A 55,313-nucleotide genomic window follows, 5' to 3' on the forward strand; every position below is an offset into this window, starting at 1 on the left:
GCTCACCGTCAACGCGCTGGAATGGGTCGCCAGCCGCAACGGCGGCACCATCGTGGACCCGGACGGCGCCATCACCATCGACAACCCGCGCGCCGCCGAGGCGCTGGCCATGGCCCGCGGCTGGGTCGGCTCGATCAGCCCGCCCGGCGTGCTGAACTACATGGAGGAAGAGGCGCGCGGCGTCTTCCAGTCCGGCAACGCTGTCTTCATGCGCAACTGGCCCTACGCCTGGACACTGGTCAACGCGGCGGACAGCGCGGTCGGCGGCAAGGTCGCCGTGGTGCCGCTGCCCAAGGGCGGGCCGGACGGGCGCCACACGTCCACGCTGGGCGGGCAGTTGCTGGCGGTCAGCAAATTCTCCGCCCATGCGGACGAGGCCGCTGACCTGGCGCTGCACCTGACCGGTGTGGTCGAGCAGAAGCGCCGGGCGATCCACGGCGCCTCCAACCCGACCATTCCCGCGCTCTACGAGGATGCCGAGGTGGTGGCCGCCAACCCCTTCTTCGCGGCGTTGGCCGACTCCATCGCCAACGCGGTCAACCGCCCGGCCCAGGCGACGGGCATGCGCTACAATCAGGTGTCCGCGGAGTTCTACGCCAACGTCCATGAGGTGCTGACCGGACGCCGCGACGCCAAGGCGATGCTGCCGGACCTGACGGAGGCTCTCGTCCGCATCAGCCGGGGAGGGCGCTGGTGAGCGGTCTTCCGCAGTCCAGCCTGGAACGGCAGAGGCGCCGGGCGGCGTGGCTGTTCCTGCTGCCGATGCTGGTCGTTCTGGCGGGGGTGGCGGGATGGCCGCTGGTCCGCACCGTCTTCTTCTCTTTCACCGACGCGACGCTCGCCACGCTGGATGGCTTCCAGGGGGTTGGGCTGGACAACTACCTGTGGCTGATGCGCGATCCCGTCTGGTGGCGGGCGGTGTGGAACACGCTGGTCTTCACCGTGGTGTCGGTGGGGATCGAGACGGCGCTGGGGCTGGGCATCGCGCTGATCCTGAACGCGCATCTGCCGGGACGCGGGCTGCTGCGCGCCGCCGTGCTGATCCCCTGGGCGATCCCGACCGTGGTGTCGGCCCAGATGTGGGGGTGGATGTTCCACGACCTCTACGGGGTGGTGAACGCGATCCTGATGGGGCTGGGGCTGATCGCCGAGCCGAGGGCCTGGACCGCCGATCCCGATCTGGCGCTGCCGGTGGTGATCGCGGTGGATGTGTGGAAGTCCACGCCCTTCATGGCGCTGCTGATCCTGGCCGCCCTCCAGATGCTCCCCCGCGACCTCTACGAGGCGGCGCGGGTGGACGGGGTGCATCCGGTCAAGGTGTTCTTCCGCATCACCCTGCCGCTGATCCGCCCGGCGCTGATGGTGGCGGTGCTGTTCCGCACCCTGGACGCGCTGCGCGTGTTCGACCTGATGTATGTGCTGACCGGCAACAGCCGGTCCACCATGTCGATGTCGGTCTACGCCCGGCAGTATCTGATCGACTTCCAGGACATCGGCTACGGCTCCGCCGCGGCAACGATGCTGGTCCTGGTGCTGGCGGCGGCGACGGTCCTGGCGGTGACGCTGGGCCGCGTGCGCGTCGATGCGGGGAGGTGAGGGGGATGGGCCTGAAACGCACCGTGGGCCGCATCGCCTTCGCCCTTCTGGTCCTGGGGATCGTCGTCTGGGCGGTGTTTCCCTTCGTCTGGGCCATCGTCACATCGCTGAAGGTGGGCAGCGCGCTGTTCACGGTGGAGGCCTGGCCGTCGCAGCCCTCGCTGGCGAACTACGCGGCGATCTTCCGGGAGCAGCCCTTCGGGCGGAACATCCTGAACTCCCTGCTGGCCGCTTCGGCGGTGGTCGCGCTGTCGCTCGGGCTGGCGGTGCTGGCCGCCTACGCGCTGGGACGGGTGCGCTTCCGCGGGCGGGGGCTGCTGCTGTTCGTGGTGCTGGGCGTGTCGATGTTCCCGCAGGTCGCCGTGCTGTCGGGCCTGTTCGAGCTGGTGCGCTGGCTTGGCCTCTACAACCGGATCGGCTCGCTGGTGCTGTCCTACCTGATCTTCACGCTGCCCTTCACCGTCTGGGTGCTGACCACCTTCATGCGCGAATTGCCGAAGGAGCTGGAGGAGGCCGCCATGGTGGACGGCGCCGGCCCCTTCGTGATCGTGACGCGGGTGTTCCTGCCGCTGATGGGGCCGGCGCTGGCGGCGACCGGGCTGCTGGCCTTCATCGCCGCCTGGAACGAATTCCTGTTCGCCCTGACCTTCACCCTGACCGACGACGCGCGCACCGTGCCGGTGGCGATCGCGCTGATGTCGGGGGCCAGCCAGTACGAGCTGCCCTGGGGCCAGATCATGGCGGCGTCGGTGGTGGTGACGGTGCCGCTGATCGGGCTGGTGCTGCTGTTCCAGCGGCGGATCGTCTCCGGCCTCACGGCCGGTGCTGTGAAGGGTTAGGGCGATGGCGGAGGTCACGCTGCGCGGGGTGCGCAAGAGCTTCGGGCGGATCGAGGTCATCCATGGCGTCGACCTAGAGGTCGCGGACGGCGAGTTCGTCGCCTTCGTCGGCCCGTCCGGCTGCGGCAAGTCCACCCTGCTGCGCCTGATCGCCGGGCTGGAGGAGCCGAGCGGCGGGGATCTGTCCATCGGCGGGCAGCGGGTGAATGACCGGCCGCCGGCGGCGCGCGGCATCGCCATGGTCTTCCAGTCCTACGCGCTCTATCCCCACATGACGGCCTACGACAACATGGCCTTCGGCCTGACCCTGTCGCGGACCGACAAGAGGACCATCGCGGAGCGGGTGCGCGCCGCCGCCCGCCTGCTTCAGATCGAGGACCTGCTCGACCGCAAGCCGCGCGACCTGTCCGGCGGCCAGCGCCAGCGCGTCGCCATCGGCCGGGCCATCGTGCGCGAGCCGCAGGTCTTCCTGTTCGACGAGCCGCTGTCCAACCTCGACGCCGGCCTGCGCGTGCAGATGCGCCTGGAGATCGCCAAGCTGAAGGAGGATCTCCGCGCCACCATGATCTATGTGACCCACGATCAGGTGGAGGCGATGACCCTGGCCGACCGCATCGTCGTGCTGAACGCCGGACGCGTGGAGCAGGCCGGCACGCCGCTGGAGCTGTACCACCGGCCGCGCAACCGGTTCGTCGCCGGTTTCATCGGGTCGCCGGCCATGAATTTCCTGGATGTCGTCTCGGAAGGGCGGGTGGACGGGTCGGTGAGGGTGTGGCTGCCCGGCGGGGCGCCGCTGGACGTCGCCGTGGAGGGTTCGGCACCCCCGGCGGGCACGCCCCTGACGCTGGGCGTGCGGCCGGAGCATGTGGGGTTGGCCGATGGCGGGGTCGGGCTGCTTGCCACCGTTCTGGCCGTGGAGCGGCTGGGCGGGGAAACCCATTGCCACGCCGCGCTGGAGGACGGGCAGCGGCTTCTGGTCCGGCTCGACGGCGACCGGCCAGTGGCGGCGGGCGAGCGCTTGCGCTTGAACCTGCGGGGCGAAACCGCGCATCTCTTCGGTGCCGACGGGCAAAGGCTCTGAGGACAGGGCTGAAGTGTGCCACCTCGCTTTCGAATGAACTTGCCGGCGAAGCGGCGGTCCGCTTGAATGCCGCCATGGACATCATGACTCCCCGTCAGACCGACATCCTGGCGCTCGCCCGCACGCAGGGGCGCGTGTTGGTCGACGATCTGGCCGCCCGCTTCAACGTCACGCCGCAGACCATCCGCAAGGACCTGAACGAGCTGTGCGACCGCCGCCTGCTCCAGCGCGTTCATGGCGGTGCCGTCGCCGGGTCGGGGGTCGAGAATCTCGGCTACGAGGCGCGGCGGCTGATCGCCCAGGACGAGAAGCGGGCCATCGGCCGCCGCGCGGCGGAGCTGGTGCCCGACAGCTCCTCCCTCTTCATCAACATCGGCACGACGACGGAGGAGGTGGCCCGCGCCCTCCAGGGGCGGAGCGGGCTGGTGGTCATCACCAACAACATCAACGTCGCCAACCTGCTGCGCCCCGAGCCGCACATCGAGGTGATCGTGGCCGGCGGGGTGGTGCGGCGGTCGGACGGCGGCATCGTCGGCGAGGCCGCCATCGACTTCTTCAACCAGTTCATGGCCGACTTCGCGGTGATCGGCGCCTCGGCCATCGACGAGAGCGGGGCGCTGCTCGACTTCGACTACCGCGAGGTGCGGGTGTCGCAGGCGATCATGGCGAACGCCCGCCACGTCATCCTAGTCGCCGACCGGAGCAAGCTGGAGCGCACCGCCCCGGTGCGCATCGGCCACATCTCGCAGGTCCACACCTTCGTGACCGACGCCCTTCCCTCCGACCGGCTGGCCCGCATCTGCCGGGAGTCCGGCGTGCGGGTGGAGGAGCTGTTCCCCGACCGCGCGGCGGAACCGGAACCCCAGGACTGACCCCTACACCAGCCAGACCCAGGCGGTGACGACGGCGAGCAGCGACGCCGTGGAGGCGAGGCCGATGGGCAGCGCCAGCCGGTAGATCGCGGATTCCGCCTTGGTCAGCCCCAGGAGGCTGGAGGCCAGAACGATCCGGCCCGGGGTGAGCAGCGTGCAGACGCTGCCGGCGACCACCTGGATCGCGGCGGCGGCGATCATCGGCAGGCCGCTGCCCGACGCCAGATTGACCTGGATGTGCATCATCAGGGCGTTCGACGCTGTGTTGGAGCCGGTCAGCATCCCCGTCGCCGCCCCCAGCACCGGCACCGCCAGCACGGCGGCGGAGCCCGCCATCGCCTGCCACGCCTGCCCGAAGGCCGTCGCCCCGCCGGAGGCGGCCATGAAGGCGGCCAGCTCCACGAAGACCAGCGTCGCCGCCATTGGCACCAGCGCGGCGCGCAGGGCCGGTCCCACAACCGCAAGGGCGCGTCCGCCCGGCAGGCCCGCCAGCATGACCAGGGCGATGGCGACCAGCCACGTCGAGGGGTGGCGCAGCAGGGGCATCGGCGCCAGCCCGCCGAACGGGTCGAGCACCAGCCAGTTGGCCGTCCAGTCGGACAGCGGCGGCACCAGCCGCGTCGCCATCAGCCCGCCGACCAGAACCACATAGGGCCACAGCAGGGCGAGCAGGCGCGACAGCCCGGCGGCGTCGCGCGGCAGCCGCCGCGCCTCCACCGCCAGCAGAAGCACCGCCGTCGCCAGCCCGCCGCCCAGCTCCGGCGCCACGAAGCGGTTGGTCAGCCAGAGCAGCCCGGCGAGCGCCAGCATCAGGGCGAGATCCCTCGCCCGGTCGGTCGGGCTGGAGGTCAGCCCGGCGCCGTGGATCAGCCGCCAGAACACCAGCAGAAGGCTGGGCAGCACCACCACCATCAGGGCGGCGCTGGCCGTCCCCAGCTCGGTGAAGGACACCCCGATCAGCTCCGCCCCGACCCGCGTGCCGACGCCCAGAGCGCCCCAGGGGGCGAGCATCTGGCTGAACAGGCCCAGCGCCGCGGCGTGGGCCGGCGGCAGGTTCAGCGGGCGCAGCATGGCGAGCGCCACCACCAGCCCGACGCCGAACCCCGTCACCGACTCGGCGAAGGGACCGGCGAGCAGGCAGGCGACGAAGACGGCGCGGCGGCGCTCGGCCGGGGTCTTCGCCTCGCTCCGGGCCTCGGCCTTGACGGCGCGCGCCTCGAAGGCGCGGTGGAACAGCAGGCCCGCCGCGATGATCGACATGGCGTGCCACGCCAGCCACGCCCCTTCCCCGGCCTTCAGCGCCACGGTGGGCAGCAGCGCGGGCAGCCGGGCCGTCCAGTCCGGAGCGGCGATGCCGCCGGGCTGCGCCACCATCAGGGCCGCCATGAGCACCCCGGCGGCCAGCGCCATCCCCGCGGTTCCGGCGGTCAGCATGCTCACGCGCCGCGACACCAGAAGGGCGACGGTGGCGGCGAGCGGCAGCAGATGGAGGGTCAGGGGCATGATCGACACTGGGGACCGTGAATGAAGCGTGCTGATATACTAATATTGACACGCTTCGGCCAGCCCCATCGGTCTTTGCGCGGCAGCCCCGCGCGCCCGGCCCTTCCTCCCGGCCCTTCCTCCCGGAGAGTCAGGCGCCTTTGGCGCCGCGCAGCAGGGCGACTTCCGCCAGCAGATCGTCGATGGCGGCCAGCGCGAAGTCCAGCGCGGCCTGATCGGTCAGCCGGCCGTCCTTGATCTTGTCGTGCACCATGCCGATGACCACCTGCGGGCGGGCGATGACCCGGCCCATCATGCCGGACAGCGTCTCGCGCATCTCGTGCTGGGCGCGCACGCCGCCGGTGAAGGCGGGGGAGGCGGTCATGATGAGGATCGGCTTGCCCCGCACCGGCGATTTCATGGCCGGGCGCGACGCCCAGTCCAGCGCGTTCTTCAGAACGCCCGACATGCCGTAATTGTATTCCGGGGAAATGACGACCAGCCCGTCGGCCGCGCCGATGGCGTCGCGCAGCGCGGTGGCCGGGGCGGGGGTGTTCTCCGCGTCCAGGTCGGGATCGTAGGGCGGAATGTCGTTCAGCGGGAAGAGCGTCATCTCCGCCTTGCCGCCCGTCTTGCCGCCCAGCGAGTCGGCGAGCGTCTTCAGCACCGCGGTGCAGTGGGAGTGGCGGCGGATGCTTCCGGAAAGGCCGAGAAGGCGGACGGGCTTGGCGGTGTCGGTCATCGTGGCTGTCCTGTCGTGGTTTGAGGTGAGTGCCCGTTCCAACGGTGCGCGTGCAGGATGGTGCCGTCCCCGTCATCCCGCCGCAACCCGCGGGATCGGCGGCCGGCCCCCCGCCGTCCACCCGGGATCGGGGCGGACTCCGTAGAATCCACAATACGGGGCGGCAGCGCTGCGAATACGCCTAAAATGCAAGATAAATCGATGATTTTCCCAGCGTTTGCAGCGGTCTAGCGGGTTGGCGCCGGCCCGGGCGAGCCCGAAGATGGCCGGCGGCGGTGCGACAATATGGTGATGTTTTTCGGCCATTAATACAGTAGAAGTAGCACTTAAGTAGTGTTTGTGCGTGTTCTCCGCGACGGGGTGCTGGCTTATGCGCGACAATGGACCGGTTACGAACCGCGAAATCGAAATGGCCGACGACATGCTGCTTGTGTCGCGGACCGACACCCGCGGCAAGATCACGTTCGTCAATAAAGCATTTGTTGATATTAGCGGTTTCTCAGAAACGGAATTACTCGGCGCACCTCACAATCTTGTGCGCCATCCGGACATGCCCCCGGCGGCCTTCGCCAACCTGTGGGAAACCATCAAGGACGGCAGGCCGTGGGAGGGGCTGGTCAAGAACCGGTCGAAAAGCGGCGATCATTACTGGGTCAAGGCGAACGTCACCCCGATCACCGAGAAGGGCGTGGTGACGGAGTACATCTCGATCCGCACCAAGCCGACCCGCGAGGCGGTGGCGGAGGCGGAGCGCATCTACGCCGAGATCCGCGCCGGGCGCGGCCAGCAGTACGGGTTGCTGGACGGTCAGATCGTCCGCCGCGGCTTCGGGGTCTGGCTGGGCGACCTGGCGTCGAGCATCGCCGGCCGCATCCTGGCGACCACCGGCCTTCTGCTGCTGACCATCATGGTCCTTGGCTGGCTGAGCGTGACCGGCAGCGACAGCGTTGAGATCTTCAGCGGGCTGATGCTGTTCGGCCTGCTGGTGGCCGGCGTCGGCACGCTCAGCGTGCTCGGCACGGTCCGGCGCCCGCTCGGGCTGGTCGAAACCCATCTCGACGCCATCGCCCGCGGCGACCTGATGACCAACGTCCCCAGCTCCGGCGTGGCGGAGTTCGCCCGCATCCGGTCGCAGATCCGCGCCGTGAAGGCGAAGCTGAGCTACTCCATCCAGGAGCGCGCGGAGCGCCAGCGCCAGGCGGAGGAGGAGCGCATCACCGCCCTCCAGGCCATGGCCGAGACGGTGGAGCGCGAGGCCAGCCACGCGGTGGAGCAGGTGGCCCTGCGCACCGGCGGCATGGCCCAGGACGCCGACGCCATGGCGACCTCGGCCGAGCGGGTCAGCATCAACGCGCAGAACGTCGCCGCGGCGGCGGAGGAAGCGCTGGCCAACGCCCAGACCGTGGCGGCGGCGACCGAGGAGCTGGCGGCCTCGATCCGCGAGATCTCCGCCCAGATCGCCCATTCCAGCGCGGTCACCCGCCGCGCCGTGGAGAACGGCCAGCGCACCCAGGGCACCATCCAGTCCCTCTCCGAGGCGGTCGGCCGCATCGACGAGGTGGTGAAGCTGATCACCGACATCGCCAGCCAGACCAACCTGCTGGCGCTGAACGCGACCATCGAGGCGGCGCGCGCGGGCGAGGCCGGCAAGGGCTTCGCCGTGGTGGCGCAGGAGGTGAAGAACCTCGCCAACCAGACCGCCCGCTCGACCGAGGAGATCACCCGCCTGATCGCGGAAATCCAGGGGGTGACCAGCACCGCCGTGGGCGCGGTGGCGGAGATCGGCGACACCATCGGCGAGATCGACCAGATCTCCAGCGCCATCGCCGCGGCGATGGAGGAGCAGGCCGCCGCCACCCAGGAAATCAGCCGCAACGTGGTGGAGACCTCCAACGCCGCGCAGGAGGTGTCGGTGCGCATCGCGGCCGTCTCCAGCGACGCCGACCAGACCGGGTCCCAGGCGTCGGGCGTGCGGGCCGGTTCGGACGAGGTGGCGAACAGCATCGACGAGCTGCGCCGCGTGCTGGTGCGCGTCGTCCGCACCTCCACGACCGACGCCGACCGCCGCCGCAGCCCGCGCTACCGGGTGAACGAGTCCTGCAGCGCCGTGGTGCATGGGCGCGACCAGTCCGGCACCCTGACCGACCTGTCGAACGGCGGCGCGATGCTGAGCGGGATCGGCGGCCTTGGCGTGGGCGACCGCGGCACGCTGCGGCTCGACCGCTTCGGCCTGTCCGTCGCCTTCGAGGTGCGGGCCATCGACAAGGCGGCGGTCCATGTCCGCTTTGCCGAGGCCGACGTCGCCCAGGGGCGGTTCCGCGAGGTTTTCACCCAGCTGACCCGCGGTCTTCAGCCGGTGGCGACGGCGGCGGCCTGACGAACCGAATCCCGTCCTGAAAAAACGACGGCCCGGCGTTCCTCACGCCGGGCCGTCGCCGTTTCGGGCTTGTCCTCGTCAGCCTTCCGGCTTGTCCACGCTGTAGCGGAAGTCGCAATGGCTGGCGCCCTGCATGATCGTCTGCGTCCGCTCCATCTTGATCGACGGGTCGTAGCCCGTGCAGAAGGCGGCGTCGCGGTTGCAGGACAGCAGGTGGCCGATGGGACCGAGCCCCATCTCCCGGTACATCTCGGCGTAGCGGCAGCGGGTGACGTTGTAGTCGAACCGCGTCTCGTCCTGGTGCAGCACCTCCAGCCGCAGCGCGTCGTCCTTGGTCCACAGGGGCTGCAGGTCGGCGAAGCTCTTGAGGCTGGTGCCGTTCGGCTCGGTGGCGGCGAAGGCCGCGGCGGATTCGACGGCGGCGCGGGTGATGGCGGCGCCCAGGATCTCCTGCGCCACCGCCTCGCCCAGCCGGGCGGCCATCTCCTCGTAGACCGGCTTCAGGATCGCCGCCTCGATCCCGCGGCGCTCCAGCATGCCCATTGCCGGCTTGGCCGCGGGCGTGTCGGTCGGTTCGGTCATCGGTGTCTCCCGTGTCAGATAGCCGTCAATGCGCGTGGCCGCCGAGATAGGCTTCGGCGATGCGGGGATCGTCGCGCAGCTGGGCGGCCGGACCGGCCAGCACGATCCGCCCGTCCTCCATCACCGCGGCGTGGTCGGCGACCCGCAGGGCGGCGCGGGCGTTCTGCTCGACCAGCAGGATCGACACGCCCTCCGCCCGGATGCGCTGCACCAGATCGAAGATCTGCGCGACCACCATCGGGGCCAGCCCCAGCGACGGCTCGTCGAGCAGAAGCAGGGCGGGACGGCGCATCAGGGCGCGGGCGATGCACAGCATCTGCTGCTCGCCGCCCGACAGCGACCCGGCGTTCTGGCGCAGCCGCTCGCGCAGGACCGGGAACATGTCGAGCATCCGGTCGAGTTCCCCCAGCCCGATGTCGCCGCCGCCGAGCACCAGATTCTCCCGCACGCTCATGTTGGAGAAGATCTGGCGGCCCTCCGGGGCCTGGGACAGGCCGAGCTTGACGATGCGGTGGGCGGGCAGGTTGGCGATGGGCTCGCCGCGGAAGGCGATGCCGCCCCGGCTCGCCCGGTAGACGCCCGAGATCGCCCGCATCAGCGTCGTCTTGCCGACGCCGTTGGAGCCGAGCACGGCGACGATGGCGCCCTGCGCCACGGTCAGGTCGATGCCGTGCAGGATCTCCTGCGGTCCCATGGTGACGTGCAGGTTCTCGATCGCGAGGATCGGGCCGTTGGCTTGCGGCTGGGTCATGCCTCCACCCCCAGATAGGCTTCCAGGACCGCCGGATCGCGGCGGATGGCGTCGGGCGGGCCGTCGGCGATCTTGCGGCCGGAGGCGAGCACCAGGATGCGCTGGCAGATGCTCATGACCAGGGTCATGTCGTGCTCCACCAGCATGATGGTCAGCCCGGTGCCGTGCAGCCGCTTGATGAAGTCGGCCAGCGCGCGTGTTTCGGTGTCGTTCAGGCCGGCGGCGGGCTCGTCCAGGATCAGGAAGCGCGGCTGCATCGCCAGCGCGCGGGCGATCTCCAGATACTTGCGCTGGCCGTAGGGCAGGTTGGCCGCCAGTTCGCCCGCCACATGGGTCAGGCCGACGGCCTCCAGCGCCTCCCAGGTGCGGCGGCTGATCTCGGCGGAGCGGGCGCCGCCCCCGGCGAGGGAGCCGAACAGCGCGCCCAGCGCCCCCTGCGGCAGCGCGCCCACGGCCCCCACCGACACGTTGTCGAACACCGACATGTTGGGGAAGACGCGCAGGTTCTGGAAGGTGCGGCTGATGCCCAGCCGCGCCACCTGGTTGGTCTTCAGCCCGCTGATGGTCCGGCCGTCGAAGGCGACGGTGCCCGACGACAGCGGCGTGAAGCCGGAGATCAGGTTGAACAGGGTGGTCTTGCCCGCCCCGTTCGGGCCGATCAGCCCGACCAGCTCGCCCTCGTCCACATGGCCGGTCACGTCGTTGACCGCCAGCACGCCGCCGAAGCGGCGGCTGACGTTGCGGATGTCGAGAAGATGGGTCATCGCCAGCCGATCCCTTCGCCCTTCACGGTGTTGCGCCACGCCGCCCCCAGCTGGCGCCGCGCGAGCTGGAGCGCGGAAACCTCGCCCAGCAGGCCCTTCGGCAGCAGGAGGATCGACAGGAACATCACCAGACCGACCATGATGTTGCGGAAGTCGCCGAAGGCGCGCAGCCCCTCCGGCAGCAGGATCAGCAGAAGCGCGCCGATCACCGCGCCGGGCAGGCTGCCCAGGCCGCCCACCACCACCATCGCCAGGATCAGGATGGATTCGGAGAATTTGAAGTCGCCCGGCGAGATGTAGCCGGTCATGTGCGCCCACAGGCTGCCCGCCACCCCGGCGAAGAAGGCCGACAGGGTGAAGGCCTCCATCTTCAGGCGCGCCGTGCTGACGCCCATGGCGTCGGCGCACTGGTCGTCCTCGCGGATCGAGCGCAGCGCGTTGCCGTAGTAGGAGTGACTGAGCCGCCCGATCGCCAGCACGCACAGCGCCACCACCGTCGCCACCGTGTAGTAGGTGGCGAGCCGGCCCGACAGGCTGAAGCCGAACAGCTCCAGCCCCTTGGTGACGATGATGCCGTTGGGGCCCTTGGTGAACTCCACCCAGTTCAGCATGACCAGATAGAGCATCTGCCCGATGGCCAGCGTCGCCACGGCGAAATAGATGCTGACCAGCCGCATGGTCGGCAGCGCCACCAGGAAGGCGATCAGCGCCGCCACCAGACCGGACAGCGGCAGGGTCACCGTGAAGCCCAGCCCGAACTTGGTCGAGAGCAGGGCGGCGGTGTAGGCGCCCACCCCGTAGAAGGCGGCGTGCCCGAGATGCAGCAGCCCGGCCACCCCGGTGACCAGATGCATGGAGGCGGACAGCAGGATGAAGATCAGCGCCAGATTGGCGATCTGGTAGAAATAGCCGCGGTCGAAGCCGGCCAGCAGGGCGGGCAGCCCGACGAAGACCAGCAGGGCGAGCAGGAGCGGAATCAGCGCGCCCTGCCCGCGGCGCGGCGCCGACAGGTCAGACACGTTCACGGCGCGCTCCGAACAGTCCGTTGGGGAAGAAGATCAGGGTCAGGATCAGGAAGCCGTAGGCCACCATGTCCGACCAGCCCGACGACACGAAGGTCGTCGCCATGCTCTCCGAGATGCCCAGGATCAGGGCGCAGATCACCGCCCCCGGGATCGAGGACAGCCCGCCCATCACCATGGCGACGAAGGCCTTGATGCCGGGCACGAAGCCCATGGCGGGGAAGATGGCGCCGTAATAGAGCCCGGTCAGGATGCCGGCCGCCGCCCCCATCATCGAACCGACGACGAAGGTCATGATGATGGTGCGGTCGGTGTCGATGCCGACATACTTGGCGCCCAGCGGGTTGTTCGACACCGCCCGGATCGACAGGCCGATGCGGGTGCGGGTCAGCAGATACTGGAGACCGATCAGCATCGCCGCGGCGACGCCGAAGATGATGAAGTCGCCGGTCACCAGGATCACCGGCCCGATCCGCACCGGCGTGTTGATGAGATACTCGAACGGGACGGAGCGCATCTGCGACCCGAACACGATCTCCAGCGCCTCGCGCACCACGATGGACACGGCGAGCGAGGAGAGCAGGGTGGATTCGCGCATCGCCCGCGACTTCAGCGACGCCTCGTCGGTGAAGCGGCGGAAGGGTTTGAAGGCGATCCGTTCCAGCGAGAATCCGGCCATGGCGCCGATCGCCAGGGCGATGAAGATCACCGCGAAGATCGGCGGGGCCGTCGCGGAAATCAGCACCAGCCCGGCGAAGGCGCCCAGCGTGTAGACCTCGCCATGGGCGAAGTTGACGACGTTCAGCACGCCGAAGATCAGCGTGAAGCCGATCGCCATCAGCGCGTAGGTCATCCCCAGCGACAGCCCGATGGCGAGCTGCTGGAGGTAGTATGGGTCGATCATGCGGGCCGTTTGCTGGAGATCGTTAGGCTATCGGGTCGGAAGGGGGCGCGCCGCTCAGTCGGCGACCGGCACGAAGGCGCCGCCCTTGACCTCGACCTTCACCAGCTCCTTCTCGGCCTCGCGGTCGGCGCTGAAGCTGGTCTTGCCGGTCACGCCGGCGAAGTCCTTGGTCTCGGCCAGGGCGTCGCGCACCTTCTCGCGGGTCGGGTTCGGGTAGGCCTTCTCGACCGCGGCCAGCATGATGCGCACGGCGTCATAGGCCTGGGCCGGGAACTGGCCCGGAACCGCGCCGTTGGAGGCGGCCTTCCACTCCGTCACGAAATGCTGGATGTGCGGGGCCGGGTCGGTCGGCAGGAAGTTGGAGGTGAGGTGCACGCCCTCCGCCGCTTCGCCGGCCAGCTCGATCAGCTTGGGGCTGTAGGCGGCCGAGGTGGAGTAGACCGGCGTCTTGATGCCGAGCTGCTGCACCTGACGCAGGAACTGCGCGCCGTCCTCGTAGAAGAAGCCGGTGTAGATGGCGTCCGGCTTCGCGCGCTCCAGCTTGCTGATCAGCGAGCGGTAGTCCTTCAGGCCGCGGTTGAAGAACTCCGAGAAGACCACCGTGCCGCCGTTGGCCTTCACGCCGTCGGTGAAGCCGGAGACGACGGACTGGCCCCAGTCGGTCTGCTCGGCGATGACGGCGATGTTCTTGTAGCCCTTGGACAGCATCCACTTGGCGTTGTAGGGGCCTTCCTGCGCCTGGGTGGCGATGTTGCGGAACTGGTACTTGGAGATCTTGGTGTAGTCGGGGTGCGAGGCCGTCTGCGAGAGCTGCGGCATCCCGGCGTCCTTGTAGACCTGCGCCGAGGCCATCGACACGCCCGAGGTGAAGTCGCCCAGGACGCCGACGATCGCCTTGTCGTCCACGAACTTGCGGGCGATGTTGGTGCCCTCCTTGGCGTCGGAGCGGCTGTCCTCGAAGACGATCTCGGCCTTGAAGGGCTTGCCGGACGCGTTGAACTCGGTCAGGGCGATCTCGGCGGCCTTGCGGAAGTCCTGGCCGTACTGGGCGGTCTCGCCGGTCAGCGGCAGCTGGTAGCCGATCTTCACGGTGTCGGCGGCCAGGGCGGTGCCGGTGGTCAAAGCGGTGCCGGCCAGCGCGGCGGTCATGAGGGCGGCGAGGGAGGCGGTCTTCAGGGCGGTCATCGCGGGTGAACCTTTCTTGTGAAGGCCGGCTTCGAGGCCGGTGTTGGGCAGCGTCTTACGGTTGGGAGGCATGCTCGGCGGATCAGGCGGCCTTCGGGCCGGGCAGGACCTTCAGGCGGCAACAGCCCTCGTCGCCGGGCTTCCAGGTCTCGCCGCGGAAGACGAAGCCGGCCGCCTCGAACAGGCCGCCGTCGATGGCGCCGGCCATGTTGCAGAGCAGCTCCAGATCCTCGTCGGACTTGCCCTGGGCCTGCCACGCCTCCTTCAGGGGGCAGCGGTGGAAATGAATCTCCAGCGCGTCGCCGTCGCAGCGCTTGATCTCCGGCGCGAACATGGAATCGCGGTTGGGGATGCCGTCGAGGAAGGCGTGGCACAGGCCGGCCAAATCGTCGGGGCCGTGCGCCGCGTACTTCACACCCATCGCCTCACCCAGGCGGCGGGTCGCCTCGCGCCCGATGTCCAGCGCCGTGTCGGTGCCGTAGCGCTCGCGCAGCACGTCGAACATGTGGGCGTAGGACGCGGCCCGCATCGCGTAGGCGTTGCGGAGCTGCGTGGCGTGGTCGGGGGCGCCGGCGGGTGCGGAGGCGGACGCCTTGGTGTCTTCAGCCATCGTCAGATTTCCCGGATGTCGTTCCAGCGGTATTGCAGGAGTTTGAACGGACCGATGCGTTGCAGCAGGTCGTTGAAGGGCAGGGGGCGCGGCTCGGTCAGCGGCAGGGCCAGCTCCGCGGGATCGCGGCCCAGCGCGGCGTAGGCCAGCTCCCGCCCCAGCGAGACGGACAGGGCGACGCCGCGCCCGTTGCAGCCGGCCCAGGTGAAGGCGTTGGGGCCGAGCTGGTGGACCCGCGGGGTGTAGTCGGTGGTCATGGCGATCCGGCCGTTCCACACATGGTCGAACCGCAGGCCGCGCAACGTCGGGAACATGGAGGCCAGCCGCAGGCCGACGATGCGCCGCAACCGGTCCGCCCCGTCGATGGGGAACAGCAACGCGCCGCCGCTGACCAGCCGGTGGTCGGCGGTGTAGCGCATGAAGCGCAGGTCGCCGTGGGTGTCCGACATCGCCTGACGGCCCGGCAGGATGCTGCGCCGCTGCGCCTCGTCCAGCGGCTGGGTGGCCATCTGCCAGGACAGGACCGGCACGACCTCCGTCCGGATTTCGGGGAAGACCGCGGCGGCGTAGCCGTTGGTGCCCAGCACCAGGGCATGGGCGGTCACCGTGCCGTCCGGCGTGCGGGCGATCCAGCGGTCGCCGCGCCGCTCCACCGACAGGACCGGGGAGTTGATGAAGACCGACGCGCCGGCCTCGACGGCCTTGCCGGCCAGCCCTCGGGCCAGCGCCAGCGGGTTGATGTGGCCGCCGCTGCGGTTCATCCAGCCGCCGTAATAGGCATCGGTGCCCAGCAGGTCCGAAATGCCGGCGCGGTCGAGAAGCTCCACCGGGGCGCCGCGGCTGCCCCACTGCTTGGCCCGCCGTTCGGCGATGGCGATGCGGCCCGGCGAATGGACCGGCTGTACCCAGCCGGTCTGCTCGGCCGCGCAGTCGATGCCCAGGCGGCGGATCAGGGCGAACAGGGTCTCGGCGCTGTCGCGGATCAGCGCGACGAAGCGTTCGCCCCGCTCCGGCCCGAAGCGGGCGACCAGATCCTCGGGGTCGGGGCGGGTCAGGGTCGGGATGACCTGCCCGTTGTTGCGCCCGGACGCGCCGCGCCCGATCTCCGACGCCTCCAGGACGACGGCACGCTTGCCCGATTCGGCGGCGTGCAGGGCCGCCGACAGGCCGGTGAAGCCGCCGCCGATCACCAGCAGGTCGGTCTCCACCGCATCCTTGAGCACCGGAAGGGCCGGCGGCGGCGGGGCCGTGGCCTCCCACAGGGAGTCGGGCCGCTGCCAGATGCCGCCGGTTCCAGGAACACCGGTCTTCTTCTCTATCGCCTTCACCGTGCCTTGTCCCACGTCTGTCGGGTGAAATCGGCCCGATCATGGGACAAATTGCATACCCGGGCAATTACCATAGCGCGGACGCGGTAATTTTCCTGTTTCATACACAAACCATGGGGAGATAGGAGTGGTTTGTACAAGCTGGACCGCAGTGTTCGCCTTGAGCATTTGTAACCCTCTCCCCTCTGGGGAGAGGATGGCCTGTAGGGCCTCTCGCGCTGGCTGAAAGCCAGCGCTGACGGCGGCAGGCGGATGCCTATGGCATCCGCTGAGAGCCGGTGAGGGGGATGCGCGTGTCGGAGCGTTCGGCACAAGCGCAACCCCCTCACCCTAACCCTCTCCCCGGAGGGGAGAGGGGATCTCGCCCGCCGTCACGCCGCGCGTGGCAGCACCGTTTCGGCCAGACGCACCCAATAGCTGAGGCCGATCGGCAGGACCGCGTCGTTGAAGTCGTAATGCGGGCTGTGCAGGTTCCGCCCGCCGTCCGACGGGCCGGCGCCGACCCAGACGTAGCAGCCTGGCCGCTGCTGCAGCATGAAGGCGAAATCCTCCGCACCCATGCTGGGCATCGGGTCCAGGTCCAGTCCCGATTCGCCGACGACTCCGGCCGCGGCGCGGCGGGCCAGCTCGGTCGCCCCGGCCTCGTTCACCGTGGAGGGGTAGCGGCGCTCGTAGCGCATCTCCGCCTCGACCCCGAAGCCGCCGGCGATGGCCTTGGCCAGTTCGCCCATGCGCCGCTCCACCATGTCCTGCACCTCCTTGCGGAAGGTGCGGGTGGTTCCACGCAGGACGGCGGTGGCGGGAAGGACATTCCACGTATCGCCCGCGTGGAACTGCGTGACGCTGACCACGGCGGAATCGACGGGATGAACGCTGCGGCTGGCGATGGTCTGCCAGGCGTTGACGATCTGGGTGCCGGCCAGGATCGTGTCGGTGCCCAGGTGGGGCATGGCGGCGTGGGTGCCCTTGCCGGTCAGGGTCAGTTCGAAGATGTCGTAGGCGGCCATGATCGGGCCGGGGCGCAACGCGATCTTGCCGACCTCCAGGCCCGGCCAGTTGTGCATGCCGTAGACCTGATCGACGGGGAATTTCTCGAACAGCCCGTCCTCGACCATCACGCGCCCGCCGCCCTCGTTCTCCTCCGCGGGCTGGAAGACGAAGGCGATGGTGCCCTGGAAGTTCGGATGCGCCGACAGGTGGCGCGCGGCGCCCAGCAGCATCGCCGTGTGCCCGTCATGCCCGCAGGCGTGCATCCGCCCTGGATTGCGGGAGGCGTGGGGCAGGTTGGTCTGCTCGTGGATGTGCAGGGCGTCCATGTCGGCGCGGAAGGCGACCGCCGGCCCCTCGCCGTTGCGCAGCACGCCGACCACGCCGGTCTTGGCGAGGCCGCGGTGGACCTCCAGCCCGAAGGAGGCCAGCTTCTCCGCCACGAAATCGCTGGTCCGCTCCTCCTCGAAGGCCGTTTCCGGGTGGGCGTGCAGGTCGCGCCGCCACGCGGTCATGTCGGCCGTCAGCGCCTCCGTCCCGTCGATCGTCCTCACCATGTCCCTGATTCCCTGTGTTTCATGAGTGTGTGCGAACGATCTTGCCCAAAAAAGCACCCGCGGTGCAAAGCGCACGACGATGCGGTGCCGTCACATCACCCTTGCAGGACCGCGCCGTTCCGTGCAGGATGTGAGTGAACATTCACTCATGATGTCCGCCGCCAACGGGAACGCCATGTCCAAAGATGTCCGCAACGATGCCCGCAACAAGGTCCGGGACGCCGCCATCGCGCTGTTCGCCCAGAAGGGGGTGAAGGCGACCACCATCAAGGACATCGCCCGCGCCGCCGGGGTATCGGAGGGGGCGATGTACCGCCATTGGGCCAGCAAGGAGGATCTTGCCGCCGCCCTGTTCGCCGCCGAATACACCGCCCTGTCGCACGACCTGCGCGAGGCGGCGGGGACCGGTCCGGCGCCGGGGCGGCTGCGCCGCGTCATCGCCTGGGCCTTCGGGCTGGCCGAGGCGGCGCCGGACCGCGCGCGCTTCCTCCTGCTGTCGCAGCACGACGCACTGCCTTTGGTTCCAGACGGGCTGGAGACTCCGGTGGACGTGGTGTGCGCCATCGTCGGCGAGGGCATCGCCGAGGGAAGCATCGTCGACGCCGACCGCGAGGCGCTGGCCCACACCGTCATCGGGGCCATCGTCCTGAACATCCAGTCGCACGTTTACGGACGGCAGACGGCCCCGCTCGGCACGCTGGCCGTGACGGTCGCCGACGCGCTGCTGCGCGGCCTGTCCACCGGAAAGGGAGCCTGACCCCATGAGCGAACTCGGCCTTCTCGCGACGCGGCGCTTCCTGCCGCTGTTCGTGACGCAGTTCCTGGGCGCCTTCGGCGACAATGTGCTGCGCGGCGCCATCGCGGTGTTGGCCGTCTACGGCATGGCGGGGACGGCGGGCGACGGCGCGCTGATCTCGACGCTCGCCGCGGCGGCCTTCACCGTGCCCTTCCTGCTGTTCTCGGCGACCGCCGGGCAATTGGCCGACCGCTTCGACCGCACGCTGATCGCCCGCGCGGTGAAGGTGGCGGAGATCGGCCTGATGGCGATCGCCGCCTGGGGCATCATGCGCGCCGACCTCGGCGTGCTGATCGTCGCGCTGGTCGGCATGGGCGCCCATTCCACCGTCTTCGGACCGGTCAAATACGGCCTGCTCCCCGACCTGCTGAAGCCGGAGGAACTGACCGCCGGCAACGGTCTGGTGGAGGCCGGGACCTTCGTGGCGATCCTGCTGGGCACCATCGCCGGCGGCTCGCTCGCCCTGGCCCACCCGCTGGCGCTTCCGGGGCTGCTGGGGGCGACGGCGCTGGGTGGGCTGGCGGCGTCGCTGCTGATCCCGCGGGCGGGCAACGCCGACCCGTCGGTGCGCGTCGGGCTGAACCCGGTGTCGGTCACCCTGCGCGTTCTGCGCGCCACCGCGCAGGACCGTGTGTCGATGCTGGCGATCTACGGCATCTCCGTCTTCTGGGGCGTCGGCGCGGTCGTCATGGCGCAGTTCCCGGCCATCGCGCGGGAAACGCTGGGCACCGACAGCGAGGGGGCGACCCTGCTGCTGGCGGTCTTCGCCGTGGGCGTGGCGGTCGGCTCCGTCTACGCCGGGCTGGGGCACCGGGTGCCCTCGCGCGCCGACGCGCGCCGCGCCGCCCTGGCGGGCCTCGTCGCGGCGGTGGCCGGGGCCGCGCTGCCCTTCCTGACGCCCGACGCGCCCTCGGCGGAGCCGCTGTCGGCGCTGGCGCTGCTGGCCCAGCCCTGGGCGATGCCGCTGCTGGCCGACCTGTTCCTGATCGCCGCGGCGGGCGGCGCCTTCGCCGTGCCGCTCTACGCGCTGATCCAGCACCGGGCCGCGACCTCGGCCCGCGCGCGGGTGATCGCGGCGGCCAACGTGGTCAACGCGCTGTTCATGGTGGTCGGATCGGGCATCGCCGCCGCGATGCTGGCGCTGGGCGTCACGCCGCTGACCGTCGCCGCCTGGGGCGGGGCGAGCATGCTGGCCGCGGTGGTGCTGGCGCTCGCCATCGACGCGGTGGGGATCGGGCGGGCGCTGGCCCGCGCCTTCTTCCGGCTGGCCTTCCGGGTCGAGCTGCGCGGAGCCGAGCATCTGGAGCGGCTGGAGGGGGCGGCGGTCGTCACGCCGAACCACCAGTCCTTCCTCGACGGCGCGCTGCTCGCCGCCTTCCTGCCGGGCATGCGCTTCGCGGTGGACAGCTTCATCGCGCAGCAGGCCTGGGCCAAGCCCTTCCTGGCGCTGGCCGACCATGTGACCATCGACCCGACCAAGCCGATGGGCACGCGCCTGCTCGCCCGCACCCTGGCCGAGGGCCACAAGATCTGCATCTTCCCGGAGGGGCGGATCACCGTCACCGGCTCGCTGATGAAGATCAACGGCGGCCCCGGCATGCTGGCCGACAAGGCGGGCTGCCCCATCGTGCCGGTCTGCATCGAGGGGGCGCAGCGCTCCTTCCTGTCGCGGATGCACGGGCGGCTGCGGCTGGGCCTGTTCCCGCGGATCACCATCACGGTCATGCCGCCGGTCGCCACCCCCGACGTGACCGGGCTGGCCGGCAAGAAGCGGCGGGCGGCGCTGAAATCCTGGCTGTCGCGCGTCATGACGGAGACCGTCTTCGCCGCCGGGCAGCGGCCCGACACGCTGGCGCTCGCCCTGCTGGAGGCCGGGCGCAGGACCGGCTGGAACAAGGCGGCGGTGCAGGACGGCGATTTCACCACGCTGTCCTACCGCGCCCTGACCGCGCGCTCCCTGGTGCTGGGCCGCATCCTGGCGCGCGGCACCGAGCCGGGGGAGGCGGTGGGGGTGCTGCTGCCGACCGCCTCGCCGACCGCGGCGGTGTTCTTCGGGCTGGCGGCCTATGGACGGCCGGCGGCGATGCTGAACTTCACCGCCGGGGCGGACGCCGTGAAGGCGGCCTGCCGCGCCGCCGGGCTGCGCCGCATCGTCACGTCGGCCCGCTTCGTGGAGATGGGGCGGCTCGGCCCGCTGGTCGAGGCGCTGGCCGCCGAACACAGCATCGTCTATCTGGAGGACGTGAAGCGCGGGCTGGGCATCGGCGACAAGCTGCGCGCCCTGGCCGCGTCGGTGGCACCGGAGCGCTTCCTGCCGGAGCAGGGCCAGCCGGACGACGTGGCGGCGATCCTCTTCACCTCGGGGTCGGAGGGCCCGCCCAAGGGCGTGGCGCTGACCCACGACAACCTGCTCGCCAACATGGCGCAGGTGGCCTCCGTCGTCGATTTCACGCGGCAGGACGTGGTGTTCAACTGCCTGCCGGTCTTCCATTCCTTCGGGCTGCTCGGCGGGATGCTGCTGCCGATCCTGAACGGGGTGAAGACGGTGCTTTACCCCAACCCGCGCCACGTCCGGCTGATTCCGGAACTGGTCTACCAGACCAACGCCACGGTGCTGTTCGGCACGGATTTCTTCCTGAACGCCTGGGCGCGGGCGGCGGACCCCTACGACTTCCGGTCGCTGCGGCTGGTCTTCGCGGGGGCGGAGCGGTTGCAGGAGGAGACGCGCCGCACCTACACGGAACGGCTGCGCGTGCATCTGCTGGAGGGCTACGGCACCACCGAGACGTCGCCGGTGATCGCGGTCAACACGCCGGCCCGCTTCCGCCCCGGCACGGTCGGGCAGGCCCTGCCCGGCATCGAGACGGAACTGCTGCCGGTCCCCGGCGTGCCGGTGGGCGGACGGCTGCGGGTGCGCGGCCCGAACGTGATGAAGGGCTACATGCGCACCGACAACCCCGGCGTGGTCGAGCCGCCGGAGGACGGCTGGCATGACACCGGCGACATCGTGGACATCGACGCCGACGGCTTCATCCGCATCGTCGGGCGCGTCAAGCGCTTCGCCAAGGTGGCCGGCGAGATGGTCCCGCTGGGGCTGGTCGAGGAATTGGCCCTCCAGGCCGAACCGGAGGCCGCCCACGCCGCCATCGCCCTGCCGGACGCCCGGCGCGGCGAGCGGATCGTGCTGGTCACCGCCGGAACCGGCCTGACGCGCGACGCGCTGGCGGCGGCGGCCAAGGCCAAGGGCGCGCCGGAGATCGCCATTCCCCGCGACGTGCTGCGGGTGGAGACGATCCCCCTGCTCGGCACCGGCAAGACCGATTACCCGGCCGTCAGCCGGCTGGCCGCGGAAATGCTGGCGAGCGAGACGGCCTGACGAAAGGTGAGGTCAGGGGCGGCAGGCGACGTGCAGCCCCTTGCCCACCGGGAAGATGGTCGTGCCGAAGCCGGGCAGGGCCTCCACCGCCGCGATGTAGCCGGCGATTTCCTGCGGGTGGGACAGGGCGTTGTCGGCGAGCAGCAGGCAATCCGGCTCCAGCTTCGGCAGCAGGAGGCGAAGCTGCTCCGGGGCGCTCCAGCGGTCGGCGTCGAAGAACACGCAGTCGAAGGGACCGTCCAGCCCCGCCACCGTCTCCGTAGCGTCGCCGACCAGCAGGGTGACGCGGCTGGCCAGCCCGGCGCGCTCCAGGTTGGTGGCGGCCTGGGCGCTCTTGCCAGGGTCGCGCTCGATGCTGGTCAGGGGCTCCGTGGCGCCGACGGCCTGCAGCGCCGCGGCGAGCCACAGGGTGCTGACGCCGTTGGAGGTGCCGATCTCCAGCACCCGGCGGCGGCGCCCGCTGCGCACCAGGATGTGCAGAAGCTCCGCCGTCTCGCGCTCCAGATTCAGCATCTTGCGGGCGCGGTCGCCCTCGCGCGCGTCGTTGTCGCGCCCATAGCTCTCAAGATCGCGGAGCACGCGGTCGACGGCGTCATTCAGCAGCATGGCGTGGGTCCCGGTGGCGGAGATACGGCCAAGACCCTGCGCCGATTGTGGCCGTAGGGTCAAGAGAGTGCGGTCAAAAGAAAGCCCTCTCCCGCCATGTGGCGGGAGAGGGCTTCGCGATGGGAAACGTCACGCCGCCTGGTTGAGCTGCTCGGCCCGTTGCGGGGCGATCTTCAGGCGGGTGGCGAGGTAGGCGAGATAGGCCCGTTCCGCCTCATGGTCGCGGTCCACCGCCATCAGCGAGGCCAGATAGACCTGCTCCGCCATGTCCGGATCGGTGACAGAGCGGACCAGCGAGTCGAGCGATTGCGGCTGAGCCAACTCCTGCTCCACGATCCGCCGCTCCTCCGGCCCGCCGCCGGCCTCGTCCAAAGCGGACATGACGCGCTGGCGCTCGGCCGCCGAAATCTCGCCGTCGGCGTTGGCGGCGGCGATCATGGCGCGGATCAGCAGCAGGGCGTGCTGGTCCTCCATGGCGAGTTCGGGAAAGGCACCCTCGCCGGCCGCCGACGGGGCGTCGTCGGGCGGGGGAGCGGTGCGCTGCTGGAAGACCTGGGACAGCCGCTCGCCCAGCGACCCGCCGCCGGAAGCGCCGGCCCCGCCGAGGATGCCGCCCAGAATGCCCCCCGGCGTGTTGCCCGAACCGGACGGCGGCGCCCCCCACGGGCTGGTCCCCGGCTGCCCGGAGGGGGCCGGCGCCTGCCCGGAGGAAGGCTGCCCCGACGGTGGCATGTTCTGCTGCCGCTCCTGATAGGCGCGGTAAGCGAGGTAGGCCAGCGCGCCCAGCCCGGCCATGGGGCCGACGCCCATGCCGCTGCGGGCGTGCATCGCCGGTCCCGAGCCCATCCCTGACCGGTTCAGGATCGACCCCAGATCCTGCGGGCTCCTGCGGCTGTGCCCTCCCATGCCGGTCGCCAGAAGGGTGCCGAGGATGTTCTGAAGATTCGCCATGGCGCGCCTCTCTCCTAATCGGTGTCCGTGTCGATGCAGCTTCGCGCCCCATCAACAGGCGGGAGGGCTCGGCGTCACGGCATAGCTATCGGTGCCGATGATGGGCCTGACCAGCCGATCCATCTCCTATGACGACCTCTATGCCGGAGGTGGAGTGGCTTTCGAACAGGCTGTGCAGGGCACTGACTTCCGCTATCGTGGCGCGCATCAGAGCGCAGCAAGCGCCGACGCCCGCCGGTCGGCGGGTGGCATTTTGGAGGAGACGCCCATGATTTTCGACCGGCACGCGGAACCGCCTCCGCTGGACCTATCGCCGATACCGCCTTCTCCGTCGCCGGCCCCGGCCTGCGGGTCGCTGTGGAACGACTATCTCCACCGGCTGCTCGGCACGGCGCACGGCTGCGTCGCCGCGAACGACGACGAGTCCGATCCGGAGCCGGTCTGTTGCTGCGCCGCCGGATGATGCCGTGATGGGATGAGGGGTGGGGGGCCCGTCAGCGGGCGCCCGCCGCCTCGATGATGACCGCTGCCACCGCGTCGGGCCGGGAGGCGTGCGGGATGTGGCTGGCCCCGACCTCCACCGTCCGCGCGCCGATGCGCTCGGCGGTCGCCCGCAGGAAGGCCGGGGGAAGCATCCGGTCCTCGCTGGCGACGATGTACCAGGACGGCTTGTGCTCCCACGCCGCGGCGGTCACCCGCGTGCGGAAGCAGCCGGCGTGGACCGGCCCCTGCGTCGCGGCCAGCAGCGCCGCCTCCGCCGCCGGCACATCCTGGGCGAAGTTCGCCGACAGGCTCTCCGCCGACAAATGCAGATAGCCCGCGCGGTCCATCGACACGCTGGACAGGCCGGGCGAGGGCGGGAAGGGCTTCAGCGTGTCGTTCGGCGATTGGCCGATCCCCGGCGCGAAGGCCGCCACATAGACCAGCGCCCTCACCTTGTCCTGGTTCCCGATCTGGGTGATCACCGCCCCGCCCCAGGAATGGCCGACCAGCACCACCGGTCCCCTGGCGCGGTCGATGGCGCGCTGGACGTGGGCGACGTCCTCGTCCAGCGAGGTCAGCGGATTCTGCACGGCGATCGCCTCCAGCCCCTGGGCCTGGAGCAGGGGGATCACGCGGCTCCAGGCGGAGCCGTCCGCGAAGGCGCCGTGGACGAGGATGACGGAAGTGGCGACCGGGTCCATGGACCGATTCCCGTGACAGTGACCGACCCTATCCTCTCAGCACGCCCGCGCCCGCCTGTCCAGCGCGGAGCCTCCGCTTTTCCTCCCTGCGGAAAAGCCGCCCGGACTCTGGGGTCAAAGGGGGGCTTGCTGCGGAGCGGGATGAAAATTTCGCAAAATCGGCCTTGAGGCTAAGATTGTTCTGGGATACGGTATACCAACAGTGAGGCGGGGCGATTGTCCGCCCCTTCCGCCAAGCCAGTCCGCCCGTATCGCCAGCCCGAGCCCTTGAGGTGAGCCATGGTCAAGACCCTTTCCGCCGTCCGTCCCGGAAGCCGCCCGAACGCCGTCCGCGGCGCCGACGATGCCGCTCCCGCCGGCGTCGTGGTCACCCTGCGCCCCGATCACCGGCATCCCGATCATCGGCAGCGGGCCGCGGTGCTGGCGGCGACCACCGGCGGGCGCGGCCCGCGCATGGACATGCTGACGATCACCCACAGCCGGGGCGCGGCCGAGGATCGCGGGGCGGAACTCATCCACATCGACGGTCCCTACGCGGACGTCCTGGCCTACATCGCCGATTCGCCGGAATGCGTGGTCTGCTTCGACACGCTGCATGGCGGCATGGCCCGCGCGCAACTGTCCGTGCCCTGACCCTGGAGAGCGAACCGATGAACGACTGCATGACGACGCCCTTCTCCGGGCAGGAACTGGCCTCCGCGATCATCGCGGCGGCGCTGTCCCTCCCCTCGGCCAACGGCCGGCTGCATCTGCCCGACGGCGCCGTTCTGTGCGACCCGGCGGCGCTGGAGCGGGAGTTCGCGCAGGCCGCGCAGGGGCTGTCCCACTGGCTGGCGCAGAACGAGCCGCGCATCGCCGAGGCTCCGCGGGCCAGCCGGCTGAAGATCGCGGCCGGGGTCGTCCGGGCCGCGGTGGCGACGCTGGAGCATGCCGGGCGGCGTTGCGGCGACCTGCGCGATCGCGGAGAGCGGACGCTGTCCATCGACTTCAGCGGCGTCTGCGACCGGGTTCAGGAGCGTCCGGGCTTGGTCGCCCAGACGGTGGCCGCTGCCGCCGCCGGCCACACCATCCACGCCGTCGCCGCCTGAAGCCATCGCGGCCTGAAAGGTCGGCGTTTTACAGCAGGGTGTGCTCGATCAGGATCTTGGTGCCGATGGCGAGCAGGCCGAGACCGCCGATCAGTTCGGCCCGGCGGCCCAGCAGCGGGCCGGCGGCCCGGCCCACCAGGACGCCGCCGAAGCCCATCAGGAAGGTGACGACGCCGATCAGGCTGGCGGTCACCGCGATGTTCACATCGGCCATGGCGAGGCCGACCCCCACCGCGCTGGCGTCGATGCTGGTCGCCACCGCCACGGTCAGCAGGGCCAGCCAGCCCGAGCGCGTGGCCGCCGCCTCGTCGTCGTCTTCCCCGGCAAGCGCGTTGCGGATCATCGAACCGCCGATCAGCAGCAGCAGGCCGAAGGCGATCCAGTGGTCGATGGCCTGGACGAAGCCGGCGAAGGCCGAGCCCACCGCCCAGCCGATCGAGGCCATCGAAAGCTGGCAGGCGCCGAAGGCGAAGCCGACCCGCAAGGCCTCGGACAGGCCGGGACGCTTCTGAACGGCGCCGCGACCAAGCGCCGCGGCGAAGCTGTCCATGGAAAGGCTGACGGCGAGGACGAGGGAGGTGGCACCGAACATGGCAACAGGCTCCGGCCAAACGGACGCGACAGCACGGCTACGCCCGGTTGGCCTTCGGGAGCGTCCGCACCATCGGTCTTGCCGAACCGGCCGGACGCTGTCCGGCTGCCGCGTGCGCCACGGGACCGCCTGAGGCAGGATGGTCCCGAGTCTGTTGGCGCACGCCCCTCTCGCTGGAGGGTGGCTACTCCCCAATGACGAGGCGGACCCTAACGCCGGAGAGTCTGGGTGTCAATCTATATGAACAGCTGTTCATATATATTTGAATCACTCTAAAAAGGCATGGCCGCGCCCCGCCGTGGGCGGAGCATGGTGCAGTGCGGAACGATTTGTTAAGAGCCCTGACGCTTTTATGCCGCTGCGGTTCGTTGGGGTACGAAACGCTCGGATTCAATGGGCATCATTCGGCGCGGGGGTTCGCCATGGGGTTTCTGACGGGGGTCGGCTCGCTGTCGCTTTCGGGCAAGACAGTGTCGCTGTGTGTCGGCGGGTTGGTAGTGTTGACGGGCGCCACCTTCGCTGTCAACGAAACGTTGTTGAGCCGCTACGCGGAGCGCATGGCGGTCGAGCGGCAGGAAACCAACATGCGGGTTGCCTGGGACGTGCTGAACCAGTATGGGCGCGACATCAGCGTCCGCGACGGCACGCTTTACGCCGGCGACCGCGCGTTGAACGATTTCTTCGAACCGGTGGACCGGGTGAAGGCGCTGGTCGGCGGCACCGCCACCTTGTTCATGGGCGACACACGGGTCACCACCAACGTCCAGAAGCCGGACGGCGGGCGCGCCGTCGGCACCAAGCTGGCCAAGGGGCCGGTATATGACGCCGTGCTGGGCCGGGGCGAGCCGTACCGCGGGCAGGCCGACATCCTGGGCGTTCCCTTCTACACCGCCTACGACCCGATCAAGGACCGCTCCGGCAAGGTGGTCGGCGTGCTCTATGTCGGCGTGCCGAGGGCGGAGTTCTTCGCCCCGATCCGCGACACCCAGACGATGATCGGCGGGCTGGGCGCCGTGGTGACTCTCCTGGTAGCCGGCGGCAGCCTGCTGCTGTCGCGGCGCATCTTCCGTCCGCTGACCGCCATGCGCGGCGCCATGGAGCAGCTGGCGACGGGGAACCTGTCGGTCGAGGTTCCGGCGCTGGGCCGCAAGGACGAGATCGGCGGCATGGCCCAGGCGCTGAGCGTCTTCAAGGAGAACGCGCAGCGGGTGGCCCGGCTCGACGCCGCCCAGGCGGAGGAGCGCGCCCGCGCCGAGCGGGAGCGCCGCGACGCGCTGGACTCGGTCGCCCGCAACTTCGAAGGGACGATGCTGAGCGTCGTCGAGACGCTGAGCGCCACCACGGCCCAGCTCGAATCCAACGCCCAGCGCCTCCATGGCATCGCCGAGAGCAGCAGCGGGCAGGCCGCCGCGGTCAGCGGTGCGGCGGGCGAGGCCAGCGACGACGTGCGGACGGTGGCCGGCGCCACCGAGGAACTGACGGCCTCCATCGTCGAGGTGTCCCGCCAGATCGACGAGTCCTCCCGCATGGTCCGCAACGCTGTGGATGAGGTGGAGCGCACCAACCACACGGTCGAAGGGCTCGCCGCCGCCGCCGGCAAGATCGGGGAGGTGGTGACGTTGATCCAGAGCATCGCCGCCCAGACCAACCTGCTGGCGCTCAACGCGACCATCGAGGCGGCGCGGGCGGGGGAGGCCGGCAAGGGCTTCGCCGTCGTCGCCAACGAGGTGAAGGGCCTCGCCAACCAGACGGCCAAGGCGACCGACGAGATCGCCCAGCAGGTTGCGGAGATCCAGGCGGTGACCGGCAGCGCGGTGACGGCCATCGGCGGCATCGGACGCACGGTGGTCGCGGTCAACGATCTGGTCGGCCGCATCGCCGGGTCCGCCGAGCGCCAGAACGCCACCACCGGCGCGATCGCCCGCAGCGTCCAGCGCGCCGCCGACCGCACGTCGGAGGTGACCCACAGCGTCCGCGACGTGTCGGATTCCGCGCACGAGACCGGCACCATGGCGTCGGAGGTGCGGTCCGCCGCCGCCGACCTCGGCCGGCAGGCGCTGGCCCTGCGCGAGCAGGCCGGGGCGTTCCTGCGGCAGATCCGTTCGGCCTGAAGGGAGGACAGGACCCGTGTTCCGCAACCCGCGTTCGCTGCTGTTCGTGTTCTTCTTCGCGTCGCTGGCGGCGCTGCTGGTCTTCAGCGGCGACCCGCCGGACGGCGGGCGGGCCGACGCGAACCGGGATTTCCTGGCGGCCTGCGAGGCCAGCCCCTTCGCCGCGCAAAACACCGGTTCCACCGAGGCGGCGGTGCGGGTCTGCTCCTGCATCCTGTCCTGGCACCGCAAGGAAGGCGAGGCCACCGGCCGGCCGCTTCCCGCCGCTCTCTATGGCGGGGAGGGTGCGGCTGGCGCCGCGGCGGCGGCGGTGGACGAGCGGGCGCGGGCCTCCTGCCTGTCCGGGCGCGTGACGCCCTGATTGTCCGAGCGCGTGGCGCCCTGATTGTCCGAGTCCCGCTTTTTTGAGAATCACCCGCAGGACGGGGCGGCCAGGGCTTTTCCTTCGGCCCTGCCGCACCCATCCTATGGCGCTATGAGCACGCACGACACCCGCAATCCCTGCACGAAGCTCTGCCGCTACGACGCGGCGGACCGCTGCATGGGCTGCTTCCGCACCCGCGCGGAGGTGAGGCACTGGAAACGCCTGCCGGACGAGACGAAGGCGGCGATCAACGCCCGCATCGCCGCGCGCGGCGGCACCGTCTCCAAGAAGGACGGCAAGCGCGCGAGGAAGCTCGATAAGAAGATCCGCAAGCTGGAGGCGAAGCTCGCCACCCTGCGCGCCCGCCGGTCGGAACTGGACGGGCCGGTCGTCAAGGCGGCGGAGTGACCCGCCGCCGCTCGCCGTCTCAACCGATCCCGGCGTGCCGTTCCACGTACAGCAGCAGGGCGGGATAATAGTGCTTCTGTGATACCGTCAGTTCCTGGCAGTAACGGCGGGCCATGCCGTTGGAAAGCCAAGCATCAAGCTCGCCGCTCTCGCGCTTCTGGGCGATGACGCGGTCGATCTTGTCCATGATCTTGTGGATCACGTCCGTTCCTTTTCCGGTTTTGATTTCTCGTGAAAGGCAGCGGCGCCGCAGCGGCGGCGCCATCGATTGCCCCTTCAATATGAACCACGGGACGGCGGTGAGCTGCGCATTATGGGCATGCCTGCATACCGCATTGCACAAAAGTGCGGTCGGGCCCTTGAGCCCTCGAGCCCTCGCGCCCTCGCGCGGGTCTGCCCTTCGCAGGCGTTCGTTGACCGGCTTCCCGGCGCCGTCCCATTCTGCACGTCGAAGGAAGAAAACGGGGAGGACGTGCGGTGGGGATGGCGGCGGACCGCCGCGCCGCCGCAGCCATCATCATGACCGCCATCGCCATCACCGAACGCCGTGCGGAGCTGGACGGCGCCGCCTCCGCCACGCTGGTTCTGCTCTGCCTGCTCTGGGGCCTGCAGCAGGTCGCCATCAAGGTCGCCATGACCGGATTCTCGCCGGTGCTCCAGGGCGGGTTCCGCTCGCTGGGCGCGTTGGCGCTGCTGTGGGCCTGGGCGGCGCTGCGCGGCATGCGCCTGTTCGAGCGCGACGGCACGCTGGGGCTGGGGCTGTTGGCCGGGCTGCTGTTCGCCGGGGAGTTCCTGCTGGTCTATGCCGGGCTGTCCTACACCACGGTGTCGCGCAGCATCCTGTTCCTCTACACCGCACCCTTCCTGGTGTCGGTCGGCGCGCATCTGCTGCTGCCGGGGGAGCGGATGCGCGGCGTCCAGGCCGCCGGGCTGGTCTGCGCCTTCGTCGGGGTGGCGGTCGCCTTCGCCGACGGGCTGCGCCTGCCGACGAACCGCGAGCTGGTCGGCGACCTGATGGTGCTGGCGGCGGCGGTGCTGTGGGCGGCCACCACCCTGGTCATCAAGGGCAGCCGGCTGGTCCGCGCCAGCTCGACCAAGGTGCTGTTCTACCAGCTCGCCGTCTCCGGCGCGGTGATGCCGCTGGCCTCGCTTCTGATGGGCGAGGCGGGGGTGACGGCGCCCGGTCCGCTGGCGCTCGCCTGCCTCGCCTTCCAGATCGTGGTGGTGGCCTTCGCCTCCTACCTCGCCTGGTTCTGGCTGGTCGCCCGCTACCCGGCGGCCCGCCTGTCGGCCTTCACCTTCCTGACGCCGCTGTTCGGCGTGCTGTCCGGCGCCCTGCTGCTGGGCGAACGGATCAGCGCGAGCCTCGCCGCGGCGATGCTGCTGGTCTGCGCCGGCATCTGGCTGGTGAACCGCCGCGCCCCCGCCGCGGGCGCGTAGAAAGGCGGGAACCGGAATCACGGGAACCGCCCAGGCCCCCATCGGTTGGCTCTGCTGTCCCAGCACAAGCAGCGGAGCCGGCTTCATCATGGATTTGAACGGAAAAGTCGCCCTCATCACCGGGGCCGGATCGGGCATCGGCAAGGCCTCGGCCACCCTGTTCGCCAGCGCCGGGGCGAGCGTCGGTGTCCTCAGCCGCACCGAGGACGAGATCCGCAAGACAGCGGAGGAGATCACCGCGGCGGGCGGCAAGGCCATTCCCCTGGTCGCCGACGTCGCGGACAGCGAGGCCATGAAGCGGGCGGTGGAGCGGCTGGTCCAGGAATACGGGCGGCTCGACATCGTCTTCGCCAACGCCGGCATCAACGGCGTCTGGGCGCCCATCGACGAACTGACGCCGGAGGAGTGGGACCGCACCATCAACATCAACCTGCGCGGCACCTACCTGACGCTGCACCACGCGGTGCCGCATCTGAAGAAGGCGGGCGGCGGGTCGGTGCTGGTGACCGCCTCGATCAACGGGACGCGGGTGTTCAGCAACGCTGGGGCCACCGCCTACTCCTGCACCAAGGCGGCGCAGGTCGCCATGGTCCAGATGCTGGCGCTGGAGCTGGCCAAGCACCGCATCCGCGTCAACGCCATCTGTCCGGGGATGATCGACACCAGGATCCAGGACAACACCCAGTCGCGCAACACCGAGGAGGCCGAGGAGGCCGCCGAGTATCCGGACGGCGAGATCCCGTTGACCCGCGGCAAGCCGGGCAGCAGCGCCGACGTGGCGGAGCTGGCGCTGTTCCTGGCGTCGGACCGCTCGAAGCACATCACCGGCACGCCCGTCTGGATCGACGGCGCCGAGTCCCTGCTGATCGGCTGAGGGCCCGCTCATGGCGGACGGCTTCATGGCGGACGGCTTCGCGTGGTGGCAGAGCGGGGTGATCTATCAGGTCTACCCGCGCTCCTTCCAGGACTCGAACGGCGACGGGGTGGGGGACCTGCCGGGGATCCTGCACCGGCTCGACCATCTCGAATCGCTCGGGGTGGACGCGCTGTGGGTGTCGCCGATCTACCCGTCGCCGATGGCCGATTTCGGCTACGACGTGTCGGATTACACGGGCATCCACCCGCTGTTCGGGACGATGGAGAATTTCGACCGGCTGCTGGCGGAGCTGCACCGCCGGGGTATGAAGCTCATCCTGGATTTCGTGCCCAACCACAGCTCCGACCGGCACCCGTGGTTCCAGGCCAGCCGCTCGTCCCGCGACGATCCCAAGCGGGACTGGTACATCTGGCGCGACCCGGCCCCCGACGGCGGGCCGCCCAACAATTGGTTGTCGGAGTTCGGGGGCGGCGCCTGGGAATGGGACGCGGCGACCGGCCAATATTACTACCATGCCTATCTGAAGGAGCAGCCCGACCTCAACTGGCGCAACCCGGCGCTGCGCGAGGCCATGCTCGACGCGCTGCGCGTCTGGCTCGACCGTGGGGTGGACGGGTTCCGGGTGGACGCCATCCACCACCTGATCAAGGACGCGCGGTTCCGCGACAACCCGCCGAACCCCGGCTGGCGGGAGGGCATGTCGCCGGTCCGCCGGCTGATCCGCCTCCACACCGTGGACCAGCCGGAGGTGCACGACGCCATCGCCGCCATGCGCCGCGTGGCGGACGAGTACGGCCCTGACCGGCTGCTGATCGGCGAGGCCTATCTGCCCATCGACCAGCTCATGGCCTATTACGGCGCCGACCTGACCGGCTTCCAGCTTCCCTTCAACTTCCATCTGCTGTCGACCCCGTGGGAGGCGAAGGCGCTGGCCGCCCTGATCCGCACCTACGAGGCCGCCCTGCCGCCCGGCGGCTGGCCGAACTGGGTGCTCGGCAATCACGACCGCTCCCGCGTGGCGAGCCGGCTGGGGCGGGGGCAAGCGCGGGTGGCGGCCATGCTGCTGCTCACCCTGCGCGGCACGCCGACGCTCTACCAGGGCGACGAGATCGGGATGATCGACGTGGCCATCCCGCCCGACCGCGTGCAGGACCCGTGGGAGAAGAACATCCCCGGCCTGGGGCTGGGCCGCGATCCGGTCCGCACGCCGATCCCCTGGGACGGCGGCCCGCGCGGCGGCTTCACGACGGGCGAGCCCTGGCTGCCGCTCGGCCCCGACCACGACCGGGTGAACGTCGCGGCGCAGGCCGCCGACCCGTCCTCCATGCTGTCGCTGCACCGCGCCCTGCTGGCGCTGCGGCGGGCGGAGCCGGCCTTGTCGGTCGGGCGCTACGAGACGGTGTCGGTTGAGGACGACGTTCTGGTCTATGAGCGCCGCCACGGAACCGGCCGCTTCCGCGTCCTGCTGAACCTGTCGGCGGCGGAGCGGGTGGTGGACGCGGTGCCCGACGCTGCCCATATCCGGCTGTCCACCCATCTCGACCGCGGTGGGGAGCCGGTGTCCGGCGCCCTGCGCCTGCGGCCCGACGAGGGGGTGGTGATCGGGTTCGACGACAAGGGAAAGGGTGGGAAATGAGCGGTGACGTGAAGAACAACGCGGCCAGGAACCGTTACGAGCTGACCGTGGGCGACGCCACCGCGGTGGTGGAGTACGAGAAGCGCGACGGGGCCATCGTCTTCACCCACACGGAGGTTCCGGAGAGCATGGCCGGGCAGGGCATCGGCTCCGCGCTCGCGCGCGGCGCGCTGGAGGACGCGCGTTCCAGCGGGCAGAAGGTTGTGCCGGTCTGCCCCTTCGTGGCCAAATACATCCAGCGCCACCCGGAGTACCAGGATCTGGTCGTCGCGGAGGGCGGACCATCGACGTGAGGCGATCGACGTGACGCGGATTCTCCTGGCCGCCGGGCTGCTGATTCTTCTGCCGGCGGCGGGCCGGGCCGCCACGCTGGAGCTGGACTTCGCCGCCTATGGCGGCGGCGTCTCCCTGGCGCGCGGCAGCGTCGTGCTGACCGAGGAGGCGGAAGGGGACGCCAGCCGCTACCGGGCGGCCTTGGAGGCGGAGGCGGTGCCCTGGCTCGGCCTCTTCACCAATTTCCGATACCACGCCGAGTCCGCCGGGCGGCTGGAGGCCGGCGCCGCCCAGCCCGACCGCTTCCGCGGCGAGCGCCGTCTGCGCCGCAAGCAGGACATCATGACTCTGTCCTTCGGCCCCGACGGGGTGGATGTGACCGCCGAGCCGCCGCTCAGCCCCGACAAGGCGGCGCGGGTGCCTCCGGACAGCCGAAGGGGCAGCATCGATCCGTTGAGCGCCGGGGCGGCGGTGATCCTGACCGCCAGCCGGGCGGGGGGCTGCGGTGGACGCTACCCCGTCTATGATGGGCGCCGCCGCTACGACATCATCATGACGCCGCAGGGCCAGGGCGACCTGCCGTCGTCGCGCTACCGCATCGCCACGGGCACGGCGGAGGTCTGCGCGGTCACCGTCCGCCCGGTGGCCGGATTCCAGGGCGACCGCGATCGCGACCGCTTCTTCGCCGAGGGGGTGGAGCGCAAGGCGACCGTGTGGTTCGCCCGCGCGCCGGAGAGCGGGCGCGTCGTCCCCGTGACGGTGGAGGTGCCGACCGACACGATGACGGTGCTCGTCCACACCGTCGGCGTGAAGGCCGGCCTCTGACCGGCTGACGCCCTCAGCGGATGATCACCACCACCAGCCGCTTCGGCCCGTGGACGCCGTAGGCCAGCGTCTGCTCGATGTCCGCCGTCTTCGACGGGCCGGAGATCAGCAGGGCGTTGGTCGGCATGCCGTCGGCCCAGCGGTTCTCGGTCATCGCCTGCCAGAAGGTGTCGTACAGCGCGTCGGCGCGCAGCAGCGCCAGATGCATGTGCGGCACCAGCGACATCAGCCGCGGCTCCTCCGGCGTCGGCCAGACGATCAGGCTGCCGGTGTCGGCGATGGCCCCCAGCGTCGTGGTGATGCCGGCGTCGATGCCGTCGAACAGCCGCTCCTTGAAGGTCTCCACCCGGTCGGCGTAGGGGACCAGCTCCGGACCGCCTTCCGTCCATTCGGACGAGAGGCGCGCCCCGGCCTCGGTCGCCGGGCCGAACAGCAGGTTGCGGGTGCCCTGCGCCTTGAGGAAGGCCTGGACGTCGGCGGGCCAGCCGGCCTCGGTCGTCTCCAGGAACTCCGTGTGGACGGCCTCCATCATGCGCTTGATGCGCTCCAGCCGTTCCGCGCCCTCCCAGCGCTTGTTGCGCAGGACGGCGAAGTCGGATTCCGGCGGGGTCAGCGGATGGGCGTCGCGCCCGGCGCGCAGCTTGCCCAGGATCGCGTTTCTGGACTCAGACATCGGGAATCCCCTTCTCGCGGGCGAGGGCGTGGAGCGTGCGGTTGGCGAAGCGCGGCTTGGACCGCACGTTCGTCCACTCCTTGAGCAGCGGCAGGCTGGCGGGTGCTGCGTTGCCCAGCTTCGCCAACAGCGCCGTCGCGAACTGGTAGGCGAGCGGCGAGGCGTAGGTCATCGACCAGCCCTTCCACACCATCGTCTCCGCCTTGCTGGCGTGCGATCCGGCCCCCTTCACGGCATCGCCGGGATGCACCGCCTCCGACCGCAGGCGGCCCATGATCTCGACGATGGGAATCTTGACCGGGCAGATCTCGACGCAGGCGTTGCACATGGTGCAGGCGTGCGGCAGCTCGCCCCGCGTCTCCAGCCCTTCCACCTGCGGCATCAGGATCGAGCCGATCGGGCCCGGGTAGGGCGCCTGATAGGCGTGGCCGCCGACCTTGGTGTAGACCGGGCAATGGTTCATGCAGGCGCCGCAGCGGATGCAGCGCAGCGTGTTGCGCAGCTCCTCGTCGGCGTAGATGCCCGACCGCCCGTTGTCGAGGATCACCAGATGGATCTCGTCCGGGCCGTCCTTCTCACCCGCCTTGCGGGGGCTGGAGATCATGTTGACGTAGGTGGTGATCGGCTGGGCGGTGGCGGAGCGGGTCAGCAGGCTGATGACCGGCGGCACGTCCTCCAGCTTCTCCACGACCTTTTCCAGGCCCATGACGGCGATGTGGACGGGCGGCACCGTGGTGCTCATGCGCCCGTTGCCCTCGTTCTCCACCAGGCAGAGCGTGCCCGTCTCCGCCACCGCCATGTTGACGCCGGAGATGCCGACGTCGGCGGTCGCGAACTTCTTGCGCAGGACGCGGCGGGCCAGGTCCGTCAGCTGGGCTACGTCCTCCGTGTATTCCGCCTCTTTGATCTTCTGCTTGAAGAGATGGGCGATCTGCTTGGTGTTCATGTGGATCGCCGGCATGATGATGTGCGAGGGCATCGCTTCATCAAGCTGGACGATGTATTCGCCGAGGTCGCTTTCCAGGCTCTCGATGCCGTGCTTTTCCAGGAAGGCGTTGAGGTGCATCTCCTCCGACACCATCGATTTGCCCTTGACCACCAGCTTGGCGTTCACGCGCTGCATGATGGACAGGACGATGGCGTTGGCCTCGTCGGTGGTGGAGGCCCAATGGACCTGGATGCCGTTCTTCGTGCAGTTGGCTTCCAGCTTCTCCAGCAGTTCCGGCAGCTTGGACAGGGCGCGCAGGCGGACCGAGGCGCCGAGCGTCCGTACCCCGTTCCACTCGGCGGTGTCGGCGAACTGCACCGCGCGCTTGGACATCAGCCCGTCCATGGCGCGGCGGAAGTTGCCGCGGAGCTGCTGGTCCTGGAGCGCCGCGCTGGAGGCTTTCGCAAAATTGATGCTGCTCTCACCCATGGGTGCGCTCCTTCAGGAACTGGGCGATGTGGACGCCGCGGACCGGCTTCTTCCCGCCCTCCAGCGCGCCGGAGATGTTCATGAGGCAGCCGCAGTCGCCGGACACCACGGCCTTGGCCCCGGTGTTCTCGATGTCCGCCACCTTGTCGCCGACCATGGCGGCGGAAATCTCCGGATGGCGCACGGCGAAGGTGCCGCCGAAGCCGCAGCATTCCTTCTCCCGCTGCAACTCCACCAGCTCGACGTTGGCGAGCTGGCGCAGCAGGGCCTTCGGCTCGTCGGTCACGCCCATTTCGCGCTGGGCGTGGCAGGAGGCGTGCCACGTGATCTTCACCGGCGGCCCCTGGTCCTCGAACTTGACCTTCAGGACCTGGACGAGGAACTGGGTCAGCTCCCACACGCGCGAGGCCACCTGACAGGCGCGGGCCTCGTCCGGTTCGCCCTTGAACAGGTCGGGCCAGTGCTTGCTCATCATGCCGGCGCAGGAGCCCGACGGCACGACGATGGGCCAGTCGCCGGGGAAATAGTCGAGCTGCGCGCGGGCGACCTTCAGCGCCTCCTCCCGGTAGCCGGAATTGTAGGCGGGCTGGCTGCAGCAGCTCTGCCCCTGCGGGAAGACGACGCGGACGCCCTGCTGCTTCAGCAGGTCCATGCCGGCCATGCCGGCTTCCGGGTAGAACAGATCGACCAGACAGGTGCCGAAGAAATAGACGCTGTCGGGGCGTTCGATGGCGGGCCGGCTTAGGGTGCCGTCGTGGCTCATGATTTTCCTCCCTCCCGCCTCAGAACGCGGGTTCCGACGCGCGCGTGGAGGCCGTGGCGGAAGCCTTCGGCGTCGAGCAGGCATCGACCAGATAGACGATGGAACGGTACGGCAAGCCGGAGTGGTCGGACAGGCCGATCTCGCAGGTCCGGCTGTTCGAATAGCCGGCCTTGGCCCCGGCGGGGATGTCCTTGGACAGGTGGCGCAGGGCGTGGGCGTTCAGCTCCGGCGTGGTGAAGCCCTTGTCGCCGGCGAAGCCGCAGCAGCCGACATCCTCCGGCACCACCACCTGGGTGGCACAGGCGGCGGCCACCGCCTTCATCTTGGCATCCAGCCCCATGCGGCGGGTGGAGCAGGTCAGGTGCAGCACCACCGGCTCCGTCTGCCTGGTGAAGGTCAGACGATCCAGCAGATGGTCGTGGATGAACTCCACCAGATCCAGGACCTGGAGCCCGGCATCCTTCAGGTGCTTCTTCAGCCGGAAGGAGCACGGGCTGGTGTCGAGAACCACCGGAGCGGTGCCGTTGGCGCTGGCCGCCCAGATGGCGCGGACCATCTCCTTGGCCTTGGCGTCGGCCTGCGCGGCGAGGCCCTTGCTCTCCAGCGGCATGCCGCAGCACAGCGAAGACAGCTGCTCCGGATAGGCGACGCGGTAGCCGGCCTTCTGGAACAGCGCCTCCACCTTGACCGGCAGCGGGGTCTTCTCTGGATCGTTGGCGGCGGGACCCATGCTGCGGCTGGTGCAGCTCGGCACATACACCACGGTCGGCGCGTTGGCGGTCGGCGCGTCGGCGGACGCCTTGGCCTGGGGCAGCGGCGTGAAGTTGGTCGGGGTGGGCAGGGCGCGCGGCAGGTGCGGCAGGCGCTGGCCCGTCACATTGCGCAGCCCCTCGAACAGCGAATTGGCCGTGCCGTCGCCGAGCGTCCGCTTGGCCAGATCGGCCAGCTTCAGGCCGGCGCGGGCGACCGACAGCGCCCCGGCGGTGTGGCCGGCGACGTAGGTGCCGAACCCCTGGGCCACCGCCCCGCGGCGGTCGCCACGCAGCGCCTTGATGAGCAGCCCCGTCTCGATCCCCACCGGGCAGGCGGTGGAACAGAGGCCGCAGGCCGCGCAGGTGTCGATGCCCTGATAGTCGTAGGCGTCGTGCAGCGCGCTCAGCCGCGCCGCGTCGGCGCCGGTGGCCTCAAGGCGCGAGATCTCGCGCCAGCCGACGATGCGCTGGCGGGGCGAGAGGGTCATCTTGTGCGACGGGCAGGTCGGCTCGCAGAAGCCGCACTCGATGCAGGTGTCCACCAGCGGGTGGGCGGCGGGCATCGCCTTCAGATTCTTGAGATGCGCCTCCGGGTCGTCGTTCAGGATGACGCCGGGGTTCAGCAGGCCCTGCGGGTCGAGCAGCGCCTTGATCTCCTTCATCAGGCCATAGGCCTGCGGACCCCACTCCATCTCCACGAAGGGGGCCATGTTGCGGCCCGTGCCATGCTCCGCCTTCAGCGAGCCGTCATACTTGCGCACCACCTGATCGCACACCGCGTCCATGAAGCGGCGGTAGCGGTCCACCTCCTCGTCGGTGTCGAAGGCCTGGGTGAAGACGAAGTGCAGGTTCCCTTCCAGCGCGTGGCCGAAGATGATCGCCTCGGTGTAGCCGAACGTCAGGAACATCGCCTGAAGCTCGACCGTCGCCTCGGCCAGCCGGTCGAGCGGATAGGCCACGTCCTCGATGATGACCGTGGTGCCGACCTTGCGCATGGCGCCGACCGCCGGGAACAGGCCCTTGCGGATCTTCCAGTAGCTTTCGCCCAGCTTGGCGTCGGTGGTGAAGGTCGGCGGGAACAGGGTCCGGGTGCTGGCGATCACCGCGCTGACCGCGGCGATGTTGGCGTCGAGCGCCGCCGCGTCCTCGCCGCGGATCTCAACCAGCAGGGCGGAGGCGTCCGGCCCCAGCCCGCCGATGAAGTCCGGCATGCCCGGCTTGCCCTCGACCGAGCGCAGCGACGCGCGGTCCATCAGCTCCACCGCCGAGACCGGCGTCGGCTTCATCAGGGCGACGGCGCGGCAGGCCTCCCCGATGTCCGGGTACATCAGCAGCGCGTTCGCCTTGTGGGCGTGTTCCGGCACCGTGTTGTAGGTGATCTCGGACAGGAAGCCGAGCGTGCCCTCCGACCCGATCATCAGGTGCTGGAGGATCTCGATGGGCTCCTCGAAGTCGACCAGGGCGTTCAGGCTGTAGCCGGTGGTGTTCTTGATGCGGAACTTGTTGCGGATGCGCTCCGCCAGCTTTTCATCGGCGCGGGTGCGGGCGGCCAGATCGGACAGGCCGGACAGCAGGGCGCCGTGGCTGACGGCGAAGGCGTCGCGGCTGGCGGCGTCGCCGGTGTCCAGCAGCGTGCTGTCGGCCAGCACCAGCCGCATGGAGGCCAGCGTGCGGTAGCTGTTCTGGGCGGTGCCGCAGCACATGCCGCTGGCGTTGTTCGCCGCGATGCCGCCGATCTTGGCGGTGGCGATGGAGGCCGGGTCCGGCCCGATCTTGCGCCCGAAGGGAGCCAGCTTGCGGTTCGCCTCCGCCCCGATGACGCCGGGCTGGAGAGTCACCGTCGCGGCACCGGGCGGAATGGTGCAGCCGCGCCAGCTGTCGCCCAGCAGGACCAGGACGGAATCCGTGACCGCCTGGCCCGACAGGCTAGTGCCGGCGGCGCGGAAGGTCACTGGGGTCTTCAGCTCCCGGCAGAGGTTGAGCAGCCGCACCACCTCGCCCTCGGCCTCGACGATGGCGACGATCTTCGGGATCAGGCGGTAGAAGCTGCCGTCGGTCCCGTAGGCCAGCGTGCGCAGCGGGTCGGTGACGAGGCGTTCGTCCGGCATGAACTCCCGGAGGGCCGCGTGCAGGCGGTCGTAGGGCGCGGGCAGCATCGGTTCTCGGGGCCTCCGGATCTGGGACCGCGCGACGACTCCTCCGTGATCGCCGGTCCGGGTTGCGGGTGCTGGGGCGACGTTTGTTTCCGCCCGTCAGACGGACGGCTTGTTGTGTGCCACAGTCAGTAAGTCGGATAATCGATTTGCTTGGTGGCCGCAATGGTAAAATGAATTGACCAAACGCAGCGCTGCGCTGTTGCAATGCACAAACAAAGCGGCGCCACCCGACCGGATGGAAGGCCGAGCGGCGCCGTAGGGAATAAAGCTCGGCAGTGGATGACGCCCCTTCTCCCCGGGGGGAGGAGAAGGGGGGAGACGTCGACGCTTACGGGATCATCCAGGGCAGGATGTAGGCCTGGATCATGGTGATGACACCGATGATCGCGACGAAGAACAGGCTGTGCTTCACGGTGAAGCGGAACAGCTCGGACTCGCGGCCGACCAGACCCACCGCGGCGCAGGCCACGGCGATCGACTGCGGGGAGATCATCTTGCCGGTGACGCCGCCCGTGGTGTTGGCCGCGACCATCAGCACGTCGGATACGCCCACCTGCTGCGCCGTGGTGGCCTGCAGGCCGCAGAACAGCGCGTTGCTCGACGTGTCGGACCCGGTCAGGAACACGCCCAGCCAGCCCAGGATCGGCGAGAAGAACGGGAACAGGAAGCCCGTGCCGGCCAGCAGCAGCGCCAGGGTCGAGGACAGGCCCGAGTAGTTGGCGATGAAGGCGAAGGCCAGGACCATGCCGATCGAGTAGATCGGGCGCTTCAGCTCGCTGACCGTCTCGACGAAGGTCTTGACGCCATCGGCCGGGCGCATCTTCAGCATGACCATCGTGATGATCGCGGAGATCAGGATGGCCGTGCCGGTGGCCGCCAGCAGATCGAGCTTGTAGACGGCGTCGATGGGCTTCGGCGAGGCGACGATCGGGGCGGCCTTCAGCACCAGCTTGTCCAGCCCGGCGATCGGGAAGTACAGCACGGTGTCGGCCAGCGCGCCGCCCTTGGCGAACAGGGCCTTGAAGGGCTTCAGGCTCCAGATCGTGACGATCACGGTCAGGATCAGGAAGGGCGACCAGGCCTTGGCGATCTCGCCGGCGCTGTAGCCGCGCTGGGCGTTGAACTCGCTCGACGCCATGGCGCCGACCGACTGCGGCACCGGGCCGGCGGGCAGCGGGGAGTTGGGGAAGCGGAAGATCGCCTTCGGCTTCCAGAACTTCAGGAAGACGGTGATGCTGACGAGGCTGACCAGCGCGGAGGTGATGTCCGGCAGCTCAGGCCCGATGAAGTTGGCGGTGAAATACTGGGTGACGGCGAAGGTGCCGCCGGCGACCAGGATGGCGGGCCAGGTCTCGCGCACGCCCTTCCAGCCGTCCATGATCATGATGATCCAGAAGGGCACGAAGACGGACAGCAGCGGAAGCTGGCGGCCGGCCATGGCGCCGATCTTGAACGGGTCGAGCGAGGTCACCTGACCGGCGACGATGATCGGAATGCCCATGGCGCCGAAGGCCACCGGGGCGGTGTTGGCGATCAGGCAGAGACCGGCGGCGTAGAGCGGGTTGAAGCCCAGCCCGACCAGCAGCGCCGCGGTGATGGCGACCGGCGCGCCGAAGCCCGCCGCACCTTCCAGGAAGGCGCCGAAGGAGAAGCCGACCATCAGCATCTGAAGCCGCTGGTCCTCGGTGATCGACACCACCGATGAGCGGATGATCTCGAACTGGCCGGTCTTGACCGTGATCTTGTAGAGGAACACGGCGGCCACGATGATCCAGGCGATGGGCCACAGGCCGTAGAGGAAGCCGTATCCGGCGGACGCCAGCGCCATGCCGACCGGCATCTTGTAGAACAGGATGGCGACGGCCAGCGAGATGGCGACGGTGATGGTGCCCGCGATGTGGCCCTTCAAGCGCAGAACGGTCAGCGCGATGAAGAAGAAAATGATCGGCAACGCGGCCACAAGTGCCGAAAGCCAAAGGTTACCCGCGGGATCGTAGACTTGTGTCCAGGGCTGCATGTTTCCTACCTATGCCGCAGATTCTCGGTTCTGCGCTTTGGCCAGCGACCGTGAATGGAGCCCGGACCCGCACGTCTTATCCGGACGCGCGCCGCCTGTCATTCCACGGCCGCTCGGTCGTGGAGATCAGTTTTTTCTTGGGTGGGCTCCGGTCAAAAGATATGACCAAAGGCTCAGAACGGATACATTGGGTCGCAATGGTTGGCAATAGGGAAAATTCAATTTACCGTCGGCGTGGCCAGAGACTTTTTCTTGCCCGTGGTATTACCACCTGACCCCTTCGATGGCGGCCCAATAGCGGCGCGGTCGGGAAACGGTGCCATGGGGTGCGGTGGGGCTGGACGCGCGAAAGCCGTGACGATATCTAACCTTCGGGATCGGGTGGGACTTCTGCGGATGCAGGGCAAGGGGCAAGGCAAGGGAATGATCAAGCCGGCCAAATTGGCGGACGCCATCGCGGAGCATCTGGAGACGCTGATCCGGGAGGGCGTGCTGCGTCCGGGGGAGAAGCTGCTGCCGGAACGCGATCTGGCGCTGAAGCTGGACGTCTCGCGCCCGTCGCTGCGCGACGCCCTGGAGAAGCTGGAGGAGCGCGGGCTGCTCGTCTCCGGGCGCAACGGCACGCACATCGCGCAGTTCCTCGCGCCCATCGCCGCCCCGCTGGCGGCGCTGCTGCAATCCGATCCGGACGCGCCCTTCCATTATCTGGAGTTCCGCACCTCCATCGAGGCCGCCGCCGCCAAGCTGGCCGCGCAGCGGGCGACCGACCTCGACCGCGACGCGATCCGCGCCCTGGCCCAGCGCATGCGCGACGCCCACGGCAAGGACGACCCGTCGGAAGAGGCCGACGTGGACGCCCAGCTTCACCTCGCCTTCTACGAGGCGGCGCACAACACGGTGATGCTGCACATCATGGGGGCGCTGTCGGAGATGCTGCGCAACGACGTGTTCTACAACCGCGACCGGCTCTACACCCGGCCGGGCGTGCGCGACCTGCTGCTGGAGCAGCATCTGGCCATCGTCGACGCGGTGCTGGCCGGCGACGCCGAGGCCGCCCATGCGGCGGCGGAGGCGCATGTGATGTTCACGCTGCACACCCTGCGTGAAATCCGCGAGGACGACACGCGGCTGGAGGCCTCCCTGCGCCGCATCGGGCGGACCGACCTGATCGAAACCGCCGAGCGGGCCTGAACCAAAGCGCGGCGCCCGGGAACCCGAGAGCCATTCTCGGTTTTACACGGCTGTAGGCCAAGGGAGGTCCAGCCGTGCCCGCCGCAACGTCATTCGCCGAAACGCCGCTCTCCGCGACGCTGCCGTCCATCATTCCCTATTGCGGCGCCCCGCCGGTGCCGGACGGGCTCTGGAGCGCGTGGAACGGCGACCCGGTCCTGCTGTCCGTCTTCGCCCTGGCCGCCGCGGGATACGCGGTGGTGGTGCGGCGGCATGGGGCGGGGATGGCGCGGCACCAGCCCTGGTGCTTCGCCGCCGGGTGGCTGGTTCTGTTCACCGCCTTCGTCTCGCCGCTGTGCAACCTGACCTCCGCCCTGTTCTCGGCGCGGGTGGTCCAGCATCTCCTGACCATCCAGGTGGCGGCGCCCCTGCTGGTCCTGTCCTGGCCGATGGGCGCGGTGCGCTGGCCCGGCTGGGCGCGGACCCTGGCGTCGCCGCTGGCCGTTCCGGAGATCGCCTGGGGGCTGTTCGGGCTGTTCCTCTGGGTGTGGCACCTGCCGGGACCCTACATGGCGGCGCTGCGCTTCGACGCGGTGCTGTGGGTCATGCACGCCAGCCTGCTCGTCGGCGCGGTCGCCGCGTGGCGGACCGTGCTGGCTCCGGATGATGCGGCGATGCGGGGGAGGGGGCTGCTGTCGGCCTTCGGCACCTCCGTCCATCTCGCCATCCTGGCGGCGCTGCTGATCTTCGCCCCGCAGCCGCTGTTCGTCTACCATCTGGACAAGACGGCGCCCTGGGGCCTGTCCGCCCTGGCCGACCAGCAGCTCGGCGGCCTGATCATGGGGGTGGTCGGGGCGGCGGTCTATGTGGCCGTCAACCTCTACGCCCTGGCGCGCTGGCTGATGGTGCCCGAAAGCCAGCGCTCATGACGGCCGCCGTCGGTGCGCGGGTCAGTGGGCTTCCAATCCGACGAAGCTCCAGGACACGTCGCCGCGGCCGAGCATATCCTCACGGTGATTCCGGTGGATGCACCGGAGGCCGACGGACGCGGCGAGGTCGATGGTTTCGGCAGCCGAGACATCGTACATCGTCCGCCCCGCCGGCACCGGGCCGTGCCGCAAGGACATGACGATCCGGCCGTTCGGATTCAGAAGGGCCGCGATGTGGGGCATCGCGATGCCGCGCTGGGCTTCGTCGAGGTGCATCCACACCGCGGTGAGCAACACGACGTCGTAGCGCCCGCCCTGGCTCCTCACCACGGCCAGCTCCGGCAGGCTGTCGTCGATCCACCGGATCGGCGTCGCGGCATGGATGCGTGTTCCCGCGCTGCGCAGCTCCACGGTCGGTTCGACGGCGGTCACATCGTGACCGAGCACCGACAGGGCGGCCGCATCCCGCCCCGTGCCCGCGCCGATGTCCAGGATGCGGCTCGGTCGGGTGGGGAAGAGGTGGAGCACATCGCGGTGCACATCGGCGAACGCGACGCTCTCATACTGCTCCGTGAGGGCTTCGGCATTCTCGCCGTACCCGTTGTTTCCCTGCATTCCCCATGCCCTTTCCATGGCGCGCCTGTGACGCGGCGATCATCCCCCTGCTTACCATAGACCCTCGGGTATTTCCGATGCGCCGCGGGGGAACGCGCGGTCGAACAGGAACGAACGCACGAAAAACCCCGGCCCTTGCGGGCCGGGGTTCTCGTTTCGCGTCACGCTCAGTGGACGGCGGCGCTGCTGCGTCCGCCACCGCTGCCGGTCAGGGCGAAGCCCAGGGGCGGGCGCTCCGGTGCCTTGAAGCCGGTGGCGCGGTCCTCTTCGACGGGAACGCCGTCCAGCGTCAGCCGGCCGTCCCGCGCCGACAGGTGCAGAGTCGAGCGTTCGTCCACCTCGCCATCGAGCAGCCGCTCGGCGATGGGATCCTCCACCAGATTCTGCACCGCCCGCTTCAGCGGACGGGCGCCGAAGGCCGGGTCCCAGCCGAGGTCGGCCAGACGGGCGCGGGCCGCGTCGTCGGCGGTCAGCGACAGGCCGCGCTCCGCCAGACGGTCCGCGACGCGGGCAAGCTGGATGTCCACGATGTGGGCCATCTGCTCGCGCCCCAGCCGGCGGAAGATCAGCACGTCGTCCAGCCGGTTCAGGAACTCCGGCCGGAAGGCGCGGCGCACCGCGTCCATGACTTCGACCCGCGCGCCCTCCAGGCTGTCGTCCTCGCCGAGCGCCGTCAGGGCGTCCGCCCCCAGGTTCGACGTCATGATCAGGATCGCGTGGCGGAAGTCCGCCGTGCGACCCTGCCCATCGGTCAGCCGCCCGTCGTCGAGCGCCTGGAGCAGCACGTTCAGCACGTCCGGGTGGGCCTTCTCCACCTCGTCCAGCAGGACGACCTGATAGGGCCGGCGCCGGATCTTCTCGGCCAGCGTGCCGCCGTCGTCATACCCGACATAGCCCGGAGGCGAGCCGATCATGCGGGCGACGGAGTGCTTCTCCATATACTCCGACATGTCGACGCGGGTGACCGCGGTCTCGTCGTCGAACAGGAAGGCGGCCAGCGCCTTGGCCAGCTCCGTCTTGCCGACGCCGGTCGGCCCCAGGAACAGGAAGGAGCCGGTGGGACGGTTCGGGTCCTTCAACCCGGCCCGCGCCCGGCGCACCGCCTTCGACACGGCGCGCACCGCCTCCGCCTGACCGACGACGCGCTCGGCCAGCCGGTCCTCCATGCCCTTCAGCCGCTGCCGCTCGCTGTCCAGCATGCGGTCCACCGGGATGCCGGTCCAGCGGGTGACCACGGCGGCGATGTCCTTCGCCGTCACCTCCTCCCGCTCCGCGTTGGCGCGGGATTCGGCCTCGGCCAGACGCTTCTCCAGGTCGGGAACGACGCCGTAGGCCAACTCGCCGGCCTTCGCCCAGTCGCCGTCGCGCTGCGCGTGCTCCAGCTTGGTGCGGGCCTGGTCCAGCTCCTCCTTCAGGCGGCGGCCCTCGGTGCGGCGGGACTGGCCGACGCGCCATTCCTCTTCCATGGCGGTCAGCTTCGCCTCGTCCACCGCGAGTTCGGCCTCCAGCTTGTGCAGCCGTTCCTGGGACGCGGCGTCCGGCTCGGACTTCAGGGCCTCGCGCTCGATCTTCAGCTGGGCGACGCGGCGGCCGACGGCGTCCAGCGCCTCCGGCTTGCTGTCGATGGCCATGCGCAGGCGGCTGGCCGCCTCGTCCACGAGGTCGATGGCCTTGTCGGGCAGGCGGCGGTCGGCGATGTAGCGGGCGGAGAGCTGCACCGCCGCGACCACCGCCGCGTCGGCGATGCGCACGCCATGGTGCACCTCGTACTTGCCCTTGATGCCGCGCAGGATCGACACGGCGTCCTCGTCGGACGGCTCGTCGACGTTCACCGGCTGGAAGCGGCGGGCCAGCGCCGCGTCCTTCTCGATGTACTTGCGGTACTCGTCCGGGGTGGTGGCGCCGACGCAGCGCAGCTCGCCGCGCGCCAGCGCGGGCTTCAGCATGTTGGCGGCGTCCATCGCGCCGTCCGTGCGGCCGGCGCCGATCAGCGAGTGCAGCTCGTCGATGAACAGGATGATGCGGCCCGCCGCCTGCTGCACCTCCGAAAGGACGGCCTTCAGCCGCTCCTCGAAGTCGCCGCGGAACTTGGCGCCGGCCAGCAGGGCGGTGAGGTCGAGCGCGAGCACGCGCCGGTCCTTCAGCCCCTCCGGCACGTCGCCGGAAGCCAGCCGCTGGGCCAGCCCCTCCACCACGGCGGTCTTGCCCACGCCGGGCTCGCCGATCAGGACGGGGTTGTTCTTGGTGCGCCGGGCCAGGACCTGGATGGTCCGCCGGATCTCGTCGTCGCGCCCGATCACCGGGTCGAGCCGGCCCTGGCGCGCTTCTTCCGTCAGGTCGCGGGCGTATTTGGCGAGCGCCTCGCCCATCTGCGAATCCTCCTGCCGGTCGGCGGGGCGGTTCCGGCTCAGCGACTCGACGCCCTCGACCAGCACCGCGGGGTCGACGCCGGCGCGGTGGAACAGCGCGCGCGTGCTGCCGCCCTGGGCGGCCAGCGATTCGAGAAGCCGTTCGGGGGAGACGAACTTGTCGCCGGCGCCCCGCGCGGTTTCGACGGCATTCTGGAGCACGCCGGCAAGCGCCGGGGACATGAAGATCGGGTGCGGCCCTTCGCCCTCGACACGGGTCTGGCGGTTCAGGGTCTCCTCGGCGGCGGTCTTCAGAAGCTCGGGATCGCCGCCCGCATCGCGGATCAGCTTGGCGGGCACGCCATCGGCGTCCTCGACCAGGGCCTTCACGAGATGTTCGGGGACGAGTTGTTGGTGGCGTCCGGCGAGAGCCGCCAGTTGCGCAGCCTGGATGACGCCGCGCGCACGGTCGGTGAACAGACCGAAGTCCATCAGGCACTCCGTTCGTTATGGTTCCCGCCCTTTGTGAAGGCGCGGGAAGACGGCCTGTGTGGCCCGCACCATGCGCGGCCCTGGTCGCCTCAAGGGAACAGATGGGCAGGGGCGCCGCCCCGATCAAGACGGCCGCCCGGACGGCCGGGCAAGGCTGTTCTGCGCCAACAATGTCTCACTATATGGACAGTGATTTATTTATTTGACACACTCCATACGCCTCCATAAAGTGGTGGAAACTGATATGCCAGATATCGAACAAGAACGCGGGAGGGAGGATATGGCCGGCATCGGAGCAAATCCGCTCGATGCACAAGCGTCGCCGGAGAAGCCGCAGGCCTCCGGAACCCAGACGCTGATGCGCGGCCTCGCCCTCCTGGAATGCGTGGCGGCGGGCATCGGTGACGTGAAGGGCATCGCCGCCCGGCTGGGCACGCCGCGCAGCACCACGCACCGGATGCTCAACAGCCTGACCCAGGACGGCTATCTGCATCACGTGCCCTACAAGGGCTATCTGCTGGGGCCGAAGCTGATCGCGCTCGGCATGCGCGCGCTGGAGCAGCGCCCGCTGGTCGCCATCGCCCGCCCGCACATCGAGGAGCTGGCCCGCCAGACCGGCGACACCGTCCATCTCGGCGTCGTCGAGGGGGCGGAGGTCTTCTATCTCGACAAGATTCCGAACACGCGCGGGCTGGAGATGCGGTCGCGCATCGGCCTGCGCATGCCTCTGGCCTCCACGGGGCTGGGCAAGGCGCTTCTCCTCGGCCTGCCGCGCGAGCGCTGGTCCGAGCTTTACGAGCACGCGCTCCGCCTGACCGCGGCGGCGCCGGAACGGCCCCCGCTGGCGCCCTGGCCGGAGTTCGAATCCCGGCTGGCCGCCTATGTGGATCGCGGCTGGTCCTTCGATCTTGAGGAAAACGAAATCGGCATCCGCTGCGTCGGCGCGCCGATCCGTGACGTCCGCAATCAGGTGGTCGCCGCCATCAGCGTGGCGAGCGCCGTGCCGTACATGCCGGACGAACGGATGGAGGAGCTTGGGCCCGTGGTCCGGGCGGTCGCCGACGCGATTTCAAAGGATTTGGGATGGAAACGGGACGAAAGGGCGTCGGGGCATCGCTGATCGCCCTCGACTGGGGAACGTCGAGCCTGCGCGGCTTCCTGATGGGCGGCGACGGGCGGGTGCTGGACCAGCGCGCCAACGCGCACGGCATCCAGAACCTGCCGATGCCGGGCATCGCCGGCTTCGAGCAGGCCTTCACCGACCTGTGCGGCGGCTGGCTGGCCGCGCATCCGGGCCTGCCGGTCGTGGCCGGCGGCATGGTCGGCAGCGCCCAGGGCTGGCGCGAGGCCCCCTACGTCCGCTGCCCCGCCGACACGACCACCCTGGCCTCGCAGGCCATTCCGGTGGAAAGCGCGTCGGGCTCCCGCATCCTGATCGCGCCCGGCGTCCTCTACGACCCGCCGAGCGGCCCGCCGGACATCCTGCGCGGCGAGGAGATCCAGATCGCCGGCGTGCTGGCCGACCGCCCCGACTGGGGCCGCGACGCCTGCATGGTGCTGCCGGGCACCCATTCCAAATGGGTGGAGATCGTGGGCGGTCGCATGATCCGCTTCTCCACCTACATGACCGGCGAGACCTTCGCCGTGCTGTGCAAGCACTCGATCCTCGGCCGGCTGATGCCGGCGGACGCCGCCCCGGCGGAGGCCGAGTCCGACGCCGCCTTCGCCGAAGGCGTGCGGGCGGCGCAGGCCAGCGGGCCGGGCGACTTCACGCACCAGATCTTCGCCGCGCGCACGCTCGGCATCACCCGCCGCATGCCGGCGGAGCTTCTGAAGGATTACCTGTCCGGCCTGCTGATCGGCCACGAGCTGGTCTCCGGCCTCGGCCACATGCGCAACGAGCTGCATGAGGGCCGTCCGCTGCTGCTGATCGGCGAGGGCGCGCTCTGCCGCCGCTACGTGCGCGGCCTGGAGTTGCTGGGCGTCGAGCCCACCGACCGTCTTGAGAACACCGCCCCGCGTGGGCTTTTCCAGTTCGCCGTTGCCGCCGGCCTGATCGCGCCGGCGGGGGAGTGACCGACATGTCCGCAACGATTGTGTCCGATGAATCGCTGAAGGCCCGCTTCGACGCCGCCTTTTCCGCCCTGCCGCTGGTCGCCATCCTGCGCGGCCTGGCCCCCGCGGAGGCGGAGGGCGTCGCGCAGACGCTTTATAACAGCGGCTTCCGCATGATCGAGGTGCCGCTGAACTCGCCCGATCCGTTCGACAGCATCGCCGCCGTCCGCCGGCTGCTGCCGCGCGACGCGCTGGTCGGCGCCGGCACGGTCCTGGCGGTGGAGCAGGTGGCCCGGCTCAAGGAGATCGGCGCCGACCTGATCGTCATGCCGCACGCCGACACGGCGGTGATCCGCGCCGCCAAGGCCGCGGGGCTGGTCAGCCTGCCCGGAATCGTCACTCCGACGGAAGCTTTCGCAGCGCTGTCAGCCGGGGCCGACGCCCTGAAGATCTTCCCGGCGGAGCTGGTCGGCCCACGCATCATCAAGGCGATGCGCGCGATCCTGCCCGCCGGCACCCGCCTGTTGCCCGTGGGCGGCATCGCCCCGGACACCATGGCGCCGTTCCTGGAGGCCGGCGTGGCCGGCTTCGGGCTGGGGTCCGCGCTCTACGCGCCGGGCCTGACCGCCGCCGAGGTCGGCGTCCGGGCGGACGCCTTCGTCGCCGCGTGGCGGCGCCTCAACCCGCGCTGACCGATCCACGGCACCAGCGGACCATCCCGCGGCCGGTCGCAGAACGCGCCGCGGGCCTCTTCCTCCCCCTCCTCACCACACAAGCAAAGTCCCAGGGAGAACGCTCATGAAGGGCTATCGTTTCCTCACCGGCGCCGTCGTCGGCGCGCTGACCTCCGCCACGATGATGGTTGCCGCGCAGGCCGCCGGCTACCCGACCAAGCCGATCGAGCTGACCGTTCCGTACGCCGCCGGCGGCGGCACCGATCTGGTGGCCCGCGCCTACGCCGACGCCGCCAAGAAGCACCTGCCCCAGTCGATGGGCGTGGTGAACAAGACCGGCGGCGCCGGCGCCGTCGGCCTGACCGAGATCATGGCCGCCCGCGCGGACGGCTACCGCATCGGCATGGGCACGGTCGAACTCACCATGCTGCCGCACATGGGCATCGCCCGCTTCACCGCGGACGACTTCACCCCGATCGCCCGCCTGAACGCCGAGCCGAGCGCCATCACGGTGAACGTCGACTCGCCCTTCAAGACCTTCGAGGACTTCCTGGCGAACGCCAAGGCCAACCCGGGCAAGGTGCGCATCGGCAACTCCGGCACCGGCGCCATCTGGCACCTCGCCGCGGCGGCGCTCCAGGAGAAGACGGGCGCCAGCTTCAGCCACATCCCCTATGACGGCGCCAACCCGGCGGTGACCGCCCTGCTCGGCAACCACATCGAGGCGGTGAGCGTCAGCCCGGCCGAGGTGGTGAACCACGTCGCCGCCGGCAAGCTGCGCATCCTGGCCGTCATGGGCGACGAGCGTTCGGCGGCCTTCCCGGAAGTCCCGACCGTGAAGGAAAAGGGCATCGACCTGTCGGTCTACACCTGGCGCGGCATCGTCGTTCCGAAGAAGACCCCGCAGGCCGTCGTCGAGACGCTGCGCGAGGCTTCCAAGGCGACCGCCAACGAGCCGGCCTTCAAGGAGACCCTCACCAAGATGAACCTGACCCTGGCCTATGCCGACGGTCCCGAGTTCGGTGAGATGATCAAGAAGGACAACGCCTTCTTCAAGGATCTGATGACCAAGCTCGGAATGGCGAAGTAATCGGGAAACACAGGGGCGCGGGCGTCCATCGCCCGCGCCCCGTGCGTGGAGACGTCCAATGAGCCATTCCTCTGGTGGGACTCCGGGGTCGGGAACGCCGCGTTCGGCCGACCTCTTCGCCGGCGCCGTGGTCGCCGCCGTCGCCGTCGCGGCCATCGTCGTGTCGGGCGGTTTTCCGACGATGGCCGGCCTCGACACCGATGTCGGACCAGCCCGTTTTCCGATCATTTACGCGGGTGCGCTGATCGTCCTGAGCGCGATCCTGGTCATCGGCCGGCTGCTGCCCAAGCGCGGCGCCCAGGCCCAGGCCGCCCCCGCCGAGCCGCCGGCCCCCGCCGAGGCGTTCCGGTTCCACCGGGTGGCCATCGGCGTGGTCGCGACCGCCGTCTACATCTACATGCTGTCGCTGATCGGCTACCTGCCCACGACGGTGGTGTTCCTCATCGGCATGATGCGGCTCATGGGCATGCGCAGCTGGGTGCGTGCGCCGATCATCGCGGTCGCGGTCACGGCCTTCCTGTATCTCGTGTTCCTGTACGCCCTGCAGATCCCGCTGCCGGACGGAAGCCTGTTCGAAACGGGCGAGTTCTAGTCAGCGAGGAGATGGAAGATGTATGAAATCGACATGCTCCTTCAGGGCTTCGCCAACCTTGCCAGCGAACCCCTGCCGCTTCTGCTCGCCCTGATCGGCGTGACCCTGGGCATCATCATCGGCGTTCTGCCCGGCCTGACGGCCACCATGGGCGTCGCGATCCTGCTGCCCTTCACCTTCGGCATGGACCCGGTTTCGGCCATCCTGATGCTGTGCGGCGTGTTCTTCGGCGGCATCTTCGGCGGTTCGATCACCGCGATCCTGCTCAAGATTCCCGGCACCCCGGCCGCCGCCGCGACCGCCATGGACGGCTATGCGCTGAGCCAGAAGGGCCAGGCCGGCCTCGCGCTCGGCACGGCGACGCTGTCCTCCTGCTTCGGCGGTTTCCTCAGCGTCTTCATGCTGATCTTCCTGGCGCCGCTGCTGGCCGGCATCGCGCTGGAATTCTCCGCCGCCGAATCCTTCGCGCTTGCGGTGTTCGGCCTGTCGATCATCACCAGCGTGTCGGGGGACTCCCTGGTCAAGGGCCTGATCGCCGGCTTCCTCGGGCTTCTGCTGTCCACCGTCGGCCTCGACCCGATGGCGGGCTTCCCCCGCTTCACCGGCGGCTTCAACGAGCTTCTAAACGTTCCCTTCATCCCGGTGATGATCGGCCTGTTCGCGGCGTCGGAAGCCTTCAAGTCGCTGGGCCAGCCGGAGACGCGGGCCGAGGTCAAGGTCTACATCGGCCGGATCATCCCGCCCTGGAGCGTCTTCAAGGGCCTGATCTTCACCATTCTGCGCTCGTCGGGTCTGGGCATCATCGTCGGCATCATCCCCGGTGCCGGTGCGGACATCGCGTCCTTCGTCGCCTACAACGAGGCCAAGCGCTTCTCCAAGAACCCGGAGAATTTCGGCAAGGGCGAGATCAAGGGCGTCGCGGCCGCGGAGTCCGGCGCCAACGCCTGCACCGGCGGCGACCTGCTGCCGATGATGACGCTCGGCATTCCCGGCGACGCGGTCACCGCGGTCATGCTGGGCGCGCTGACCATGCAGGGCCTCCAGCCCGGTCCGCTGCTGTTCAAGGACCACGCCGGTCTGGTCTTCACCCTGTTCGCCGGCATGCTGTTCTGCTACGCGGCCCTGCTGATCGTCGGCCTGTCGTCGCTGCGTCTGATGGGCAAGGTGCTGGAGATGCCGCGCGCCATCCTGACGCCGCTCATCCTGGCGCTCTGCGTCGTCGGCGCCTACGCCATCAACAACAGCATGTTCGACGTGGGCATCATGCTGGCGGTCGGCGTGGTCGGCTTCTTCATGCAGCGTTGGGACTATCCGGCGTCGCCGGTCGTTCTGGCCCTGATCATGGGTCCGATGGCCGAGGCGAGCTTCCGCCGCGCCCTGTCCCTGTCGGGCGGCAGCCTGGACTTCCTCTACACCCGTCCGATCACGCTCGGCCTGCTGACCGTCGCGGTCATCACCCTGGCGCTGCCGCTGCTGCGCTACTTCCGGGGCAACGGCGGCAACGGTCCGACCGCGAACGGCGCGGCCGCCGGCACCGTGGGGACCGCGAAATGACCGCCCGTGGCGTTGCCGTCACCCAGATCGGCCTGGAAGCCGTCTTCGATCCCGACCTGCGCAACGGCACCGGCGAGAATCCGGTCTGGGACGCCGAGCGGGGTCTGTGGACCTGGATCGACATCCCGGCGCGGACCATCCACCGGCTCGACCCCTCCAGCGGCGCCCACCGCCGCTGGATCCTGCCGGAGATGATCGGCAGCCTCGTCCTGCGTCCGGACGGCGGCGTGGTCTGCGCCTGCGAGACCGGCGTCTTCGACGTGGATCTGCCGGAAGAGGGCGGAGAGGCGGTGGTCACCACCCTCGCCACCCACCGTTTCCCGAAGGAGGGCATGCGCTTCAACGACGGGCGCTGCGACCGGCAGGGGCGGTTCTGGCTGTCCAGCATGGTCATGGACATCAGCAAGGGCGACGCGTCCGGCCTGTGGCACCGCTTCACGCGGGCCGATGGGCTGACGGACACCGGGACCGGCGGCTACATCATCCCCAACGGCTCCGCCTTCAGCCCGGACGGCCGCACCCTCTACGCGTCCGACAGCCACCGCGACGTGCGGATGGTCTGGGCCTGGGATTATGACACGGACACCGGCACCGCCGCCAACCGCCGCCCCTTCGTCGACATGCGGGCGATGGTCGGGCGTCCCGACGGCGCCGCGGTGGACGTCGACGGCTGCTACTGGATCTGCTGCCTGGACGAGGGCTGCATCAAGCGCTTCACCCCGAACGGCGACCTCGACCGCCGCATCGAGGTGCCGATGCGCAAGCCGACCATGTGCGCCTTCGGCGGGCCGGACCTGCGGACGATGCTGGTCACCTCGCTCTGCCGCGGCCCGGCGGACCTCGCCGAGGACCCGCATGGCGGGCGCGTCCTGATGTTCGATCCCGGCGCCCAGGGCCTGCCGGAACCCCGCCTGACTGTTTGAACCCTCTCCCCACTGGGGAGAGGGTGGCCCGAAGGGCCTTTCGCGCTGGCTAAAGGCCAGCGCTGACGGCGGCAGGCGGATGCCTATGGCATCCGCTGAGAGCCGGTGAGGGGGATGTGCGTGGCGGTGCGTTCGGCGCAAGCGGAACCCCCTCACCCTGACCCTCTCCCCAGAGGGGAGAGGGAACTTCAAGACCAAGACACGAGAGGCAAGGAATGTTTGACGATCTGAAGGGCAAGCGCGTTCTGATCACCGGCTCCACGCAGGGCATCGGCCTGGCGGCGGTGGAGGCGTTCGCCCGCGCCGGCGCCAAGGTCGCCATGAACGGCCGCCGCATCCCGGCGGACCTGGAGGCCACGCTGGCCCGTCTGAACGGGCTGGGCGGCGAGGTCGTCTTCCTCCAGGCCGACGTGTCGGACAGCGCGGCCTGCGGCACGCTCGTCGAGGCCTTCGTGGAGCGCTTCGGCGGCATCGACGTGCTCATCAACAACGCGGGCGGTCTGGTCGCGCGCAAGCCGCTGCCGGAGATCGACGACGCCTTCTTCGACGCGGTGACCGACCTGAACTCCCGCTCCGCGCTGATGGTCACCAAGCACGCCCTGCCGCACCTGAAGGCCGCGGCGGCGCAGAATGGCACCACCTCCTCGGTGATCTCGGTCGGCTCGGTCGCCGGCTACACCGGCGGCGGTCCAGGCGCCGGCCTGTACGGCGCGGCCAAGGCGTGGCTGCACAACATCCAGAAGAACTGGGTGGCCTTCCACACCAAGGACGGCATCCGCTTCAACATGGTGTCGCCGGGCACCTTCGACACGGCCTTCCACGCCGACAAGGACGAGGACACCAAGGCCCGCATCGGCTCCGGCTTCCCGATGGGCCGCTTCGGCCGT

52 protein-coding genes and 1 riboswitch (2 of these 53 cut by a window edge) are annotated in these 55,313 nt (G+C 69.8%); of the genes, 29 read left to right on the top strand and 23 right to left on the bottom strand.

Annotation, left to right across the window (positions count from 1 at the left end; translation table 11 throughout):
* The 5 genes from TSH58p_RS03210 to TSH58p_RS03230 all read left to right on the top strand — a co-directional run.
* On the top strand, window positions 1-697 hold the 3' portion of the coding sequence (locus TSH58p_RS03210) for an ABC transporter substrate-binding protein (RefSeq protein ID WP_109071334.1). It extends 575 nt beyond the left edge of the window; the window shows 697 of its 1,272 coding nt (coding positions 576-1,272); its start codon lies off the left edge, out of view; it ends in the stop codon at window positions 695-697.
* 65 nt (window positions 698-762) lie between these two features.
* Window positions 763-1,596 (top strand): carbohydrate ABC transporter permease, encoded by an 834-nt coding sequence (locus TSH58p_RS03215; protein ID WP_199230185.1) that lies wholly within the window; start codon window positions 763-765, stop codon window positions 1,594-1,596.
* Between the two features lie 5 nt (window positions 1,597-1,601).
* Window positions 1,602-2,435, top strand: a complete 834-nt coding sequence (locus tag TSH58p_RS03220; RefSeq protein ID WP_109071336.1) for a carbohydrate ABC transporter permease — start codon at window positions 1,602-1,604, stop codon at window positions 2,433-2,435.
* Window positions 2,436-2,439: 4 nt separating this feature from the next.
* Window positions 2,440-3,516, top strand: coding sequence for an ABC transporter ATP-binding protein (locus tag TSH58p_RS03225; RefSeq protein WP_109071337.1), 1,077 nt, complete (start codon window positions 2,440-2,442; stop codon window positions 3,514-3,516).
* Window positions 3,517-3,590: 74 nt separating this feature from the next.
* Entirely contained in the window at window positions 3,591-4,388 is a 798-nt protein-coding gene (locus TSH58p_RS03230; RefSeq protein ID WP_109071338.1) for a DeoR/GlpR family DNA-binding transcription regulator, read from the top strand.
* A gap of 3 nt (window positions 4,389-4,391) precedes the next feature.
* On the opposite strand, the gene TSH58p_RS03235 is transcribed toward TSH58p_RS03230, so the two are convergent.
* Complete coding sequence (locus TSH58p_RS03235; protein ID WP_109071359.1) at window positions 4,392-5,891, bottom strand: L-lactate permease; 1,500 nt, start codon at window positions 5,889-5,891, stop codon at window positions 4,392-4,394.
* 130 nt (window positions 5,892-6,021) lie between these two features.
* Window positions 6,022-6,612, bottom strand: coding sequence for an NADPH-dependent FMN reductase (locus tag TSH58p_RS03240; protein WP_109071339.1), 591 nt, complete (start codon window positions 6,610-6,612; stop codon window positions 6,022-6,024).
* A gap of 421 nt (window positions 6,613-7,033) precedes the next feature.
* Between TSH58p_RS03240 and TSH58p_RS03245 the strand changes: the two genes are divergently transcribed.
* Window positions 7,034-8,989 carry a methyl-accepting chemotaxis protein gene (locus TSH58p_RS03245; protein WP_109071360.1) on the top strand — a complete coding sequence of 652 codons (1,956 nt, stop codon included), beginning with the start codon at window positions 7,034-7,036 and terminating at the stop codon, window positions 8,987-8,989.
* Between the two features lie 78 nt (window positions 8,990-9,067).
* Here the strand turns inward: TSH58p_RS03245 and TSH58p_RS03250 are convergent, their stop codons facing one another.
* From TSH58p_RS03250 to TSH58p_RS03290, 9 genes are all read right to left on the bottom strand, one after another.
* Window positions 9,068-9,571 carry an L-2-amino-thiazoline-4-carboxylic acid hydrolase gene (locus TSH58p_RS03250; RefSeq protein WP_109071340.1) on the bottom strand — a complete coding sequence of 168 codons (504 nt, stop codon included), beginning with the start codon at window positions 9,569-9,571 and terminating at the stop codon, window positions 9,068-9,070.
* 25 nt (window positions 9,572-9,596) lie between these two features.
* Window positions 9,597-10,322, bottom strand: coding sequence for an ABC transporter ATP-binding protein (locus TSH58p_RS03255; RefSeq protein ID WP_109071341.1), 726 nt, complete (start codon window positions 10,320-10,322; stop codon window positions 9,597-9,599).
* Window positions 10,319-11,086 (bottom strand): ABC transporter ATP-binding protein, encoded by a 768-nt coding sequence (locus TSH58p_RS03260; protein WP_109071342.1) that lies wholly within the window; start codon window positions 11,084-11,086, stop codon window positions 10,319-10,321. The genes TSH58p_RS03255 and TSH58p_RS03260 overlap by 4 nt, the downstream gene beginning before the upstream one ends.
* Complete coding sequence (locus TSH58p_RS03265; RefSeq protein ID WP_199230184.1) at window positions 11,083-12,111, bottom strand: branched-chain amino acid ABC transporter permease; 1,029 nt, start codon at window positions 12,109-12,111, stop codon at window positions 11,083-11,085. The genes TSH58p_RS03260 and TSH58p_RS03265 overlap by 4 nt, the downstream gene beginning before the upstream one ends.
* A complete protein-coding gene (locus TSH58p_RS03270; protein ID WP_040136279.1) occupies window positions 12,098-13,012 on the bottom strand; it encodes a branched-chain amino acid ABC transporter permease in 915 nt (304 codons plus the stop codon). Before TSH58p_RS03270 ends, TSH58p_RS03265 begins: the two co-directional genes overlap by 14 nt.
* 54 nt (window positions 13,013-13,066) lie before the next feature.
* On the bottom strand, window positions 13,067-14,197 hold the full coding sequence (locus TSH58p_RS03275; RefSeq protein ID WP_109071343.1) for an ABC transporter substrate-binding protein: 1,131 nt from the start codon (window positions 14,195-14,197) through the stop codon (window positions 13,067-13,069).
* An 82-nt stretch (window positions 14,198-14,279) separates the two neighbouring features.
* Complete coding sequence (locus TSH58p_RS03280; protein ID WP_109071344.1) at window positions 14,280-14,807, bottom strand: L-2-amino-thiazoline-4-carboxylic acid hydrolase; 528 nt, start codon at window positions 14,805-14,807, stop codon at window positions 14,280-14,282.
* Window positions 14,808-14,809: 2 nt separating this feature from the next.
* Window positions 14,810-16,135: an FAD-binding oxidoreductase gene (locus tag TSH58p_RS03285; protein WP_109071345.1), complete on the bottom strand. Its 1,326-nt coding sequence runs from the start codon at window positions 16,133-16,135 to the stop codon at window positions 14,810-14,812.
* A 371-nt stretch (window positions 16,136-16,506) separates the two neighbouring features.
* Window positions 16,507-17,679 carry a M20 aminoacylase family protein gene (locus TSH58p_RS03290; protein WP_109071346.1) on the bottom strand — a complete coding sequence of 391 codons (1,173 nt, stop codon included), beginning with the start codon at window positions 17,677-17,679 and terminating at the stop codon, window positions 16,507-16,509.
* A gap of 175 nt (window positions 17,680-17,854) precedes the next feature.
* Here TSH58p_RS03290 and TSH58p_RS03295 point away from each other — a divergent pair, with 175 nt between their 5' ends.
* A complete protein-coding gene (locus TSH58p_RS03295) occupies window positions 17,855-18,436 on the top strand; it encodes a TetR/AcrR family transcriptional regulator (protein ID WP_109071361.1) in 582 nt (193 codons plus the stop codon).
* A gap of 4 nt (window positions 18,437-18,440) precedes the next feature.
* Window positions 18,441-21,851 carry an acyl-[ACP]--phospholipid O-acyltransferase gene (locus TSH58p_RS03300; RefSeq protein WP_109071347.1) on the top strand — a complete coding sequence of 1,137 codons (3,411 nt, stop codon included), beginning with the start codon at window positions 18,441-18,443 and terminating at the stop codon, window positions 21,849-21,851.
* 12 nt (window positions 21,852-21,863) lie between these two features.
* Here TSH58p_RS03300 and TSH58p_RS03305 read toward each other — a convergent pair whose 3' ends face one another.
* Both TSH58p_RS03305 and TSH58p_RS34515 read right to left on the bottom strand, forming a co-directional pair.
* On the bottom strand, window positions 21,864-22,457 hold the full coding sequence (locus TSH58p_RS03305; protein WP_109071348.1) for an O-methyltransferase: 594 nt from the start codon (window positions 22,455-22,457) through the stop codon (window positions 21,864-21,866).
* 129 nt (window positions 22,458-22,586) lie between these two features.
* Window positions 22,587-23,408, bottom strand: coding sequence for a tellurite resistance TerB family protein (locus TSH58p_RS34515; RefSeq protein ID WP_109071349.1), 822 nt, complete (start codon window positions 23,406-23,408; stop codon window positions 22,587-22,589).
* A 268-nt stretch (window positions 23,409-23,676) separates the two neighbouring features.
* On the opposite strand from TSH58p_RS34515, the gene TSH58p_RS33800 reads away from it, so the two are divergent.
* A complete protein-coding gene (locus tag TSH58p_RS33800; protein ID WP_247874171.1) occupies window positions 23,677-23,871 on the top strand; it encodes a hypothetical protein in 195 nt (64 codons plus the stop codon).
* Window positions 23,872-23,902: 31 nt separating this feature from the next.
* Here the strand turns inward: TSH58p_RS33800 and TSH58p_RS03320 are convergent, their stop codons facing one another.
* A complete protein-coding gene (locus TSH58p_RS03320; protein WP_109071350.1) occupies window positions 23,903-24,592 on the bottom strand; it encodes an alpha/beta fold hydrolase in 690 nt (229 codons plus the stop codon).
* Window positions 24,593-24,871: 279 nt separating this feature from the next.
* Between TSH58p_RS03320 and TSH58p_RS03325 the strand changes: the two genes are divergently transcribed.
* A complete protein-coding gene (locus TSH58p_RS03325) occupies window positions 24,872-25,225 on the top strand; it encodes a hypothetical protein (protein ID WP_109071351.1) in 354 nt (117 codons plus the stop codon).
* A gap of 17 nt (window positions 25,226-25,242) precedes the next feature.
* Window positions 25,243-25,680: a hypothetical protein gene (locus TSH58p_RS03330; protein ID WP_109071352.1), complete on the top strand. Its 438-nt coding sequence runs from the start codon at window positions 25,243-25,245 to the stop codon at window positions 25,678-25,680.
* A gap of 28 nt (window positions 25,681-25,708) precedes the next feature.
* On the opposite strand, the gene TSH58p_RS03335 is transcribed toward TSH58p_RS03330, so the two are convergent.
* A complete protein-coding gene (locus tag TSH58p_RS03335) occupies window positions 25,709-26,272 on the bottom strand; it encodes a manganese efflux pump MntP family protein (RefSeq protein WP_109071353.1) in 564 nt (187 codons plus the stop codon).
* 84 nt (window positions 26,273-26,356) lie between these two features.
* Window positions 26,357-26,477, bottom strand: a riboswitch (yybP-ykoY riboswitch).
* A gap of 217 nt (window positions 26,478-26,694) precedes the next feature.
* On the opposite strand from TSH58p_RS03335, the gene TSH58p_RS03340 reads away from it, so the two are divergent.
* The 3 genes from TSH58p_RS03340 to TSH58p_RS03350 all read left to right on the top strand — a co-directional run bounded on the left by TSH58p_RS03340 (window position 26,695) and on the right by TSH58p_RS03350 (window position 29,155).
* The gene (locus TSH58p_RS03340) at window positions 26,695-28,383 is read left to right on the top strand and encodes a methyl-accepting chemotaxis protein (protein ID WP_146205911.1); all 1,689 of its coding nucleotides are present in this window, start codon (window positions 26,695-26,697) and stop codon (window positions 28,381-28,383) included.
* A gap of 16 nt (window positions 28,384-28,399) precedes the next feature.
* A complete protein-coding gene (locus tag TSH58p_RS03345) occupies window positions 28,400-28,744 on the top strand; it encodes a hypothetical protein (protein WP_109469077.1) in 345 nt (114 codons plus the stop codon).
* Window positions 28,745-28,858: 114 nt separating this feature from the next.
* Window positions 28,859-29,155, top strand: a complete 297-nt coding sequence (locus TSH58p_RS03350) for a DUF1289 domain-containing protein (RefSeq protein WP_109469078.1) — start codon at window positions 28,859-28,861, stop codon at window positions 29,153-29,155.
* 19 nt (window positions 29,156-29,174) lie between these two features.
* On the opposite strand, the gene TSH58p_RS03355 is transcribed toward TSH58p_RS03350, so the two are convergent.
* Complete coding sequence (locus TSH58p_RS03355; RefSeq protein WP_247895488.1) at window positions 29,175-29,420, bottom strand: hypothetical protein; 246 nt, start codon at window positions 29,418-29,420, stop codon at window positions 29,175-29,177.
* A 218-nt stretch (window positions 29,421-29,638) separates the two neighbouring features.
* Between TSH58p_RS03355 and TSH58p_RS03360 the strand changes: the two genes are divergently transcribed.
* The 5 genes from TSH58p_RS03360 (at window position 29,639) to TSH58p_RS03380 (ending at window position 34,206) form a co-directional block, all read left to right on the top strand.
* On the top strand, window positions 29,639-30,595 hold the full coding sequence (locus tag TSH58p_RS03360; RefSeq protein WP_247874342.1) for a DMT family transporter: 957 nt from the start codon (window positions 29,639-29,641) through the stop codon (window positions 30,593-30,595).
* Window positions 30,596-30,683: 88 nt separating this feature from the next.
* A complete protein-coding gene (locus tag TSH58p_RS03365; RefSeq protein WP_109469080.1) occupies window positions 30,684-31,469 on the top strand; it encodes an SDR family NAD(P)-dependent oxidoreductase in 786 nt (261 codons plus the stop codon).
* 25 nt (window positions 31,470-31,494) lie between these two features.
* Window positions 31,495-33,108, top strand: coding sequence for an alpha-amylase family glycosyl hydrolase (locus TSH58p_RS03370; protein WP_109469109.1), 1,614 nt, complete (start codon window positions 31,495-31,497; stop codon window positions 33,106-33,108).
* A complete protein-coding gene (locus TSH58p_RS03375) occupies window positions 33,105-33,401 on the top strand; it encodes a GNAT family N-acetyltransferase (protein ID WP_109469081.1) in 297 nt (98 codons plus the stop codon). The genes TSH58p_RS03370 and TSH58p_RS03375 overlap by 4 nt, the downstream gene beginning before the upstream one ends.
* Window positions 33,402-33,411: 10 nt before the next feature.
* Entirely contained in the window at window positions 33,412-34,206 is a 795-nt protein-coding gene (locus TSH58p_RS03380) for a DUF3108 domain-containing protein (protein ID WP_109469082.1), read from the top strand.
* 13 nt (window positions 34,207-34,219) lie between these two features.
* Here TSH58p_RS03380 and TSH58p_RS03385 read toward each other — a convergent pair whose 3' ends face one another.
* From TSH58p_RS03385 to lldP, 5 genes are all read right to left on the bottom strand, one after another.
* Window positions 34,220-34,879, bottom strand: coding sequence for a lactate utilization protein (locus TSH58p_RS03385; protein WP_109469083.1), 660 nt, complete (start codon window positions 34,877-34,879; stop codon window positions 34,220-34,222).
* Complete coding sequence (locus TSH58p_RS03390; protein WP_109469084.1) at window positions 34,872-36,296, bottom strand: LutB/LldF family L-lactate oxidation iron-sulfur protein; 1,425 nt, start codon at window positions 36,294-36,296, stop codon at window positions 34,872-34,874. Before TSH58p_RS03390 ends, TSH58p_RS03385 begins: the two co-directional genes overlap by 8 nt.
* Window positions 36,289-37,059: a (Fe-S)-binding protein gene (locus TSH58p_RS03395; RefSeq protein WP_109469085.1), complete on the bottom strand. Its 771-nt coding sequence runs from the start codon at window positions 37,057-37,059 to the stop codon at window positions 36,289-36,291. The genes TSH58p_RS03390 and TSH58p_RS03395 overlap by 8 nt, the downstream gene beginning before the upstream one ends.
* Before the next feature lie 19 nt (window positions 37,060-37,078).
* Window positions 37,079-39,967, bottom strand: a complete 2,889-nt coding sequence (locus TSH58p_RS03400; protein WP_109469086.1) for an FAD-binding and (Fe-S)-binding domain-containing protein — start codon at window positions 39,965-39,967, stop codon at window positions 37,079-37,081.
* A gap of 328 nt (window positions 39,968-40,295) precedes the next feature.
* A complete protein-coding gene (gene lldP / locus TSH58p_RS03405; protein WP_109469087.1) occupies window positions 40,296-41,984 on the bottom strand; it encodes an L-lactate permease in 1,689 nt (562 codons plus the stop codon).
* Window positions 41,985-42,407: 423 nt separating this feature from the next.
* Between lldP and TSH58p_RS03410 the strand changes: the two genes are divergently transcribed.
* The gene (locus tag TSH58p_RS03410) at window positions 42,408-43,175 is read left to right on the top strand and encodes an FCD domain-containing protein (RefSeq protein ID WP_247874339.1); all 768 of its coding nucleotides are present in this window, start codon (window positions 42,408-42,410) and stop codon (window positions 43,173-43,175) included.
* A gap of 74 nt (window positions 43,176-43,249) precedes the next feature.
* Complete coding sequence (locus TSH58p_RS03415) at window positions 43,250-44,083, top strand: cytochrome c oxidase assembly protein (RefSeq protein WP_109469089.1); 834 nt, start codon at window positions 43,250-43,252, stop codon at window positions 44,081-44,083.
* Window positions 44,084-44,104: 21 nt separating this feature from the next.
* Here TSH58p_RS03415 and TSH58p_RS03420 read toward each other — a convergent pair whose 3' ends face one another.
* Window positions 44,105-44,698, bottom strand: coding sequence for a bifunctional 2-polyprenyl-6-hydroxyphenol methylase/3-demethylubiquinol 3-O-methyltransferase UbiG (locus TSH58p_RS03420; protein WP_199230267.1), 594 nt, complete (start codon window positions 44,696-44,698; stop codon window positions 44,105-44,107).
* Between the two features lie 167 nt (window positions 44,699-44,865).
* On the bottom strand, window positions 44,866-47,538 hold the full coding sequence (gene clpB / locus TSH58p_RS03425; RefSeq protein ID WP_109469091.1) for an ATP-dependent chaperone ClpB: 2,673 nt from the start codon (window positions 47,536-47,538) through the stop codon (window positions 44,866-44,868).
* Between the two features lie 280 nt (window positions 47,539-47,818).
* On the opposite strand from clpB, the gene TSH58p_RS03430 reads away from it, so the two are divergent.
* The 8 genes from TSH58p_RS03430 to TSH58p_RS03465 all read left to right on the top strand — a co-directional run.
* Window positions 47,819-48,658: an IclR family transcriptional regulator gene (locus tag TSH58p_RS03430; RefSeq protein ID WP_040136541.1), complete on the top strand. Its 840-nt coding sequence runs from the start codon at window positions 47,819-47,821 to the stop codon at window positions 48,656-48,658.
* On the top strand, window positions 48,622-49,614 hold the full coding sequence (locus tag TSH58p_RS03435) for a 2-dehydro-3-deoxygalactonokinase (RefSeq protein ID WP_109469092.1): 993 nt from the start codon (window positions 48,622-48,624) through the stop codon (window positions 49,612-49,614). The genes TSH58p_RS03430 and TSH58p_RS03435 overlap by 37 nt, the downstream gene beginning before the upstream one ends.
* Window positions 49,615-49,619: 5 nt before the next feature.
* The gene (locus TSH58p_RS03440; protein WP_199230266.1) at window positions 49,620-50,285 is read left to right on the top strand and encodes a 2-dehydro-3-deoxy-6-phosphogalactonate aldolase; all 666 of its coding nucleotides are present in this window, start codon (window positions 49,620-49,622) and stop codon (window positions 50,283-50,285) included.
* Between the two features lie 106 nt (window positions 50,286-50,391).
* Window positions 50,392-51,357 carry a tripartite tricarboxylate transporter substrate binding protein gene (locus tag TSH58p_RS03445; protein ID WP_109469093.1) on the top strand — a complete coding sequence of 322 codons (966 nt, stop codon included), beginning with the start codon at window positions 50,392-50,394 and terminating at the stop codon, window positions 51,355-51,357.
* Between the two features lie 58 nt (window positions 51,358-51,415).
* A complete protein-coding gene (locus TSH58p_RS03450; RefSeq protein WP_109469094.1) occupies window positions 51,416-51,949 on the top strand; it encodes a tripartite tricarboxylate transporter TctB family protein in 534 nt (177 codons plus the stop codon).
* A gap of 18 nt (window positions 51,950-51,967) precedes the next feature.
* Window positions 51,968-53,503: a tripartite tricarboxylate transporter permease gene (locus tag TSH58p_RS03455; RefSeq protein WP_109469095.1), complete on the top strand. Its 1,536-nt coding sequence runs from the start codon at window positions 51,968-51,970 to the stop codon at window positions 53,501-53,503.
* A complete protein-coding gene (locus TSH58p_RS03460; protein ID WP_109469096.1) occupies window positions 53,500-54,426 on the top strand; it encodes an SMP-30/gluconolactonase/LRE family protein in 927 nt (308 codons plus the stop codon). The genes TSH58p_RS03455 and TSH58p_RS03460 overlap by 4 nt, the downstream gene beginning before the upstream one ends.
* 215 nt (window positions 54,427-54,641) lie before the next feature.
* Window positions 54,642-55,313, top strand: the 5' portion of a protein-coding gene (locus TSH58p_RS03465) for an SDR family NAD(P)-dependent oxidoreductase (protein ID WP_109469005.1). The gene runs 105 nt beyond the window's last position; the window shows 672 of its 777 coding nt (coding positions 1-672); it begins with the start codon at window positions 54,642-54,644; its stop codon lies beyond the right edge, outside the window.

This window comes from Azospirillum sp. TSH58 (genome assembly GCF_003119115.1).
Taxonomy (GTDB): Bacteria; Pseudomonadota; Alphaproteobacteria; order Azospirillales; family Azospirillaceae; genus Azospirillum.

Coding starts and splice junctions, on each gene's coding strand:
- TSH58p_RS03215 (WP_199230185.1), top strand. CDS start 763: ATGCTGGTCGTTCTGGCGGGGGTGGCGGGATGGCCGCTGGTCCGCACC.
- TSH58p_RS03220 (WP_109071336.1), top strand. CDS start 1,602: ATGGGCCTGAAACGCACCGTGGGCCGCATCGCCTTCGCCCTTCTGGTC.
- TSH58p_RS03225 (WP_109071337.1), top strand. CDS start 2,440: ATGGCGGAGGTCACGCTGCGCGGGGTGCGCAAGAGCTTCGGGCGGATC.
- TSH58p_RS03230 (WP_109071338.1), top strand. CDS start 3,591: ATGGACATCATGACTCCCCGTCAGACCGACATCCTGGCGCTCGCCCGC.
- TSH58p_RS03235 (WP_109071359.1), bottom strand. CDS start 5,891: ATGCCCCTGACCCTCCATCTGCTGCCGCTCGCCGCCACCGTCGCCCTT.
- TSH58p_RS03240 (WP_109071339.1), bottom strand. CDS start 6,612: ATGACCGACACCGCCAAGCCCGTCCGCCTTCTCGGCCTTTCCGGAAGC.
- TSH58p_RS03245 (WP_109071360.1), top strand. CDS start 7,034: ATGCTGCTTGTGTCGCGGACCGACACCCGCGGCAAGATCACGTTCGTC.
- TSH58p_RS03250 (WP_109071340.1), bottom strand. CDS start 9,571: ATGACCGAACCGACCGACACGCCCGCGGCCAAGCCGGCAATGGGCATG.
- TSH58p_RS03255 (WP_109071341.1), bottom strand. CDS start 10,322: ATGACCCAGCCGCAAGCCAACGGCCCGATCCTCGCGATCGAGAACCTG.
- TSH58p_RS03260 (WP_109071342.1), bottom strand. CDS start 11,086: ATGACCCATCTTCTCGACATCCGCAACGTCAGCCGCCGCTTCGGCGGC.
- TSH58p_RS03270 (WP_040136279.1), bottom strand. CDS start 13,012: ATGATCGACCCATACTACCTCCAGCAGCTCGCCATCGGGCTGTCGCTG.
- TSH58p_RS03275 (WP_109071343.1), bottom strand. CDS start 14,197: ATGACCGCCCTGAAGACCGCCTCCCTCGCCGCCCTCATGACCGCCGCG.
- TSH58p_RS03280 (WP_109071344.1), bottom strand. CDS start 14,807: ATGGCTGAAGACACCAAGGCGTCCGCCTCCGCACCCGCCGGCGCCCCC.
- TSH58p_RS03290 (WP_109071346.1), bottom strand. CDS start 17,679: ATGGTGAGGACGATCGACGGGACGGAGGCGCTGACGGCCGACATGACC.
- TSH58p_RS03295 (WP_109071361.1), top strand. CDS start 17,855: ATGTCCAAAGATGTCCGCAACGATGCCCGCAACAAGGTCCGGGACGCC.
- TSH58p_RS03300 (WP_109071347.1), top strand. CDS start 18,441: ATGAGCGAACTCGGCCTTCTCGCGACGCGGCGCTTCCTGCCGCTGTTC.
- TSH58p_RS03305 (WP_109071348.1), bottom strand. CDS start 22,457: ATGCTGCTGAATGACGCCGTCGACCGCGTGCTCCGCGATCTTGAGAGC.
- TSH58p_RS34515 (WP_109071349.1), bottom strand. CDS start 23,408: ATGGCGAATCTTCAGAACATCCTCGGCACCCTTCTGGCGACCGGCATG.
- TSH58p_RS33800 (WP_247874171.1), top strand. CDS start 23,677: ATGATTTTCGACCGGCACGCGGAACCGCCTCCGCTGGACCTATCGCCG.
- TSH58p_RS03320 (WP_109071350.1), bottom strand. CDS start 24,592: ATGGACCCGGTCGCCACTTCCGTCATCCTCGTCCACGGCGCCTTCGCG.
- TSH58p_RS03325 (WP_109071351.1), top strand. CDS start 24,872: ATGGTCAAGACCCTTTCCGCCGTCCGTCCCGGAAGCCGCCCGAACGCC.
- TSH58p_RS03330 (WP_109071352.1), top strand. CDS start 25,243: ATGAACGACTGCATGACGACGCCCTTCTCCGGGCAGGAACTGGCCTCC.
- TSH58p_RS03335 (WP_109071353.1), bottom strand. CDS start 26,272: ATGTTCGGTGCCACCTCCCTCGTCCTCGCCGTCAGCCTTTCCATGGAC.
- TSH58p_RS03340 (WP_146205911.1), top strand. CDS start 26,695: ATGGGGTTTCTGACGGGGGTCGGCTCGCTGTCGCTTTCGGGCAAGACA.
- TSH58p_RS03350 (WP_109469078.1), top strand. CDS start 28,859: ATGAGCACGCACGACACCCGCAATCCCTGCACGAAGCTCTGCCGCTAC.
- TSH58p_RS03355 (WP_247895488.1), bottom strand. CDS start 29,420: ATGGCGCCGCCGCTGCGGCGCCGCTGCCTTTCACGAGAAATCAAAACC.
- TSH58p_RS03360 (WP_247874342.1), top strand. CDS start 29,639: ATGGCGGCGGACCGCCGCGCCGCCGCAGCCATCATCATGACCGCCATC.
- TSH58p_RS03365 (WP_109469080.1), top strand. CDS start 30,684: ATGGATTTGAACGGAAAAGTCGCCCTCATCACCGGGGCCGGATCGGGC.
- TSH58p_RS03370 (WP_109469109.1), top strand. CDS start 31,495: ATGGCGGACGGCTTCGCGTGGTGGCAGAGCGGGGTGATCTATCAGGTC.
- TSH58p_RS03375 (WP_109469081.1), top strand. CDS start 33,105: ATGAGCGGTGACGTGAAGAACAACGCGGCCAGGAACCGTTACGAGCTG.
- TSH58p_RS03385 (WP_109469083.1), bottom strand. CDS start 34,879: ATGTCTGAGTCCAGAAACGCGATCCTGGGCAAGCTGCGCGCCGGGCGC.
- TSH58p_RS03390 (WP_109469084.1), bottom strand. CDS start 36,296: ATGGGTGAGAGCAGCATCAATTTTGCGAAAGCCTCCAGCGCGGCGCTC.
- TSH58p_RS03395 (WP_109469085.1), bottom strand. CDS start 37,059: ATGAGCCACGACGGCACCCTAAGCCGGCCCGCCATCGAACGCCCCGAC.
- TSH58p_RS03400 (WP_109469086.1), bottom strand. CDS start 39,967: ATGCTGCCCGCGCCCTACGACCGCCTGCACGCGGCCCTCCGGGAGTTC.
- lldP (WP_109469087.1), bottom strand. CDS start 41,984: ATGCAGCCCTGGACACAAGTCTACGATCCCGCGGGTAACCTTTGGCTT.
- TSH58p_RS03410 (WP_247874339.1), top strand. CDS start 42,408: ATGATCAAGCCGGCCAAATTGGCGGACGCCATCGCGGAGCATCTGGAG.
- TSH58p_RS03420 (WP_199230267.1), bottom strand. CDS start 44,698: ATGCAGGGAAACAACGGGTACGGCGAGAATGCCGAAGCCCTCACGGAG.
- clpB (WP_109469091.1), bottom strand. CDS start 47,538: ATGGACTTCGGTCTGTTCACCGACCGTGCGCGCGGCGTCATCCAGGCT.
- TSH58p_RS03430 (WP_040136541.1), top strand. CDS start 47,819: ATGGCCGGCATCGGAGCAAATCCGCTCGATGCACAAGCGTCGCCGGAG.
- TSH58p_RS03435 (WP_109469092.1), top strand. CDS start 48,622: ATGGAAACGGGACGAAAGGGCGTCGGGGCATCGCTGATCGCCCTCGAC.
- TSH58p_RS03440 (WP_199230266.1), top strand. CDS start 49,620: ATGTCCGCAACGATTGTGTCCGATGAATCGCTGAAGGCCCGCTTCGAC.
- TSH58p_RS03445 (WP_109469093.1), top strand. CDS start 50,392: ATGAAGGGCTATCGTTTCCTCACCGGCGCCGTCGTCGGCGCGCTGACC.
- TSH58p_RS03450 (WP_109469094.1), top strand. CDS start 51,416: ATGAGCCATTCCTCTGGTGGGACTCCGGGGTCGGGAACGCCGCGTTCG.
- TSH58p_RS03455 (WP_109469095.1), top strand. CDS start 51,968: ATGTATGAAATCGACATGCTCCTTCAGGGCTTCGCCAACCTTGCCAGC.
- TSH58p_RS03460 (WP_109469096.1), top strand. CDS start 53,500: ATGACCGCCCGTGGCGTTGCCGTCACCCAGATCGGCCTGGAAGCCGTC.